51 protein-coding genes and 1 tRNA gene (1 of these 52 running past the window's edge) are annotated in these 56,690 nt (G+C 63.6%); 18 read left to right on the plus strand and 34 right to left on the minus strand.

Translation table 11 applies throughout. The annotated features are described in order from the left end of the window. Positions 1-156: 156 nt before the first annotated feature. Positions 157-243, minus strand: a tRNA-Leu gene (locus ACT9T4_RS11720). A 201-nt stretch (positions 244-444) separates the two neighbouring features. Between ACT9T4_RS11720 and rnr the strand changes: the two genes are divergently transcribed. The 7 genes from rnr to dnaB all read left to right on the plus strand — a co-directional run bounded on the left by rnr (position 445) and on the right by dnaB (position 7,475). Next, complete coding sequence (rnr, locus tag ACT9T4_RS11725; RefSeq protein WP_042553834.1) at positions 445-2,937, plus strand: ribonuclease R; 2,493 nt, start codon at positions 445-447, stop codon at positions 2,935-2,937. Further along, a complete protein-coding gene (rlmB, locus tag ACT9T4_RS11730) occupies positions 2,934-3,683 on the plus strand; it encodes a 23S rRNA (guanosine(2251)-2'-O)-methyltransferase RlmB (protein WP_042553835.1) in 750 nt (249 codons plus the stop codon). The genes rnr and rlmB overlap by 4 nt, the downstream gene beginning before the upstream one ends. A gap of 202 nt (positions 3,684-3,885) precedes the next feature. Beyond that, positions 3,886-4,308 (plus strand): 30S ribosomal protein S6, encoded by a 423-nt coding sequence (gene rpsF / locus ACT9T4_RS11735; RefSeq protein WP_042553836.1) that lies wholly within the window; start codon positions 3,886-3,888, stop codon positions 4,306-4,308. 28 nt (positions 4,309-4,336) lie between these two features. Further along, the gene (rpsR, locus tag ACT9T4_RS11740) at positions 4,337-4,567 is read left to right on the plus strand and encodes a 30S ribosomal protein S18 (protein ID WP_003246847.1); all 231 of its coding nucleotides are present in this window, start codon (positions 4,337-4,339) and stop codon (positions 4,565-4,567) included. A 36-nt stretch (positions 4,568-4,603) separates the two neighbouring features. Then, positions 4,604-5,497, plus strand: a complete 894-nt coding sequence (locus tag ACT9T4_RS11745) for a YybS family protein (protein ID WP_042553837.1) — start codon at positions 4,604-4,606, stop codon at positions 5,495-5,497. Between the two features lie 21 nt (positions 5,498-5,518). Then, entirely contained in the window at positions 5,519-5,965 is a 447-nt protein-coding gene (gene rplI / locus ACT9T4_RS11750; protein ID WP_042553838.1) for a 50S ribosomal protein L9, read from the plus strand. A 115-nt stretch (positions 5,966-6,080) separates the two neighbouring features. Continuing rightward, complete coding sequence (gene dnaB / locus ACT9T4_RS11755) at positions 6,081-7,475, plus strand: replicative DNA helicase (protein ID WP_042553839.1); 1,395 nt, start codon at positions 6,081-6,083, stop codon at positions 7,473-7,475. Positions 7,476-7,481: 6 nt separating this feature from the next. Here dnaB and ACT9T4_RS11760 read toward each other — a convergent pair whose 3' ends face one another. Beyond that, entirely contained in the window at positions 7,482-9,299 is a 1,818-nt protein-coding gene (locus ACT9T4_RS11760; RefSeq protein WP_499117192.1) for a sensor domain-containing diguanylate cyclase, read from the minus strand. Between the two features lie 250 nt (positions 9,300-9,549). Between ACT9T4_RS11760 and ACT9T4_RS11765 the strand changes: the two genes are divergently transcribed. Then, on the plus strand, positions 9,550-11,862 hold the full coding sequence (locus tag ACT9T4_RS11765; protein ID WP_042553855.1) for a YgiQ family radical SAM protein: 2,313 nt from the start codon (positions 9,550-9,552) through the stop codon (positions 11,860-11,862). A 131-nt stretch (positions 11,863-11,993) separates the two neighbouring features. Here ACT9T4_RS11765 and ACT9T4_RS11770 read toward each other — a convergent pair whose 3' ends face one another. The 5 genes from ACT9T4_RS11770 to ACT9T4_RS11790 all read right to left on the minus strand — a co-directional run bounded on the left by ACT9T4_RS11770 (position 11,994) and on the right by ACT9T4_RS11790 (position 16,633). Beyond that, complete coding sequence (locus ACT9T4_RS11770) at positions 11,994-12,719, minus strand: class I SAM-dependent methyltransferase (protein WP_042553840.1); 726 nt, start codon at positions 12,717-12,719, stop codon at positions 11,994-11,996. Positions 12,720-12,790: 71 nt separating this feature from the next. Continuing rightward, positions 12,791-14,056: an Hsp70 family protein gene (locus ACT9T4_RS11775; RefSeq protein ID WP_499117071.1), complete on the minus strand. Its 1,266-nt coding sequence runs from the start codon at positions 14,054-14,056 to the stop codon at positions 12,791-12,793. Positions 14,057-14,287: 231 nt separating this feature from the next. After that, the gene (locus ACT9T4_RS11780; RefSeq protein WP_042553842.1) at positions 14,288-15,241 is read right to left on the minus strand and encodes a lysylphosphatidylglycerol synthase transmembrane domain-containing protein; all 954 of its coding nucleotides are present in this window, start codon (positions 15,239-15,241) and stop codon (positions 14,288-14,290) included. A gap of 210 nt (positions 15,242-15,451) precedes the next feature. Then, entirely contained in the window at positions 15,452-15,892 is a 441-nt protein-coding gene (locus tag ACT9T4_RS11785) for a YqaA family protein (protein WP_179539272.1), read from the minus strand. Positions 15,893-15,904: 12 nt separating this feature from the next. Continuing rightward, positions 15,905-16,633 carry a VC0807 family protein gene (locus ACT9T4_RS11790; protein ID WP_179539271.1) on the minus strand — a complete coding sequence of 243 codons (729 nt, stop codon included), beginning with the start codon at positions 16,631-16,633 and terminating at the stop codon, positions 15,905-15,907. 288 nt (positions 16,634-16,921) lie between these two features. On the opposite strand from ACT9T4_RS11790, the gene ACT9T4_RS11795 reads away from it, so the two are divergent. From ACT9T4_RS11795 to ACT9T4_RS11805, 3 genes are all read left to right on the plus strand, one after another. Then, positions 16,922-17,677 (plus strand): substrate-binding periplasmic protein, encoded by a 756-nt coding sequence (locus ACT9T4_RS11795; RefSeq protein ID WP_042553845.1) that lies wholly within the window; start codon positions 16,922-16,924, stop codon positions 17,675-17,677. A gap of 204 nt (positions 17,678-17,881) precedes the next feature. Then, positions 17,882-18,745 (plus strand): isocitrate lyase/PEP mutase family protein, encoded by an 864-nt coding sequence (locus tag ACT9T4_RS11800; RefSeq protein ID WP_042553856.1) that lies wholly within the window; start codon positions 17,882-17,884, stop codon positions 18,743-18,745. Between the two features lie 132 nt (positions 18,746-18,877). Further along, the gene (locus ACT9T4_RS11805) at positions 18,878-19,144 is read left to right on the plus strand and encodes a DksA/TraR family C4-type zinc finger protein (RefSeq protein WP_042553846.1); all 267 of its coding nucleotides are present in this window, start codon (positions 18,878-18,880) and stop codon (positions 19,142-19,144) included. Here ACT9T4_RS11805 and ACT9T4_RS11810 read toward each other — a convergent pair whose 3' ends face one another. The 6 genes from ACT9T4_RS11810 to urtC all read right to left on the minus strand — a co-directional run bounded on the left by ACT9T4_RS11810 (position 19,145) and on the right by urtC (position 24,059). After that, complete coding sequence (locus ACT9T4_RS11810) at positions 19,145-19,675, minus strand: GNAT family N-acetyltransferase (RefSeq protein ID WP_499117074.1); 531 nt, start codon at positions 19,673-19,675, stop codon at positions 19,145-19,147. Then, a complete protein-coding gene (locus ACT9T4_RS11815) occupies positions 19,672-20,190 on the minus strand; it encodes a GNAT family N-acetyltransferase (protein WP_179539269.1) in 519 nt (172 codons plus the stop codon). Before ACT9T4_RS11815 ends, ACT9T4_RS11810 begins: the two co-directional genes overlap by 4 nt. A gap of 47 nt (positions 20,191-20,237) precedes the next feature. Further along, positions 20,238-20,999: an SDR family NAD(P)-dependent oxidoreductase gene (locus tag ACT9T4_RS11820; RefSeq protein WP_042553849.1), complete on the minus strand. Its 762-nt coding sequence runs from the start codon at positions 20,997-20,999 to the stop codon at positions 20,238-20,240. A 286-nt stretch (positions 21,000-21,285) separates the two neighbouring features. Continuing rightward, positions 21,286-21,984 carry an urea ABC transporter ATP-binding subunit UrtE gene (gene urtE, locus ACT9T4_RS11825; RefSeq protein WP_179539268.1) on the minus strand — a complete coding sequence of 233 codons (699 nt, stop codon included), beginning with the start codon at positions 21,982-21,984 and terminating at the stop codon, positions 21,286-21,288. Between the two features lie 150 nt (positions 21,985-22,134). Continuing rightward, the gene (gene urtD, locus ACT9T4_RS11830; RefSeq protein ID WP_042553851.1) at positions 22,135-22,974 is read right to left on the minus strand and encodes an urea ABC transporter ATP-binding protein UrtD; all 840 of its coding nucleotides are present in this window, start codon (positions 22,972-22,974) and stop codon (positions 22,135-22,137) included. Beyond that, positions 22,971-24,059, minus strand: coding sequence for an urea ABC transporter permease subunit UrtC (gene urtC, locus ACT9T4_RS11835; RefSeq protein ID WP_499117077.1), 1,089 nt, complete (start codon positions 24,057-24,059; stop codon positions 22,971-22,973). Before urtC ends, urtD begins: the two co-directional genes overlap by 4 nt. A gap of 38 nt (positions 24,060-24,097) precedes the next feature. Between urtC and ACT9T4_RS11840 the strand changes: the two genes are divergently transcribed. Then, complete coding sequence (locus tag ACT9T4_RS11840; protein ID WP_499117079.1) at positions 24,098-24,598, plus strand: hypothetical protein; 501 nt, start codon at positions 24,098-24,100, stop codon at positions 24,596-24,598. An 80-nt stretch (positions 24,599-24,678) separates the two neighbouring features. On the opposite strand, the gene urtB is transcribed toward ACT9T4_RS11840, so the two are convergent. The 6 genes from urtB to yrfG form a co-directional block, all read right to left on the minus strand. Then, on the minus strand, positions 24,679-26,250 hold the full coding sequence (gene urtB / locus ACT9T4_RS11845; RefSeq protein WP_499117081.1) for an urea ABC transporter permease subunit UrtB: 1,572 nt from the start codon (positions 26,248-26,250) through the stop codon (positions 24,679-24,681). Positions 26,251-26,383: 133 nt separating this feature from the next. Next, the gene (gene urtA / locus ACT9T4_RS11850) at positions 26,384-27,649 is read right to left on the minus strand and encodes an urea ABC transporter substrate-binding protein (RefSeq protein ID WP_042555069.1); all 1,266 of its coding nucleotides are present in this window, start codon (positions 27,647-27,649) and stop codon (positions 26,384-26,386) included. Between the two features lie 61 nt (positions 27,650-27,710). Beyond that, entirely contained in the window at positions 27,711-28,433 is a 723-nt protein-coding gene (locus tag ACT9T4_RS11855; RefSeq protein WP_499117084.1) for a GntR family transcriptional regulator, read from the minus strand. A 1-nt stretch (position 28,434) separates the two neighbouring features. Next, the gene (gene uca / locus ACT9T4_RS11860; RefSeq protein WP_499117086.1) at positions 28,435-32,061 is read right to left on the minus strand and encodes an urea carboxylase; all 3,627 of its coding nucleotides are present in this window, start codon (positions 32,059-32,061) and stop codon (positions 28,435-28,437) included. 73 nt (positions 32,062-32,134) lie between these two features. Continuing rightward, on the minus strand, positions 32,135-33,931 hold the full coding sequence (gene atzF / locus ACT9T4_RS11865) for an allophanate hydrolase (RefSeq protein WP_499117088.1): 1,797 nt from the start codon (positions 33,929-33,931) through the stop codon (positions 32,135-32,137). A 317-nt stretch (positions 33,932-34,248) separates the two neighbouring features. Next, positions 34,249-34,917, minus strand: a complete 669-nt coding sequence (yrfG, locus tag ACT9T4_RS11870) for a GMP/IMP nucleotidase (RefSeq protein WP_042555073.1) — start codon at positions 34,915-34,917, stop codon at positions 34,249-34,251. Positions 34,918-35,051: 134 nt separating this feature from the next. On the opposite strand from yrfG, the gene nudE reads away from it, so the two are divergent. After that, a complete protein-coding gene (gene nudE, locus ACT9T4_RS11875) occupies positions 35,052-35,618 on the plus strand; it encodes an ADP compounds hydrolase NudE (RefSeq protein WP_042555074.1) in 567 nt (188 codons plus the stop codon). Then, positions 35,615-36,454 (plus strand): 3'(2'),5'-bisphosphate nucleotidase CysQ, encoded by an 840-nt coding sequence (gene cysQ / locus ACT9T4_RS11880; RefSeq protein ID WP_499117091.1) that lies wholly within the window; start codon positions 35,615-35,617, stop codon positions 36,452-36,454. The genes nudE and cysQ overlap by 4 nt, the downstream gene beginning before the upstream one ends. 327 nt (positions 36,455-36,781) lie before the next feature. Here cysQ and ACT9T4_RS11885 read toward each other — a convergent pair whose 3' ends face one another. From ACT9T4_RS11885 to pobA, 13 genes are all read right to left on the minus strand, one after another. Next, a complete protein-coding gene (locus ACT9T4_RS11885; protein ID WP_499117093.1) occupies positions 36,782-38,698 on the minus strand; it encodes a beta-ketoacyl synthase in 1,917 nt (638 codons plus the stop codon). Between the two features lie 262 nt (positions 38,699-38,960). Further along, entirely contained in the window at positions 38,961-40,244 is a 1,284-nt protein-coding gene (gene dctM, locus ACT9T4_RS11890) for a C4-dicarboxylate TRAP transporter large permease protein DctM (RefSeq protein ID WP_042555999.1), read from the minus strand. After that, positions 40,241-40,873, minus strand: a complete 633-nt coding sequence (locus ACT9T4_RS11895) for a TRAP transporter small permease (protein WP_179539260.1) — start codon at positions 40,871-40,873, stop codon at positions 40,241-40,243. Before ACT9T4_RS11895 ends, dctM begins: the two co-directional genes overlap by 4 nt. A 166-nt stretch (positions 40,874-41,039) precedes the next feature. Then, entirely contained in the window at positions 41,040-42,035 is a 996-nt protein-coding gene (gene dctP / locus ACT9T4_RS11900) for a C4-dicarboxylate TRAP substrate-binding protein DctP (RefSeq protein ID WP_499117096.1), read from the minus strand. A gap of 342 nt (positions 42,036-42,377) precedes the next feature. Beyond that, positions 42,378-43,763 (minus strand): sigma-54-dependent transcriptional regulator, encoded by a 1,386-nt coding sequence (locus tag ACT9T4_RS11905; RefSeq protein WP_042556741.1) that lies wholly within the window; start codon positions 43,761-43,763, stop codon positions 42,378-42,380. Then, positions 43,760-45,577: a sensor histidine kinase gene (locus ACT9T4_RS11910; protein WP_179539259.1), complete on the minus strand. Its 1,818-nt coding sequence runs from the start codon at positions 45,575-45,577 to the stop codon at positions 43,760-43,762. Before ACT9T4_RS11910 ends, ACT9T4_RS11905 begins: the two co-directional genes overlap by 4 nt. A 127-nt stretch (positions 45,578-45,704) precedes the next feature. Further along, positions 45,705-46,574: a dTDP-4-dehydrorhamnose reductase gene (rfbD, locus tag ACT9T4_RS11915; protein ID WP_042556742.1), complete on the minus strand. Its 870-nt coding sequence runs from the start codon at positions 46,572-46,574 to the stop codon at positions 45,705-45,707. Continuing rightward, positions 46,571-47,116 carry a dTDP-4-dehydrorhamnose 3,5-epimerase gene (gene rfbC, locus ACT9T4_RS11920; RefSeq protein ID WP_042556743.1) on the minus strand — a complete coding sequence of 182 codons (546 nt, stop codon included), beginning with the start codon at positions 47,114-47,116 and terminating at the stop codon, positions 46,571-46,573. The genes rfbD and rfbC overlap by 4 nt, the downstream gene beginning before the upstream one ends. Next, on the minus strand, positions 47,116-47,985 hold the full coding sequence (gene rfbA / locus ACT9T4_RS11925; RefSeq protein WP_042556744.1) for a glucose-1-phosphate thymidylyltransferase RfbA: 870 nt from the start codon (positions 47,983-47,985) through the stop codon (positions 47,116-47,118). The genes rfbC and rfbA overlap by 1 nt, the downstream gene beginning before the upstream one ends. Continuing rightward, positions 47,982-49,049 (minus strand): dTDP-glucose 4,6-dehydratase, encoded by a 1,068-nt coding sequence (rfbB, locus tag ACT9T4_RS11930; RefSeq protein WP_179539256.1) that lies wholly within the window; start codon positions 49,047-49,049, stop codon positions 47,982-47,984. Before rfbB ends, rfbA begins: the two co-directional genes overlap by 4 nt. A 104-nt stretch (positions 49,050-49,153) precedes the next feature. Next, positions 49,154-50,017, minus strand: a complete 864-nt coding sequence (ypfJ, locus tag ACT9T4_RS11935; RefSeq protein ID WP_042556746.1) for a KPN_02809 family neutral zinc metallopeptidase — start codon at positions 50,015-50,017, stop codon at positions 49,154-49,156. Positions 50,018-50,033: 16 nt separating this feature from the next. Further along, positions 50,034-50,468 (minus strand): DUF411 domain-containing protein, encoded by a 435-nt coding sequence (locus ACT9T4_RS11940; RefSeq protein ID WP_042556747.1) that lies wholly within the window; start codon positions 50,466-50,468, stop codon positions 50,034-50,036. 54 nt (positions 50,469-50,522) lie between these two features. Beyond that, the gene (pobA, locus tag ACT9T4_RS11945; protein ID WP_499117101.1) at positions 50,523-51,707 is read right to left on the minus strand and encodes a 4-hydroxybenzoate 3-monooxygenase; all 1,185 of its coding nucleotides are present in this window, start codon (positions 51,705-51,707) and stop codon (positions 50,523-50,525) included. A 144-nt stretch (positions 51,708-51,851) separates the two neighbouring features. Here pobA and ACT9T4_RS11950 point away from each other — a divergent pair, with 144 nt between their 5' ends. From ACT9T4_RS11950 to ACT9T4_RS11965, 4 genes are read left to right on the plus strand one after another with little or no spacing between them, the layout of a single operon-like run. Then, positions 51,852-52,718, plus strand: coding sequence for a helix-turn-helix domain-containing protein (locus tag ACT9T4_RS11950; RefSeq protein WP_042556749.1), 867 nt, complete (start codon positions 51,852-51,854; stop codon positions 52,716-52,718). A gap of 36 nt (positions 52,719-52,754) precedes the next feature. Beyond that, positions 52,755-53,141, plus strand: coding sequence for a DUF4345 domain-containing protein (locus ACT9T4_RS11955; protein WP_042556813.1), 387 nt, complete (start codon positions 52,755-52,757; stop codon positions 53,139-53,141). A 31-nt stretch (positions 53,142-53,172) separates the two neighbouring features. Continuing rightward, positions 53,173-53,886, plus strand: coding sequence for a GntR family transcriptional regulator (locus tag ACT9T4_RS11960; protein ID WP_179539253.1), 714 nt, complete (start codon positions 53,173-53,175; stop codon positions 53,884-53,886). Further along, complete coding sequence (locus ACT9T4_RS11965; protein WP_499117103.1) at positions 53,879-54,340, plus strand: GNAT family N-acetyltransferase; 462 nt, start codon at positions 53,879-53,881, stop codon at positions 54,338-54,340. The genes ACT9T4_RS11960 and ACT9T4_RS11965 overlap by 8 nt, the downstream gene beginning before the upstream one ends. Before the next feature lie 302 nt (positions 54,341-54,642). Here ACT9T4_RS11965 and ACT9T4_RS11970 read toward each other — a convergent pair whose 3' ends face one another. Then, on the minus strand, positions 54,643-55,590 hold the full coding sequence (locus tag ACT9T4_RS11970; RefSeq protein ID WP_499117105.1) for a PDR/VanB family oxidoreductase: 948 nt from the start codon (positions 55,588-55,590) through the stop codon (positions 54,643-54,645). Positions 55,591-55,658: 68 nt separating this feature from the next. Continuing rightward, positions 55,659-56,690 carry the 3' portion of a Rieske 2Fe-2S domain-containing protein gene (locus ACT9T4_RS11975; RefSeq protein WP_499117107.1) on the minus strand. The gene runs 33 nt beyond the window's last position, so the window shows 1,032 of its 1,065 coding nt (coding positions 34-1,065); the start codon falls outside the window, past its right edge — the gene reads right to left on this strand; its stop codon occupies positions 55,659-55,661.

Here is a 56,690-nt window from a genome sequence, read left to right on the forward strand (position 1 = left end):
AGACTCGAACTTCCACGACCTTGCGGTCACTGATACCTGAAACCAGCGCGTCTACCAATTCCGCCACCTGGGCACTGCAGTAATGTTCACCGTTGCCGGTACGGATCATTACATCCGTTATTTGCAAAGTAGGTTATCAAGCTACTTTACGAAATATGGTGCCCAGGAGAAGACTCGAACTTCCACGACCTTGCGGTCACTGATACCTGAAACCAGCGCGTCTACCAATTCCGCCACCTGGGCACTGAAACTGATGATTGGTCATCCGTTCCGTGTTACAACGTCTGCTCGACGCTGTGGGCGCGAACTATACGGTCGTGCTTTTACCTTGTAAACCCCTGACGTCGAAAAATTATTCGCGTTGAAGGCTGACCCGAAGGGCGCTTTCGCGCTTCAATAGACACATGGCAAAACCGACTCTATAGATAAGGTGAACAGGTTCTAATGGCCGATTGGCAATCCCTCGATCCCGAGGCCGCTCGTGAAGCGGAAAAGTATGACAACCCCATTCCTAGCCGCGAGCTGATTCTTCAGCATCTGGCTGAGCGCGGCTCGCCCGCCAACCGTGAGGAGCTGCTCGACGAGCTCGGGTTGAGCACCGAAGATCAGGCCGAGGCGCTGCGCCGCCGGCTGCGCGCCATGGAGCGCGACGGCCAGCTGATCTATACCCGCCGCGGCACCTATGCCCCGGTGGACAAGCTTGATCTGATTCTTGGTCGCGTCAGTGGCCACCGTGACGGCTTTGGTTTCCTGGTGCCGGACGATGGTAGCGACGATCTGTTCCTCAGTCCGGCGCAGATGCGCATGGTGTTCGATGGTGACCGTGCGCTGGCGCGAGTTTCCGGCCTCGATCGTCGTGGTCGCCGTGAAGGCGCCATCGTCGAAGTGATTTCCCGTGGTCACGAGACCATCGTCGGTCGTTATTACGAAGAGAGCGGTATCGGCTTCGTGATTCCCGACAACCCGAAAATCCAGCAGGAAGTGTTGGTGACGGCAGGACGCAACGGTGGTGCCAAGCAGGGGCAGTTCGTCGAAGTGACGATCACCCACTGGCCGACGCCACGTTTCCAGCCGCAGGGTGACGTGACCGAAGTGGTCGGCAACTACATGGCGCCGGGCATGGAAATCGACGTGGCGTTGCGCAGCTATGACATTCCCCATGTCTGGCCCGACGCGGTGATCAAGGAAGCGCGCAAGCTCAAGCCCGAAGTCGAAGAGAAGGACAAGGAAAACCGCGTCGACATGCGCCATATCCCTTTCGTCACCATCGACGGTGAGGATGCGCGGGACTTCGACGATGCGGTGTTCTGCGAGAAGAACGGCAGCAACTGGCGGCTGTTCTCCGGTGGCTGGAAGCTGTACGTGGCCATCGCCGACGTTTCTCATTACGTGAAAGTGGGTTCGGCTCTGGATGCCGAGGCCCAGGTGCGTGGCAACTCGGTGTATTTCCCGGAACGGGTCATCCCGATGCTGCCGGAAGAGCTGTCCAACGGCCTGTGCTCGCTGAATCCGCAAGTCGATCGTCTGGCCATGGTCTGCGAGATCACCATCTCCAAGACCGGCAAGATGACCGACTATCAGTTCTACGAGGCGGTGATCCACTCCCATGCGCGCCTGACCTACAACAAGGTCAGCGCCATGCTCGAGCAGCCGAAGAGCAGCGAAGGCAAGGCGCTGCGCAGCGAATACAAGGACGTATTGCCCCACCTCAATCAGCTGTACTCGTTGTATCAGGTGCTGCTCGCGGCGCGCCATGAGCGTGGGGCGATCGATTTCGAAACCCAGGAAACCCGCATCATCTTCGGCTCCGGCCGCAAGATCGCGGAGATCCGTCCGACCCAGCGCAATGATGCCCACAAGCTGATCGAGGAATGCATGCTGGCGGCCAACGTGGCCACCGCGGCGTTCATGCAGAAGCACGGCATTCCTGCGCTGTATCGCGTGCACGACGGCCCGCCGCCGGAGCGCCTGGAAAAGCTCAAGGCATTCCTCGGTGAGCTGGGCCTCTCCCTGCACCGTGGCAAGCCAAAGGATGGTCCGTCGCCGAAGGACTACCAGGCGTTGCTGGAAAGCATTCGCGGTCGTGATGACTACCACCTGATCCAGACCGTGATGCTGCGCTCGTTGAGTCAGGCGGTTTATAGCGCCGACAACCAGGGCCACTTCGGTCTGAACTACGACGCTTACGCACACTTCACGTCGCCGATCCGCCGTTATCCGGATCTGTTGATCCATCGTGCGATTCGCAGCGTGATCCGCTCCAAGCAGGATACGCCCCATGTTCAGCGTGCCGGCGCGGTCAGCATGCCCAAGGCGCGTATCTACCCGTACGACGAACCAACGCTGGAGCAGCTCGGCGAGCAGTGCTCGATGTCCGAGCGCCGTGCCGATGAAGCCACCCGTGACGTGGTCAACTGGCTCAAGTGCGAGTTCATGAAGGATCGCGTCGGTGAAACCTTCCCGGGCGTGATCACTGCGGTGACCGGCTTCGGTCTGTTCGTCGAGCTCAAGGACATCTACGTCGAAGGCCTGGTGCACGTCACGGCGCTGCCGGGAGACTACTACCACTTCGATCCCGTGCATCATCGCCTCGCCGGCGAGCGCAGTGGCCGCAGCTTCCGCCTTGGCGACAGCGTGTCGGTCAAGGTCATGCGCGTCGATCTCGACGAGCGCAAGATCGACTTCGAGATGGCCCAGGGTGCCGACGAAGCGCCAGCGGCACGCAAGCGTCGCGACTCCGGTAGCGACAGCCGTGGCGGCAAGAGCTCCCGTGGCGCGTCGACCAGCAATACCGACGTGCAGAAAAGCCGCGATGTGAAGAAAGCGTTGCTCGCCGACTCGAAGTCTTCTGGCAGGGGTGCCAGCAAGGCTGCCGACAAGGGTGGCAAGCCAAGTCGGCATCGCAAGGGGCCGTCGAAGAGCAAGGCCAAGTCATGAGCCAGTTGGAAAAGATCTACGGCGTGCATGCCGTGGAGGCGCTGTTGCGTCATCACCCCAAGCGGGTGAAGCAGATCTGGCTGGCCGACGGTCGCAGCGATCCTCGCGTTCAACCGCTGCTCGAACTGGCTGGGCAGGCGCGCGTCGCCGTCGGCCAGTGCGAGCGTCGCGAGATGGATGCCTGGGTCGAGGGCGTGCACCAGGGCGTGGTTGCCGACGTCAGCCCTAGTCAGGTGTGGGGCGAAGCGATGCTCGAGGAGTTGCTCGACCGTTGCGAAGGCCCGCCGCTGCTGCTGGTGCTCGATGGCGTGACCGATCCGCACAACCTCGGTGCCTGCCTGCGTACCGCCGATGCCGCGGGCGCGCTGGCGGTGATCGTGCCGAAGGACAAGTCCGCGACGCTGACACCGGTGGTGCGCAAGGTGGCCTGTGGTGCCGCGGAAGTGATCCCGCTGGTAGCGGTGACCAACCTGGCGCGCAGCCTGGAAAAGCTCCAGCAGCGTGGTCTGTGGATCGTCGGTACGGCGGGTGAGGCCGAACAGGAGCTGTTCCAGCAGGACATGACCGGCCCGACGGTGCTGATCATGGGCGCCGAAGGCAAGGGCATGCGCCGCCTGACGCGCGAGCACTGCGATTACCTGGTCAAGTTGCCCATGGCCGGTAGCGTCAGCAGTCTCAACGTGTCGGTCGCCACCGGCATTTGCCTGTTCGAGGCGTTGCGCCAGCGCCGCTCGGTCAAGCGCTGAAGCGATCGCTGGCTCATCGCCGGCGATCGCTGTTCAAAATATCACCAGTTCACCTTGCGTGCGGTGGGGCGCTTCTCTAGAATGTCGCCCCTTGCCGTCATGGCAGGCGTTTGCGCGCCTCTCCGTTTCAGCAAGTCAACAGTGTCATTCACTCCTTGCCTGACCGCATTTCGCGGCAGGCTACAACCCGTAAGGAGCATTCATGCGTCATTACGAAATCATCTTTCTGGTTCACCCGGACCAGAGCGAGCAAGTCGGCGGCATGGTCGAGCGTTACACCAAGCTGATCGAAGAAGACGGCGGCAAAATCCACCGTCTGGAAGATTGGGGTCGTCGTCAACTGGCCTACGCAATCAACAACGTTCACAAGGCTCACTACGTGATGCTGAACGTTGAGTGCAGCGGCAAGGCCCTGGCCGAGCTGGAAGACAACTTCCGCTACAACGATGCCGTGATCCGTAACCTGGTCATCCGTCGCGAAGAAGCCGTTACCGGCCAATCCGAGATGCTCAAGGCCGAAGAAAACCGCAGTGAGCGCCGTGAGCGTCGTGAACGTCCTGAAAACGCCGAGTCCAACGACGGCGATGACAGCGACAACAACGACAGCGACAACGCTGACGAGTAATCACCGGATCTATTGAGGAGCCAATCCCATGGCACGTTTCTTCCGTCGTCGTAAATTCTGCCGTTTCACCGCTGAAGACGTGAAAGAGATCGATTTCAAAGATCTCAACACCCTGAAAGCCTACATCTCGGAAACCGGCAAAATCGTTCCTAGCCGTATCACCGGTACCAAGGCTCGTTATCAGCGTCAGCTGGCTACTGCTATCAAGCGCGCCCGCTTCCTGGCCCTGCTGCCCTACACCGACAGCCACGGCCGATAAGATCGGACGATCGACAAGTAGTAAGGGATAAAACGCATGCGCGCCTTGGCAGAATTCATAATGCGCGGCCGTATGCAGGCCACCTTGGTGGTGGTCGGTTCTGCGGCATTGCCGCTGCTGTTCTGGTTGAGTGCTGCCGCAGGTTGCCTGGTGCTCCTGCGGCGTGGTCTGAGTGATGCCATTGGCATCCTCGCCTGGGCTTTGCTGCCGGCCATTGGCTGGTGGTACTTCGGCGAACCGCGCACCTTGTTGGTGTTGCTGGGTGCGCTGGGGCTGGCGTGTGTATTGCGCGCCAATCAGTCCTGGAGACGGGTGCTGTTGTTCAGCATCGCGCTGGGCCTGGTGTATGGACTGGTATTGGGGGCGACGTTCCGCGAGCCCATCGAAGCCATGGCGCAGGAGCTGAGTAAGCTTCTGCCGCAGATGTTCGATGGCGTTCACCAACAGATGTCGGTGGATGATCAGGCGCGTCTTCAGAGTCTTATTGCACCGGTCTTGACCGGATTGCTGGCAGCGTTGCTGCAGGTGGTCAGCTTGCTTAGCCTGATGCTTGGGCGGTTCTGGCAAGCGGCGTTGTATAACCCGGGAGGTTTCGGTTCCGAATTCCGCGAACTGAGATTTCCGCCGATGCTGGCGACGTTACTGCTGGTCGGCATGCTGCTCGGACCCAATCTGGGTGTCGAGATGGCCATGCTTACACCGTTGTGCAGTGTTCCGCTGGCATTTGCAGGCATCGCCCTGTTGCACGGGCTGGTGGCCAAGGGCCGACTGTCGAAGTTCTGGCTGGTCGGGATGTACATAACGCTGCTGCTGTTCATGCAACTGATCTTTCCCTTGCTGGTGGTTTTAGCCATCGTCGACAGTCTGTTTGATTTTCGTGGTCGTCTGGCGGACAAGCCCGGTTCGGGTCCCGCCAACGGTGAAGGTTAAAAGTTAAGAGGTAACACCCAAATGGAAGTCATCCTGCTGGAAAAAGTCGCCAACCTGGGCAACCTGGGCGATAAAGTGAACGTTAAAGCCGGTTACGGCCGCAATTTCCTGCTGCCGCAAGGCAAAGCTACTGCTGCCACCGAAGCCAACGTCGCTGCTTTCGAAGCCCGTCGCGCTGACCTGGAAAAAGCCGCTGCCGACAAGAAAGCTTCGGCCGAGTCGCGCGCTGCTCAGCTGGCCGAGCTGGAAGTCACCATCACCGCTACCGCGGGCGATGAAGGCAAGCTGTTCGGTTCCATCGGCACTCACGACATCGCTGACGCACTGACCGCCTCCGGCGTCGAAGTGGCCAAAGCTGAAGTTCGTCTGCCGAACGGTACCATTCGCCAGGTTGGCGAATACGACGTAGCCGTGCACCTGCACAGCGATGTCGAAGCGACCGTAAAGGTAATCGTAGTAGCCGCTTAATTGCGCTGCTAGGCGGGTTTGCACTCCGGTGCGTTCCCGCTAACATCGGGCACGGCATTGCGAAAGCGATGCCGTGCCTTTTGTTTTTCAACGCAAGCATTCTTTCCAGGCTCCCATGAACGACATCAGCATTACTGAACAGTACGACCTGCAAACCTCTGCCTTGAAGGTGCCGCCGCACTCGATCGAGGCCGAGCAGGCGGTGCTCGGTGGTCTGATGCTCGATAACAACGCGTGGGAGCGTGTGCTGGACCAGGTTTCCGATGGCGATTTCTACCGCCACGATCATCGCCTGGTGTTTCGCTCCATCCACAAGCTGGCCGAGCGCAATCAGCCGTTCGACGTGGTGACCCTTTCCGAACAGCTGGACAAGGAAGGGCAGTTGTCTCAGGTCGGTGGCATGGCCTATCTGGGGGAGCTGGCCAAGAACACGCCTTCGGTGGCCAACATCAAGGCCTACGCGCAGATCATTCGCGAGCGTGCCACGCTGCGCAAGCTGATCGGCATCAGCAACGAGATCGCCGACAGTGCCTATGCGCCCGAGGGGCGTACCGGCGAGGAAATCCTCGACGAGGCCGAGCGCCTGATCTTCCAGATCGCCGAGGCGCGCCCGAAGACCGGTGGCCCGGTGGGCATCAACGACATCCTGGTCAAGGCCATCGACCGTATCGACGAGCTGTTCAACAACGGCGATGCGATCACTGGCCTGTCTACCGGCTTCTCTGACCTGGACGATCTCACCAGCGGCCTGCAGCCGGCCGACCTGATCATCGTCGCCGGACGTCCGTCGATGGGTAAGACCACGTTCGCCATGAACCTGGTGGAAAACGCGCTGATGCGCAGCGACAAGTCGATTCTGGTGTATTCCCTGGAGATGCCTTCGGAATCCATCGTGATTCGTATGCTGGCGTCCCTGGGGCGCATCGATCAGACCAAGGTGCGTGCCGGTCGTCTGGACGATGACGACTGGCCGCGGTTGACCTCGGCGGTCAACCTGCTCAACGACCGCAAGCTGTTCATCGACGATACCGCCGGTATCTCGCCTTCGGAGATGCGTGCGCGCTCCCGGCGGCTCGCGCGCGAGCACGGCGAGATCGGTCTGATCATGGTCGACTACCTGCAGTTGATGCAGATCCCCGGCTCCAGCGGTGACAGTCGGGTGAACGAGATTTCCGAGATCTCGCGCTCGCTCAAGGCGCTGGCCAAGGAATTCAACTGCCCGGTGATCGCGCTCTCCCAGCTCAACCGGGGCCTGGAGCAGCGGCCCAACAAGCGCCCGATCAACTCCGACTTGCGCGAATCCGGTGCGATCGAGCAGGACGCCGATATCATCATGTTCGTGTACCGGGACGAGGTCTATCACCCCGAGACCGAGTACAAGGGCGTGGCGGAAATCATCATCGGCAAGCAGCGTAACGGCCCGCTGGGTACGGCGCGACTGGCGTTCCTCGGCAAGTACTCGCGCTTCGAGAACCTGGCGCCGGGCAGCTACCAGTTCGAAGACGAATAAGCGTATCTACGCCTCGCTGCCGCCGTACACGGCGGTACCCGAGCGCCCCGCTGCCTTGGCCTGATAGAGCGCCTGGTCAGCGGCCTTGTAGAGGCTGGCGAACTGCTCGGCGTGCTGCGGATAGAACGCCACGCCGATGCTGATGCTCACCGTCAGTTTCTGATCGCCATAGGCCACCGGCTTGGCCAGTTCCGCGAGCAGGCGGTCGGCGACATCGTGGGCATGGTCTTGCGCATCCGCCCCGCCGATCAGTACGGCGAATTCGTCTCCTCCGAGCCGGGCGACCGTGTCGCTCGCCCGCACATGTTCCCTGATGCGCCTGCCGATGTGCTGCAGCATCAGGTCACCTGCATCGTGGCCATACCTGTCATTGATCGGTTTGAAGTGATCGAGATCTATCAATAGCAGCGCCAGCGCTTCACCCGACTTGTGCGCGTTGAGCAGCGCGCTCTCGCATTGCGCGACCAGGTGGCGGCGGTTCGGCAGCTCGGTCAGCGGGTCGTGAAACGCCGCGTGGCGCAGCTCCTGCTCGCGCTGTGACAACTGCTGGTTGGTCGCCTTCAGTTCCGCGGTGCGCTGTTCCACGGCCAGTTGCAGTTCGTCAGCGCTGGCTTGTACCTGGGCCAGCCGGGCACTTTTTTCACGGCCTGCCTGCAGCAGTGCTTCGGAGCGCTGGTTCTTCAGCAGTTGAATGCGGTAAGCCAGGGCGAACGAGAACAGAATCGACTCGACGGCTACCGCAACCGGGAAGACGTAGGTGCTCCATGCGGCCGGCTGAATCACACCGGTGGCGCGTAGCAGCAGCAGGTTGACGCTGGCCAGAATCATGCCGTAACCGCAGAAGTACAGGCAGGCCGGAAAGTAGCCCTGGCGCCAGCGCACGAGGGAGGCCCAGAGCGCTGCGGGAATGGCCGTGAACGACAGCAGCACGAAGACCCAGGCGCCCACGGCGCGGTGGCCGATGCCATCCGCCGTGACGGCAACGACGTACAGCACGCAGCTTATGGTCAGCAGGTGATGGGCCCATGGGACATGGCGGCGAGTCTGCAGCAGCGTCTGGGTGAAGCGGCAGGCACCAAAGCCCCATAGCGCCGGCAGACTGATGCGGTCGAGCCAGAAGGGCACAGGTGCATTCGGCCACAGGTACTGGAAGCCGTGGCCGGTCATGCCGAGGATCATCAGCAGCGCCCCCAGGGTGGTGATCACGTACCAGAAGTAAGCCGAGTCGCGCAGCGCGAAGAAAATGAACAGGTTGTACAGCAGCAGGGCGGTGATGACCCCGTAGATCACGCCGAGCCAGAGGTTTTCGTTGGCGCTCAGGGTGCTCAGGTCATCGAGTTGCCAGACCTTCAACGGAAAGGAGTTGCCCGCAGGGTCGAAGCTGCGCAGGTAGAGGGTCAGTGGTTGCTCGCTCAGCGCCGGTAGCTGGAACAGCAGGCGACGGTGGGCATGATCACGACCTTCGTCGAAGGTCACCACTTCGCCGGACTGGCGCAGCTGCCAGCCTCGTTCGCCGTCGGGCAGGAACAGTTGAAGATCGAGCAGGCTGACGGCGGCGACTTCCAGCCACCAGGCGCCCGGCGCTGTCTGGTTGGTTTGCAGGGTGACCTTGATCCACCAGGGGTTGGGGCTCTGGCCGACGCTTGCCTTGCCCTGGGCAGGCACGAAGCGTTGTTGCACGGCCGGGTCGGCCATGTCCGCTATGCTCAGCCGGGACCCGGGATCTTCGAGCAGTTCGATATGAGGGTTGAGCGCCAGGCCACTGCTGCCGGCATCGAGCGTGATGCTGTCGCCCCGAGCACCCAGACTCAGGCACGAGAGCATCAGCAGCGAGATCAGGAATATGGCTAGCCGCTGCAAGCGGAGGCTCCTTGGTGGCCTGTGCACGACCGTTGTTGTTCTGCTTTGAAGAGTATACCGAGGCGGCAGGTTTTTGATGACTGCTCGCAATCATATTGCACGCCGTCGGATAGGCCGCCAAGCGACGTTTTAACCCAGCGGTACAGTCGGGTTTGGTTAAAAAATGTGCTATATTCCGCGCCCCGTGAAATTCCTGAATAAATCGGTCATCGCCATGCAAGCCGCCAAGCCGCTGTTCGACTATCCAAAATACTGGGCCGAGTGCTTCGGCCCCGCCCCTTTCCTGCCAATGAGCAGGGAGGAGATGGATCAGCTTGGCTGGGATTCCTGCGACATCATCATCGTTACCGGTGATGCCTATGTCGACCACCCGTCGTTCGGGATGGCGATCATTGGCCGTCTGCTGGAGTCCCAGGGCTTCCGTGTGGGCATCATCGCCCAGCCCGACTGGCAGTCCAAAGACGACTTCATGAAGCTCGGCGAGCCCAACCTGTTCTTTGGTGTCGCGGCCGGCAACATGGACTCGATGATCAACCGTTACACCGCGGACAAGAAAATCCGTTCCGACGATGCCTACACGCCTGGCGGTCTGGCGGGCAAGCGCCCGGATCGCGCCAGCCTGGTCTACAGCCAGCGCTGCAAGGAAGCGTACAAGCACGTGCCTATCGTGCTCGGTGGCATCGAGGCCTCGTTGCGCCGCATCGCCCACTACGATTACTGGCAGGACCGGGTGCGCAACTCGATCCTGATCGATGCCAGTGCCGATATCCTGCTGTACGGCAACGCCGAGCGCGCCATCGTCGAGGTCGCCCAGCGCCTGTCCTATGGGCAGAAAGTCGAAGACATCACCGACGTGCGCGGCACCGCGTTCATTCGCCGCGATACGCCGAAAGACTGGTACGAGGTCGATTCCACGCGTATTGACCGTCCGGGCAAGGTCGACAAGATCATCAACCCGTACGTCAACACTCAGGACACCCAGGCCTGCGCCATTGAGCAGGAAAGGGGCAATGTCGAAGATCCCAACGAAGCCAAGGTCGTGCAGATCCTCGCCAGCCCGAAGATGACCCGCGACAAGACGGTGATTCGTCTGCCATCCATGGAGAAGGTACGTAACGACCCGGTGCTTTATGCGCACGCCAACCGTGTGCTGCATCTGGAAACCAACCCGGGCAACGCTCGGGCGCTGGTGCAGAAGCACGGTGAAATCGACGTATGGTTCAACCCGCCACCCATTCCGATGACCACCGAGGAAATGGACTACGTGTTCGGCATGCCCTATGCGCGCGTTCCGCACCCGGCGTACGGCAAGGAGAAGATTCCGGCCTACGACATGATCCGCTTCTCGGTGAACATCATGCGCGGCTGCTTCGGTGGCTGCACCTTCTGCTCGATCACCGAGCACGAGGGGCGCATCATCCAGAACCGCTCGGAAGAATCGATCATTCGTGAGATCGAGGAAATCCGCGACAAGGTGCCTGGATTCACCGGCGTCATTTCCGATCTCGGCGGCCCGACCGCGAACATGTACCGCATCGCCTGCAAGAGCCCGGAAATCGAATCCGCGTGCCGCAAGCCGTCCTGCGTGTTCCCCGGCATCTGCCCGAACCTGAATACCGATCACTCGTCGCTGATCCAGCTGTATCGCAGCGCCCGCGCGTTGCCGGGGGTGAAGAAGATCCTCATCGCTTCGGGCCTGCGTTACGACCTGGCCGTCGAGTCGCCGGAGTACGTCAAGGAACTGGTCACCCACCACGTGGGTGGTTACTTGAAGATCGCCCCGGAGCATACCGAGGAAGGCCCGCTCAACCAGATGATGAAACCGGGCATCGGCAGCTATGATAAGTTCAAGCGCATGTTCGAGAAGTACTCCAAGGAGGCGGGCAAGGAGCAGTACCTGATTCCTTACTTCATCGCTGCCCACCCCGGCACCACCGATGAAGACATGATGAACCTGGCCCTGTGGCTCAAGGAGCACGGTTTCCGTGCCGACCAGGTGCAGGCGTTCTACCCGTCGCCGATGGCCACCGCCACGGCCATGTACCACTCGGGCAAGAACCCGCTGCGCAAGGTCACCTACAAGAGTGACGGCGTGACCATCGTCAAGAGCGAGGAGCAGCGCCGCCTGCACAAGGCGTTCTTGCGTTATCACGATCCGAAGGGGTGGCCGATGCTGCGTGAGGCGCTGCAGCGCATGGGGCGCGCCGACCTGATCGGTGATGGCAAGCACCACCTGATCCCGACCTATCAGCCAAAGGCCGATGAGTACCAGAGTGCCCGGCGCAAGAATTCCACGCCGGCCGGTAGCAAGAAGGTCGCCGGCAATGGCGGCGGCAAGCCTGCTGGTGGGCGCATCCTCACCCAGCACACCGGCCTGCCACCGCGTGGCAGCGACGGCAGCAAGCCCTGGGACAAGCGCGAGCAGGCCAAGGCGGCTGCCGAGGCACGCAATCAGCAGGCCGCGCGCGAGCGTGCTGGCGCAGGCAAGGGTAAGAAGCCGGTCAAGAAGCCTGCGGTACCGCGTTAAACGGGTGGGCTTCAAGGCCGTAGCCGCCGTTCAGCGATCCATCGTGCAAGCGCGCCATGCCCGCGAAGTCACGGGCATGGCGCGTTCCCGCAAGTGGCAGGCGAGCGTCCGCTTTCGTCACTTGCCGCTGACTAGTCGACGCTGAAACGGCAGGTCAGGTAGCGGTTGCTGGCGCCATAGCGCAGGATCGAGAACAGCCGCTTGAAGAGGTACAGCGGGTGGCTGCGGTAGTAAGCCAATACGGCGTTGCCGACGCCTTCCGAGCGGTGCTGGCGGGCCGCTTTCTTGGGCTTCTTGAACAATCCGGAAAACTCCCAGCGCTGGATCTGCTCGAAGCGTTCCCGCGGTTTCAGACCATGGCGGCGGAACAGCGCGAAGAAGCTGCGCGGGCTGAAGTCGTGGAGGTGGTGGGGGTTGCCATCCAGGGTCGGCGTGGTCGGCACCGAGGCGATGATGCGGCCGCCCTTGGCCAGCAGGGTGGCGTAGTTGTCTACCAGGCGAACCGGATCGGGCAGGTGTTCGATGGTTTCCAGGCTGACGATGCTGTCGAAGCCCTGGCTGTCGGCGAAGGTCTCCGCGTTCGCGCAGACGTAGCGCAGGTTGGGTTTCTGGTAGTTGGCCTGGGCGTAGGCGATCGCTTCGGGATCGATATCGATGCCGGTAATCTGCTTGTCCGGGTGCTGTTCGGCCAGCAGTGCACTGCCGTAGCCGCAGCCACAGGCCATATCGAGTACGCGCTGACCCTGCAGCGAGCGGCTGGCGAACTCGTAACGCTGCATATGCAGATCAAGGGTCGCCTGGTCGGCCGCCAGCCTTTCGTCCATTTTCAGCGGGTAGATACGTTCTAGGGTGTGCATGGTGGCCGTCCATGGAGTGAGATCGCGAGAATATAGAGTAGTCGCGATCCCTTGTCCCTATCCGTTCGGTATCAGCCGTAGCGCTTCTTCGCCTCGATGGCCAGTCCGCTGCCGATACTGCCGAAGGTATTGCCTTCAACGTGGCGGGCGTTGGGCAGCAGTGCAGCCACGCTCTGACGCAGTGCCGGTACACCGCTGGAGCCGCCGGTGAAGAACACCGTATCGACCTGTTCCAGGCCGACGCCAGCATCGGCGAGCAGCCCGCTAACACTGCCGCGGATGCGTTCGAGCAGCGCGGCGATGCTGTCCTCGAACAGCTCACGGGTCAGCTCGGCGATCAGCCCTGCCTCGATACGCTGCAGGTCGATGGGATGCTGACGCTGTTCGGTCAGGGCGATCTTGCTGTCCTCCACCTGCATGGCCAGCCAGTGGCCGGCGCGCTGCTCGATCAGGCGGAACAGGCGATCGATGCCGGTCGGATCGACGATGTCGTAGCGCATGTTCTGCAGTGCCCGTTGCGACGCGGCCGAGTAGACCATGTTGATGGTGTGCCAGGTCGCCAGGTTGAGGTGCATGCTGGTGGGCATCGGCGCGTCGCTCTTCATCCGGCTGCCGTAACCGAACAGCGGCATCACCCCTTGCAGGCTGAGTTGCTTGTCGAAGTCGGTCCCGCCGATATGCACACCTCCGGTGGCCAGGATGTCCTCCTGACGCTCGGCCAGCTGACGGCGCTCGGGTGCCAGTCGCACCAGGGAGAAGTCCGAGGTACCGCCGCCGATATCGACGATCAGCACCAGCTCTTCACGCTCGATGGTCGACTCGTAATCGAAGGCTGCGGCGATCGGCTCGTACTGGAAGGAGACGTCCTTGAAGCCCAGCTTCTGTGCCACGGCGATCAGGGTGTTCTCGGCTTCCTGGTCGGCCAGCGGGTCGTCATCCACGAAGAATACCGGGCGGCCCAGCACCACGGCGTCGAACGGGCGTTCGGCAACCGCTTCGGCGCGTTTCTTCAACTCGCCGATGAAGAAGCCGAGCAGGTCCTTGAACGGCAGCGCGCTGCCCATGACCGCAGTTTCGCTTTTCAGCAGCTTGGAGCCGAGCAGGCTCTTCAGCGAGCGCATCAGACGGCCTTCGTAGCCTTCCAGGTATTCGTGCAGGGCCAGGCGCCCATAGACCGGGCGGCGCTCTTCGAGGTTGAAGAACACCACGGAGGGCAGGGTGATCTTGCCGTCTTCCAGCGGGATCAGCGTTTCGCCGCCCGGGCGCAGCCAGCCAACGGTGGAGTTGGAGGTGCCGAAGTCGATCCCGCAGGCGCGGGCAGGGGTTGAAAAGGACATTGACGCGCGGCTCCTGAAAAAACGGCCGCGTATTCTAGGGGCTGTTGATGCTTCAACGCGAGCCGCGTTGCTGCGAAAAATCTCGCCAAGCTAGGCGGAGGGCGCTGGCAGTGGCTGTTCCCTTGGCAAGTCCTTCAACGATGCATGGCGAGATTTCTCGCGTAACCCGCAGAGCCATGGGTGAAGCGTCAATGGACCCCAGCCGAATGAAGCCGCTGCGCTGCCGCTTCGTCAGGGCAACGGGGGATTTTGTACGCCGTCGCGGCGGATGCGCCATTGGCCCCATTCGAAGCCCAGGACGACGATCAGCGACAGCGCGAACGGCAGCAGCAGATAGAAGCCGCGGAACACGATCAGCGCCGCCAGCACGTCCGGCGCCGGAATTTCCGGCATGGCAGCCAGAAAGCTGACTTCCAGTACGCCCAGGCCGCCCGGGGCGTGGGAGAGCAGTGCCAGGGAGAAGGAGGCCAGGAACACGCCCAGCACCACCATATAGCCGGGGTTGTAGGCCTCGGGCAGTGCGAAGTAGATGATCGCCGCCGCGCAGGCCAGCTCCAGAGGGCCTGCCAGCAACTGACGACCGACGATTCGCAGGCGTGGATACTCGACATGCAGCTTGCCGAACGTCCAGGGTTTGAACTGCAGCCAGGACCCCAGCACGTAGAGACCCACCAGCAGCAGCAGGAAACCGCCAACAGCCACCGATACCAGCGGCGTGACGTCCAGTACACGGTGAATCAGATCCGGCTGCAGCACCAGCACGCAGCCGCTGGCCAGCAATGTGCCGAGCGCAAAGGTGAAGGAGCAGAAGACGATCAGAATGCCGATTTCATGGGGTGTGAGACCCTTGGTGCGATAGGCGCGATAGCGCACTACCGCACCGGAAAACACCGAGGCGCCGATATTATGAGCCAGGGCATAGGTGGTGAACGAGCACAGGGTGATGAACCGCCAGGAGATCTTCTTGCCCAGATGGGCGACGGCGATGCGGTCGTACCAGGCCAGCGCCGAATAGGCGCCGAGGGTGGCGATGGCGGCGAGAATCCAGTTCAGGTGTGGAATCGCCTTGAGGCTACCGGCAATTTCGTCAAGGGAGATATTGCGTACTTCGCGATAGAGCAGGAAGCAGGACGCGACCACGGCGCACAACCCGATCAGCGTCCAGATCAGGTCACTGCGTTTCATCGTGGGCTTGGTACCTTGCAACGGCGATCCCCTGTTTCACGTCTCTATGGACAGTCGGCTCTGCATTCGATGAGCTGTCGCACCCATTGTTCAGAACCTTTCCCAGAGGATGTCCCGGCAGTATGTGGGTGTACAGGGTGCGCAGTATCCCGGAGGTGGGCCGGTTGCTCAACTGGCACCGTTTTTCAGGCCGTTACCGAGTGTGTCCTTTCACCTGCTCAAACCCAGTGTCAGCGCGGCCAGCACGGCATAACGGGTGGTTTTCGCCAGGGTCACGATAAGCACGAAACGCCACAGCGGTTCACGCATGATGCCCGCCACCAGGGTCAGCGGGTCTCCGACCACCGGAAGCCAGCTGAGCAGCAGTGACCAGCGCCCATAGCGCCCGTACCAGCTTTGCGCTTGCTGCAGGCGTTGGTCGCTGACCGGGAACCAGCGGCGACCGCGGAAACGTTCTATATAACGGCCGAGCCACCAGTTGACCAGCGAACCGAGCACATTGCCCCCACTGGCCACCAGCAGCAGTAGCCACACTGGCTGGGCGCCGCCGAGCAGCAGTGCCACCAGCACCGCCTCGGACTGCAAGGGGAGCAGCGTCGCTGCACCGAATGCGCTGGTGAACAGTCCCAGGTAGGCGTAGATGTCCAGCAAGGCGAGGCGTCGTCAGGGCTTCTTGTCCTGCTCGGCATTGGCCATGATCTCTTCCAGCTTGAGGCCGGTCAGACCATGAATGGTGCGCCACAGGTAGTAGAAGATGGCCATCAGCATGATCATCGACGGGATGGCGATCATCGGGTAGCTGAGCAGCGTCATGCGGCCCAGCTCGTCGTTGAAGGCTTCGCTGCCCGCCGGGCTGGTGACGATCCACTTGGCCAGGATGTAGTTCATCGCCGAGGAGAAGAAAAAGGTGCCGCTGAGCCAGTAGGTGGCAAGCATCAGACGCGATTCGAAGCGCTCGGTATGACCGCCCTGTTCCAGGCGATCGTGAATCTTGTCGACGTTGAGCACCGTCTTGTTGAACAGCAGTGTGCGGATCAACGGATAGCGGGTGCGCGTCGACACCAGCACGGCGATGCCGATCAGGCCGGGAATGGCCGCTTCCTTGATCGCCAGCCACTGGTTGTCCAGGTGCAGCAGACCGATGCCGCCGGTGAGGATCACGCTGACCAGGCCGAGCAGGGCGACGAAGTTGAATTTGCGGTACTTGATCAGTTCGAACGCACCCCAGCACAGCGGGAAGGCGAGGGCCAGCACCAGTGCGCCATCCGGGCCCAGGCGAGCTTCGCCGCTGAGCTTCATGAGGATCAGCGAGGGGATCAGAATACTGATCAGCAGATCGATGAACGGGCGAGGTTTGTGTGTCGCGGGGGGCATCTGAGTGATATCGGTCATGTCATTGCGCGCAGGTGGACGAGCCCCGATGATCGCCTGCCTGAGGCTCAGGCGCCAGCCCGAATGTCGGCGCAATCACCACAAAGTCCTTCGGCGTCGTCAGGGGGTTCAAGACAAAGTGAGACAATTTGTCCGCTTGTAGAGGCCAGGGTGCAGTGGTAGCTGAAATTAACCGGGCGCTGCGGTAAAATTGACGGTCATCGCCGTCAGGTTTGCGTCGACAAACCAGTGGTACCGGCTCCGGTACTCGGCCAACTGATTTTATTGAAGCATTTAGGGGATGGCCAAATGGGCCCGTTGCGTCGCTACGGTGTGCTGTTGCTCGTGTCGCTGCTTTGCGCACACGCGAACGCCGGGCTGCGCATCCTTACCGAGCCTGGCCCGCCTACCGCGTTCATGCAGGACGGCGAGCTGCAGGGTTTTGGTGTGGATGTGGTGCGCGAGCTGATTACCCGCACCGGCTCCCAGGCGCAGATCGAGATGATGCCCTGGACGCGTGCCTACACCATCGCCCAGCGTGACCCGGATGTCGCACTGTTCGCCATGATGCGTACGCCGGACCGGGAGAAGCGTTTTCAGTGGGTCGGCCCGATTTTGCACGGCAAGGTGCGGTTCTACTCGCTGAAGTCGCGCAACCTGCAGGTCGACAGCATCGAGGACGTCGCCGCCAGCGGCCCGCTGGCCGTGCCCAAGCAGTGGTACAGCTACGAGGTCTTGAAAGAGCAGGGTTTGCAGAACCTTTATGGCGTACCGACGCCGGAAACCATGGTCACCATCTTTGCCCATGGGCGGGTCAATCTGATCCTGCTGGAGGACATCCTGCTGCGCGACATGCTTGCCCCGGCAGAGCTGGCGCCTGCCGACGTGCAGCCGCAGATGGTGTTCATGGAGTCGTCGTATTACATCGCCTTCTCCCTGGATACCGACCCGGCGATCGTCACTGCCTGGCAGCGCGAGCTGGCGGAAATGCGCCGTGACGGCAGCTTTTCGGCGATTTTCCGCCAGTGGCTGCCCGATGTAGAGCTGCCCGAGGCCCTGCGCTGAGTTGGCGGGATAATTGCTGCTCCCTGGCGGGATCCGCCATGGCCGGTGGCCCGAGACCCCGATTGGCGCGCAGGCAGCCCATGCAGCTGTCGTTCCGCGTCCGTGCCGGTAGCTGCAAGACACGAGAATTCGCTCAACGTGGCCGGAACAAGGCCGCTGGGCACCCGATTCATCTGACGTTTTGGACAATGCCTTATGTCGAACATGCAACGTGCTTCTCACCATGAACTGCGGCGCGCTTTCCGTGCCCTGCTGGCTTCGGACGCCTGCTACCACACCGCGTCGGTCTTCGACCCGATGTCCGCCCGGATCGCTGGTGACCTCGGCTTCGAGGTCGGTATCCTCGGTGGTTCTGTGGCTTCGCTGCAGGTGCTCGCCGCACCTGATTTCGCCCTCATCACCCTCAGCGAATTCGTCGAGCAGGCCACCCGCATCGGTCGCGTATCGAACCTGCCGGTGATCGCCGATGCCGACCACGGCTACGGCAATGCCCTGAACGTGATGCGCACCGTTGTCGAGCTGGAGCGTGCCGGTATCTCCGCGCTGACCATCGAAGACACCCTGTTGCCCGCGCAATTCAACCGCAAGTCGACGGATCTGATCAGCGTCGCCGAAGGTGTCGGCAAGGTGCGTGCAGCCCTCGAGGCGCGGGTCGATCGGGAGCTGGCGATCATCGCCCGTACCAACGCCGGCGTGCTCAGCGTCGATGAAGTGATCAAGCGCACCGTTGCCTATCAGAAGGCGGGCGCCGATGGCATCTGCATGGTGGGTGTCGAGGACTTCGAGCACCTGGAAAAGATCGCCGAACACCTCAGCGTGCCGTTGATGCTGGTGACCTACGGCAACCCCAAACTGCGTGACAACGCGCGCCTGGCCAAGCTGGGTGTACGTATCGTGGTCAACGGTCATGCCGCCTATTTCGCGGCCATCAAGGCGACCTACGATTGCCTGCGTGAGCAGCGCGAAGCCACTGCCAGTGACCTCAGCGCTTCCGAGCTGTCGCACAAGTACACCCAGCCCGAAGATTACGTGGCCTGGGCCGACGAGTTCATGAACGTCAAGGAATAACCCCGCTTCACCCGCCACGCCGGACAGCGGCCGCGCAACGCGAGCCGATTAGTCCGCCGTCGGCTGCCCCTTGCCAATCGCGTCTGCACGCTCCTATCTTCCGGTCAGCAGTATTCTTTTCGGGAGAGCGATATGGCCACCGGTTGGGCGCAAGACGGCGCCGTGCAGGAACAGATCGACAGCACCATCGAAGACGCCGTGCAGCGCGCGCGCAGTCAGTTACCCACAGGTGAAAGCCTTCGCCACTGCGAAGAATGCGATGCGCCGATTCCCGAAGCGCGACGCAAGGCCGTTCCCGGTGTGCGGCTGTGCGTCAACTGTCAGGCTCAGGCAGACAGCGAGCAGGCCAAGGCCGGTGGCTTCAATCGCCGCGGCAGCAAGGACAGCCAACTGCGCTAGTCAGATGGGGCGAGAGAGGGTCTTGTAGTAGATCGTATTGGCGCGGTACTGGCCGTCCGGGCCGCAGGCATAATCCGGCAGGCCGCCGATACAGGTATAGCCAAGTGCGCGATAGAGATTCTCGGCGTCACTGCCGGCCTCGGTATCAAGGTAGAGCAGACCACGCCGCAAGGCCTTCGCGTATGCCTCGAGGTGCTGCATCAGTAAACGCGCTATGCCTCGGCGCCGAGCGGCGCTCAGCACCAGCAACTTCTGCACTTCGCCACGATTCAGCCCGTTGGGCTTCAGGCACAGGCTGAATTGCACCGAACCCAGCAGTTGCCCCTCATCCTCGGCGACCCAGATCGCCAAGGTGCCGCTGCCCAGACTGTGGCGAACTTCACCGAAGTAGCGATCGGCCTCCTCCCTATCGATACCGGCAAGAAAACCCACCGACGCACCGTTGGCTACGGCATCGAGCAGCAGGGCGATCAGGCCTTGCCGGCAGTCGTCGAAAGCGCTCTGATCGAGCTGGCGGATCTGCACGGTCATGGCGTGCTCCGCTGTGGCGTCAGGATCAACTGCATGAAGGTCAGATCCAGCCAGCGGCCGAATTTGCAGCCGACCTGCGGCATCTGCCCGGTGATGGTGAAGCCCAGGCGCTCGTGCAGACGGACCGAAGCACCGTTGCCGCTTTCGATGGCGGCGACCATCACATGTTTGCCTACCTCGCGCGCTCGCTCGACCAGCGCCTGCATCAGCAGTGGGCCGAGGCCCTGGCCGCGCGTGTCATTGCGCACGTAGACGGAATGCTCGACCGTGTTGCAGAAACCTTCGAACGGCCGCCAGTCGCCGAACGACGCGTAACCCAGCACCTCCTCTGCCTCGTTGACCGCCACCAGAATCGGATAGCCCTGAACCGCCCGGGCGTCGAACCAGGCCTGGCGGTTGGCCAGGTCCACGGGACGTTCGTTCCAGATGGCGGTGGTGTTGAGCACGGCATCGTTGTAGATGGCGAGGATTGCGGGCAGGTCGCCGGCAATGGCATCACGGATAACGGCAGGCATGGTGTGTCTCTTGTCGAGTGGGGCCAGTGGATTGGCCCCGGATCAGGTTACTTGTCGCGATCGACGGCGAACGGCCCCCAGGCCTGACGGCTGGGCATGATTTCCAGGCGGTTGATGTTGATATGGGCGGGCAGGGTGGCAACGTAGAAAATCTGCTCGGCGATATCTTCCGCGCTCAACGGCGTGGTGGTGCTGTACAGCGCATCGGAGGCGGCCTGGTTGCCCTTGGTGCGTACCAGGGTGAACTCGGTTTCAGCCATGCCGGGGGCGATGTCGGTGACGCGTACGCCGGTGGACACCAGGTCACAGCGCAGGTTGAAGCTGAACTGTTTGACGAACGCCTTGCTGGCGCCATACACGTGGCCACCCGGGTAGGGCCATTCGCCGGCCACCGAGCCGATGTTGATGATGCTGGCACCCTTGCCGGTTTCCAGCAGCTTGGGCAGCACGGCGTGGGTAACGTTGACCAGACCGGTGATGTTGGTGTCGATCATGGTGTGCCAGTCTTGCAGGGCAACCTTCTGCGCTGCCTCAGGCGCCAGGGCCAGGCCGGCGTTGTTGATCAGCGCATGGATCTTGTCGAACGGTGCAGGCAGGCTGTCGACCAGGGCTTGCACGGCAGTGGCGTCACGCACGTCGAGGGTGGCGATATGCACCGGCACCTTGGCTTCCAGTTCGGCCTTGAGTTCTTCCAGGCGCTCCTGGCGACGGCCGCTGAGTACCAGGCCCCAGCCTGCTTCGGCGAAGCGGCGAGCGGTGGCGCGGCCGAAGCCGGAAGTGGCACCGGTGATGAAAACTACCTTGGTCATGTTCTGCCTCTTGTCTGTCGTCAGTGAGAATCGCTGAGCCGGTGCAGGGTTCTGCCGCGTGGCGACTGTCCAGCTCCTGATCGAGTGCCGAGGTAGGCTCGTCGACGCGCATCATCGCCTCCGGGAACGCCTGCGGGTTGGCCCGCAGGTGACGACCGCGTGGTGGCGGACGGCAAGGATAACCGCCCTGATCGGAGGCGCGTAGATACAGTGACGGGCATTTTCCGCACTGCCTGGTCCTGACGACGGCTCGATGGGGGCACCGGGGCGGGTGTCCAGTCGCCTGCTAGATCGCCACCAGGCCGCGTACGCCATCCGCTTCCATGGTTTCGCCACGCCCCTGCTGGACGATTTCGCCACGGCTCATCACCAGGTACTGGTCGGCCAGTTCGGCAGCGAAATCGTAGAACTGCTCGACCAGCAGAATGGCCATGTCGCCACGGGCGGCGAGCTTCTTGATCACCACGCCGATTTCCTTGATCACCGAGGGCTGGATGCCTTCCGTGGGTTCGTCGAGGATCAGCAAGCGTGGCTGGCTGGCCAGGGCACGGCCGATGGCCAACTGTTGCTGCTGGCCGCCGGACAGGTCGCCGCCGCGGCGGTGTTTCATTTCCAGCAGCACGGGGAACAGCTCGTAGATGAAGGCCGGAACCTCCTTGGCCTGGCTGCCGGGAAAGCGCGACAGGCCCATCAGCAGGTTTTCCTCGACGGTCAGGCGGCCGAAGATTTCGCGGCCCTGGGGCACGTAGGCGATGCCGGCGTGCACCCGCTGGTGCGGCTTGAAGCCGGTGATCGGCTTGCCTTCCCAACTGACCTGGCCCTGCTTGGCCGGCAGCAGGCCCATCAGGCATTTGAGCAGGGTGGTCTTGCCCACGCCGTTGCGCCCAAGCAGGCAGGTAACCTCGCCGACCTTCACGTCGAAAGACAGGCCGCGCAGGATGTGGCTGCCGCCGTAGTACTGGTGTAGCTGTTGGACTTGCAGCATGGCTTACCCCTTGATCGTTCCCACGCTCTGCGTGAGCAACTCATTTCCCTGTAGGAGCTGGCTTGCCAGTGAAGAGGCCGGCACATCTAGCATCGCCGGCAAGCCGGCTCCTACCCATCATGGTCGTTCCCGCTGTCTGCGGGCGACGACTCAGCGGCCCAGATAAACCTCGATCACTCGTTCGTTGGCCTGCACGGCGTCGAGCGAGCCTTCGGCCAGCACGCGGCCCTGGTGCAGCACGGTGACGTGGTCGGCGATGGTGCCGACGAAACCCATGTCGTGCTCGACCACCATCAGCGAGTGCTTGCGTGCCAGGGACTTGAACAGCTCGGCGGTGAATTCGGTTTCCGCGTCGGTCATGCCGGCCACGGGTTCGTCGAGCAGCAGCAACTGCGGATCCTGCACCAGCAGCATGCCAATCTCGAGAAACTGCTTCTGGCCATGGGACAGCAAGCCTGCCGGGCGCTGGCGCGAGGCGTCGAGCCGGATGGTGGCGAGCACCTCGTCGATACGGTCGCGCTGCTCGCCGCTGAGTCTGGCGCGCAGGCTGGCCCATACGGACTTGTCGGTCTTCTGTGCCAGTTCGAGGTTTTCGAACACGCTCAGCGCCTCGAAAACCGTTGGCTTCTGGAACTTGCGACCGATCCCGGCCTGGGCGATCTGCACTTCGCTCATCTGCGTCAGGTCGAAGGTTTCGCCGAAGTAGGCGACGCCACTGTTGGGCCGGGTCTTGCCGGTGATCACGTCCATCAGGGTGGTCTTGCCGGCGCCGTTGGGGCCGATGATGCAGCGCAGTTCGCCGACGCCGATGTACAGCGTCAGGTCGGTCAGCGCCTTGAAGCCGTCGAAGGACACGTTGATGTCCTCCAGCGTCAGAATGGTGCCGTGGCGCGTGTTCAGGCCACTGCCCGCACTCTGGCCCAGGCCGATGGCGTCGCGGCTGCTGCCTGCCGGGTCGATCAGCATTTCCGGAATCGGTGCACTTCTCATGACTTGTCCCCTCGTTTGAGCAGGCCGATTACACCCTTGGGCAGAAAAAGGGTGACCACGATGAACAGCGCGCCGAGAGCGAACAGCCAGTACTCGGGGAAGGCCACGGTGAACCAGCTCTTCATGCCGTTGACCAGGCCCGCGCCGAGCAGGGGGCCGATCAGCGTGCCACGCCCGCCGAGCGCTACCCACACGGCGGCCTCGATGGATTGCGTCGGAGCCATTTCGCTAGGGTTGATGATGCCCACCTGAGGCACGTACAGCGCACCGGCCAGGCCGCAGAGCACGGCGCTCAGCACCCAGATGAACAGCTTGTAGCCGCGCGGATCGTAGCCGCAGAACATCAGGCGGTTCTCGGCATCGCGCAGGGCGGTCAGCACCCGGCCGAATTTGCTGCGCGCAAGGCGCCAGCCCAGATACAGGCTGCTGACCAGCAACACGACGGTCAGAAAGAACAGCGTGGCGCGGGTGCTCGCTGCGGTGATCTCGAAACCGAGGATGCTGCGGAAGTTGGTGAAGCCGTTGTTGCCGCCAAAGCCGGTCTCGTTGCGAAAGAACAGCAGCATGCCGGCGAAGGTCAGTGCCTGGGTCATGATCGAGAAATACACGCCCTTGATCCGCGAACGAAAGGCGAAGAAGCCGAACACCAGGGCCAGCAGCCCAGGCGCCAGCACCACCAGGCACATGGCCCAGAGGAAGTTGTCGGTGCCGTACCAGTACCAGGGCAACTCGGTCCAGGCGAGGAAGCTCATGAACGCCGGCAGGCCGTCGCCAGCCGCTTCGCGCATCAGGTACATGCCCATGGCATAGCCGCCGAGGGCGAAGAACAGGCCATGGCCGAGGGACAGCAGGCCGGCGTAGCCCCAGACCAGATCGAGCGCCAGGGCGACGACGCAGTAGCAGAGGATCTTGCCGACCAGGGTCAGCGTGTAAGCCGAGACGTGCAGGGCATGCTCACCGGGCAGCAGGTGCAGCAGCGGCATGGCGAGCAGCACGACGAGCACCAGCAGGCCGAGGGCCAGCGACACCTGCGGGCCAAGCTTATGGCTGGCGCGGGCCAGTAGCGTTTGGTTGGCGGCGTTCATTGGTGAATCCCCTGTAAGCCGACCTGTGGGAGCGCGCCATGAGCGCGAACGATGGTGGGGATGCAGTCGCTGGCATGGCCAGCTCCCACAGGGCGCGCCAGGTTGTCCAAGTGCGTGCTGCCGACCTGTGGGAGCGCGCCATGCGCGCGAACGATGGTGGGGATGCAGCCGCTGACATGGCCAGCTCCCTCAGGGCGCGCTGGGTTGTTCAAGTACGTGCTGCCAGCCTGTGGGAGCGCGCCATGCGCGCGAACGATTGCGGCGATGCCGTCGCTGGCATGGCCAGCGCCCTCAGGGCGCGCCAGGTTGTTCAAGTGCGTGCTGCCGACCTGTGGGAGCGCGCCATGCGCGCGAACGATGGCGGTGACGCAGTCGCTGGCATGGCCAGCTCCCTCAGGGCGCGCCGGGTTGTTCAAGTAAGTGCTGCCAGCCTGTGGGAGCGCGCCATGCGCGCGAACGATGGCGGTGACGCAGTCGCTGGCTTGGCCAGCTGCCACTGGGCGCGCCGGGTTGTTCAAGTGCGTGCTGCCGGCCTGTAGGAGCGCGCCATGCGCGCGAACGATGGTGGTGACGCAGTCGCTGGCATGGCCAGCTCCCACGGTGCAGAAGGTCATGGTGCTCAATCGATCACCCTCCCTTTCAGGGCGAACAAGCCTTGCGGACGTTTCTGAATGAACAGAATGATCAGCGCGAGGATGAGGATCTTGCCGAGCACGGCGCCGATCTGTGGTTCCAGGATCTTGTTGGCGATGCCCAGGCCGAAGGCCGCCATGACGCTGCCGGCCAGTTGGCCGACGCCACCGAGTACCACCACCAGGAAGGAATCGATGATGTAGCTCTGGCCGAGATCCGGGCCGACGTTGCCGATCTGGCTGAGGGCCACGCCGCCCAGGCCGGCGATACCCGAGCCGAGACCGAAGGCCATCATGTCCACTCGGCCGGTGGGTACGCCGCAGCAGGCGGCCATGTTGCGGTTCTGGGTGACGGCGCGCACGTTGAGCCCCAGGCGGGTCTTGTTCAGCAGCAACCAGGTCAGCACCACCACGGCCAGGGCGAAACCGATGATCACGATGCGGTTGTAAGGCAGCACCAGGTTGGGCAGCACCTGGATGCCACCGGACAGCCAGTAGGGGTTGGCCACCTCGACGTTCTGCGCACCGAACAGCACGCGTACCAGCTGGATCAGGATCAGGCTGATGCCCCAGGTGGCGAGCAGGGTTTCCAGTGGCCGGCCGTAGAGGTGACGAATCACCGTGCGCTCCAGCGCCATGCCGATGATGGCGGTCACGCAGAAAGCCACCGGCAGTGCCACCAGCGGGTAAAGCGCCAGGGCTTCGGGAACGAAGCGCTGGAAGAGGATCTGCACCATGTAGGTGGAATAGGCACCGAGCATCAGCATCTCGCCGTGGGCCATGTTGATCACCCCGAGCAGGCCGAAGGTGATGGCCAGGCCAAGCGCGGCGAGCAACAGAATCGATCCCAGGCTCATGCCACTGAATGCCTGGCCGAGCAGCTCGCCGATCAGCAGCTTGCGCTTGACCTGCGCCAGGCTGGTTTCGGCGGCGGTGCGCACGGCTGCGTCGCTTTCCACGCCGGGCTCCAGCAGATTTTCCAGGCGCGTACGGGCCAGCGGCTCGCCGGTTTCACCGAGCAGGCGCACGGCAGCGAGGCGCACCGCAGGGTTGGCGTCGACCAGTTGCAGGTTGGCCAGGGCCAGGGTCAGGGCGTCGCGAATCACGTCGTCGTCCTCGCGGTCCAGCGTCTGGGCGAGCAGGGGCAATTGTGCCGGCTGGGCGCTCTTCTGCAACTGCACAGCAGCACTCAGCCGCTGTGCCGGCTCTTCGGCAAGCAACTGATGGCTGGCCTGGGCGTTGGCGATCAGGCCACGCAGGCGATTGTTCAGGCGCAATTTGCGCGGGTTGTCCACAGGGGATGCTTCACCCTCGGCAGCCTGGTAGCCGTCGCTGGTTTCGATGAACGCGGTCTTTTCGCTATCCGCAGCCACGCGGCCCTGCTGCAGTGCATCGAGCAGCGGCTGGCGCTTCGGGTCGGGCATGGCGGCCCAACTTTCCAGCAGCTTTGCCTGCTGTGCCGGGCTGGCGGCGACGAAATCGTCGGCCTCGCCCGCCTGAGCGACGAACGGCAGCAGGAGCAGCAGGCCTAGAAATAGTCGGACAAAGGTGTTGTGCATGGGGATGTCCTAGGTTGCCCGATAAAACCGGGGAACGTAGGAGCTGGCTTGCCAGCGATCGCTCTTGAGTAGTGAGTCGCTCTGAAGATCGATCGCCAGCAAGCTGGCTCCTACTGATAGCTGACGCGTCGGATCAGTTCGACTTCACCGGGGTGTCGCTTTTCTTGTCGTTGCCTTCGATGTACGGGCTCCACGGCTGGGCGCGAACCGGGCCGTCGGTTTCCCAGACCACGGAGAACTGACCGTCGTCCTGGACTTCGCCGATCATCACCGGCTTGTGCAGGTGGTGATTCTTCTCGTCCATCTTCAGGGTGAAACCGCTCGGTGCGGCGAACTCCTGGCCGGCCATGGCGGCACGCACCTTGTCGACGTCGGTGGTGCCGGCCTTTTCGACGGCCTGGGCCCACATGTGGATGCCCACGTAGGTGGCTTCCATCGGGTCGTTGGTGACCACGGTGTCGGCGTTCGGCAGCTTCTTGGCCTTGGCGTAGGCTTTCCAGTCGGCGACGAATTTCTCGTTGACCGGGTTCTCCACCGACTGGAAGTAGTTCCATGCGGCCAGGTGACCGACCAGCGGCTTGGTGTCGATACCGCGCAGTTCTTCTTCACCTACCGAGAAGGCCACCACCGGTACGTCGGTGGCTTCGATGCCCTGGTTGGCCAGTTCCTTGTAGAACGGCACGTTGGAGTCACCGTTGACGGTGGAAACCACCGCGGTCTTGCCGCCGGCGGAGAACTTCTTGATGTTGGCGACGATGGTCTGGTAATCGCTGTGGCCGAACGGCGTGTAGACCTCTTCGATGTCCTTGTCCTGAACGCCCTTGCTGTGCAGGAAGGCGCGCAGGATCTTGTTGGTGGTGCGCGGGTAGACGTAATCGGTGCCGAGCAGGAAGAAACGCTTGGCGGCGCCGCCGTCTTCGCTGAGCAGGTACTCCACCGCCGGGATCGCCTGCTGGTTCGGCGCCGCGCCGGTGTAGAACACGTTCGGCGACATTTCTTCGCCTTCGTACTGCACGGGGTAGAACAGCAGGCCATTGAGTTCTTCATAGACCGGCAGCACCGATTTACGCGATACCGACGTCCAGCAGCCGAAAGTCACCGCGACCTTGTCCTGGGTCAGCAACTGACGGCCACGCTCGGCGAACAGAGGCCAGTTGGAGGCCGGGTCGACCACCACCGCTTCGAGCTGCTTGCCGAGCACACCGCCCTTGGCGTTGATCTCGTCGATGGTCATCAGCGCCATGTCTTTGAGCGAGGTTTCCGAAATGGCCATGGTGCCGGACAGCGAGTGCAGGACGCCGACCTTGATGGTCTCGGCGGCCTGGATGCTCCAGCTCAGGCCCATGGCGACGATGGACGCGGAAAGGGTGAAGGCCTTGATCAGGCTGCGACGTTGCATAGGACGATCTCCATTGACTGACGAGTTTTATGTTGTTGGCAGTGGATCAAGGGACACCACATCAGCCCTGCGCCTGTACGGCCCGCTCGCGGGCGTTGTGCAGCATGTGCAGGGTGATCTTGCGCACTTCCGCCTTGCTGACCTCTATGTGGGTCTTCAGCAACAGCTGTGCTTCTTCGCAACGACGCGACAGGATCGCGCCGAGGATGCGTGCGTGCTCCTCGTAGGTGGCTTCCACCCGAGGCGTTTTGGTGAAGTCCAGGCGACGGACGATGCGAATTTTTTCGCTGATTTCGCGGTGCAGGCGAGCCATCTCGCGGTTGCCGGTGGCCTCCACCAGCTGGCAGTGGAAGCGTTCGTCGAGCAGCGACACTTCGCGGCCATCTGGCGGGCGTTGCTCGGGCGGTGCCGTCCAGATGTGGCGCAGTTCTTCCAATTGTTCTGGCGTTTCACCCGCCGGGCGGTCGCACAGGCGCCGAACCGCCGCCAGCTCGAGCACGATGCGCACGTCGTAGAGCTCTTCGAAATGATGGAAGTCGAACGGCTTGACCTGCCAGCCGCTGCGGAAATACACCTCCAGGTAACCCTCGCGCTCCAGGCGATAGAGCGCCTGGCGCACCGGTGTGCGGCTGGCGGCCATGCGCTCGGCCACCTCACCTTCGCTGAAACGATCGCCCGGCAGCAGGCGGAACTCGGAAATGTCGTCCTTGAGCTGCCCGTAGATACGCTCTGCGAGGTTCTCCGGACGCTCCTTGCCGCGCTTGATCGGGTCGACCAGTTGCATGTCAGGCCGCCTCGCTCGGGTCGAGGATCAGCAGCACGTCGCCCGGGGTGACCGCCTTGCCCGGCTGGCAGCGCACGGCCTTGACCGTTCCCGCTGCCGGTGCGAGCACGGCCAGCTCCATCTTCATCGCCTCGACCACCAGCAACGGCGTACCGGCTTCGACATACTGGCCAGGCTCGACCAGTACCTTCCAGACGCTGCCGCACATGTCGGCGCTGACCACCTGACCATCGACGGCTTCGTCCTCCTCGCTGCTGGCAACGGGCGCGGCGTGGCTGTCGGCGTCGTCGTCGCGCCACAGCTGCACTTCGGCATCGAAGGCCTGCTTCTGCAATTGCTGGAAGCTGGCGATGCTGCTGGCGTTGTCGGCCAGGAAGCGCTGGTATTCGGCGAAATCGAAGGTGCTCTGCTCGATCTTGATTTGCGCGCGGCCTTCACGGAAGGCGTCGCGGAATTCGTCCAGCTCGGCTTCGCTGACCGGGTAGAAACGCACCTGATCGAAGAAGTGCAGCAGCCACGGCTGGCCGTTGGCGAACTGGGGGTTCTTCACGAACTTGTTCCAGATCGGCAGGGTACGGCCGACCAGCTGGTAGCCGCCGGGCGAGTCCATGCCGTAGATGCACATGTACATGCCGCCGATACCCACGGTGCCTTCGGCGGTGTAGGTACGTGCCGGGTTGTACTTGGAGCTGAGCAGCCGGTGGCGCGGGTCGAGCGGCACGGCGCAGGGCGCGTCGAGGTAGACGTCGCCGAGGCCGAGGATCAGGTAGCTGGCCTCGAAGAGGATATCGCGCACGTCCTCGCGGCTGGCCAGGCCATTGGCGCGCTGGATGAAGTCGACGTTGTTCGGCAGCCACGGGGCCTGGCTGCGCACGGTCTCGCTGTAACGGGTGACGGCAGCGAGGGTGGCGCTGTCTTCGAAGGCCATCGGCAGGTGAACGATGCGGGTCGGCACCTTGAGATTCGCCACATCGCCCAGCTCGCGCTCGAGGCGCAGCAGGTGATCGAGCAGCGCCTGCTGATGCAGTACGCGGCTGTCGTAACGCAGCTGCAGCGAACGCACACCCGGCGCCAGCTCTTCCAGGCCAGCGAGTGGCTCGGCCTTGAGGGCCTCCATCAGCAGGTGCACGCGCAGGCGCAGCGCCAGGTCGAGCACGTTGTCGCCGTATTCGAGCAGGATGTACGCATCGCCCGCCTGGCGGTAGACCGCGCGCGGGCGGCTGCCATCGGCCGGCAGCTCAGCCAGCACGGTGGCCGACACGGTGTCGCCCGGCTGCAGGCTAGGCGCCGGCAGCTGTACGGCATTGACCGCGCTTAGGCTTTGCAGGCTACCCAATTGCGCCTGCTCCAGCGCCTGAGCCTGCTCGAAGCTGATCGGATGAAAACGCAGGGTGTCGCCTGGCTTGACCTGGCCGACTTTCCACAGCTCGGCCTTGGCGATGGTCACCGGGCAGACGAAGCCGCCCAGGCTCGGGCCGTCCTTGGTGAGAATCACCGGGAAGTCGCCGGTGAAGTTGATCGCGCCGATGGCGTATTCGCAGTCATGCACGTTGGACGGATGCAGGCCGGCTTCGCCGCCGTCGGCGCGGGTCCAGCTCGGCTTCGGCCCGGAGAGGCGCACGCCCAGGCGGTTGGAGTTGTAGTGCACCTGCCAGTCGGCGGCGAAGAACTGCTCGATCGCTTCGGGCGTGAAGAAGTCCGGCGCACCGTGGGGGCCATAGAGCACACCGATGTTCCAGGTCGTGCCGTACTCGGGAACCAGACTGGTATCCAGCGCCTGGGGCTCGCTGACCGGCGCCGGCGTGGTGCAGGCGGGCAAGTCCTGGGAGATGGCCAGCATGTCGGCGGTGCGCAGGGTGCGCCCGGCATGGCCGCCGAATTCGCCGAGGGCGAAGGTCGAGCGGCTGCCCAGGTACACGGGCACATCGAAGCCGCCGCGCACGGCGAGGTAAGTACGGCAGCCACTTTGCGCGCGGCCGAGCTTGAGCACTTGACCTGCCTTGATGGCGATTGGCGCCCAATAGGGCACGCTCTCACCATCCAGCTCGGCCGGGCAGTCAGCACCGGCCAGGGCGATCAGCGCATCGCTGTGGAAGCGCAGGCTCGGGCCCTGCAGGGTGAACTCCAGCCCGGCAGCGCTCTGGTGGTTGCCGACGATGCGGTTGGCCAGGCGGAACGCGTAGTCGTCCATCGGCCCGGATGGCGGCACGCCGATGTCCCAGTAGCCGAGGCGACCGGGGAAATCCTGCACGCTGCTGTAAGTGCCGGGCTCCAGCACTTCGACCACCTGCGCCGCGTAGCTGAAGGTGTCGAGCAGGCGGGTCCAGATCTGTGCGGCGTGGAAGCGCGGCTCGGCAACTACCTGGCGCAGGTAGTCGAGGTTGCTGGCGATACCGTGCAGACGGGTTTCGCCCAGCGCTTTCTGTAGCTTGGCAATGGCCTCGTCGCGCGTGGCGGCGTGGACGATCAGTTTGGCGATCATCGGGTCGTAGAAGGCCGACACTTCGCTACCGGTACTGACCCAGCCATCGACACGGACGTCGTCCGGGAAGTGCACGTCGGTCAGCACGCCCGGGCTGGGCTGGAAGTTCTTCAGCGGGTCTTCGGCATAGATGCGCACTTCGATGGCCGCACCTTGCGGGGCGCGGCTCAGAGCGACCCAGTCCAGCTCGTCGCCTGCGGCCACGCGCAGCATGCACTCGATGAGATCCAGGCCGGTGACCATCTCGGTCACCGGGTGCTCGACCTGCAGGCGGGTGTTCACTTCGAGAAAGTAGAAATCGTCGCGAGCGGCGTCGTAGATGAACTCCACGGTGCCGGCACTGCGGTAGCTCACCGACTCGCCCAGCTCGACAGCAGCGGCATGCAGGCGCTCGCGGGTGGCTTGCGGCAGGTTCGGTGCCGGGGTTTCCTCGACCACCTTCTGGTTGCGCCGCTGCAGCGAGCAGTCGCGCTCTCCCAGGGCTGCCACGCGGCCTTTGCCATCACCGAATATCTGCACTTCGACATGACGCGCCTGGTCGACGAAGCGCTCGAGGAATACCCCCGAATCACTGAAGAACTGCTCGCCCATGCGCTTGACACCGTCATAGGCGCTGGCCAGGGCCACGGCGTCGGCGCAGCGGGTCAGGCCGATACCGCCGCCGCCCGCGGTGGTCTTGAGCATCACCGGGTAGCCGATGCCTTCGGCGGCCGCCAGGGCTTCGTCGAGGCTCTGCAGCAGGCCGGTGCCGGGCGCCATCGGCACCTGCGCGTCGGCGGCCAGCTCGCGAGCCCGGTGCTTGAGGCCGAACTCGCGGATCTGCGTCGGCGTCGGGCCGACGAAGGCGATGCCCGCGTTTTCACAGGCCTCGGCGAATTCGGCGCTTTCCGAGAGGAAGCCATAACCGGGATAGATCGCCTGGGCGCCAGTTTCCTTGGCGGCAGCGAGAATCTTGTCGATACGCAGGTAGCTGTCGGCGGCCTTGTCACCGCCCAGCGCCACGGCCACGTCGGCATCACGTACATGCTGGGCATTGCGGTCGGCGTCCGAATACACCGCCACGCTCTTCACGCCGAGACGCTTGAGGGTGCGGATGGCGCGGACGGCGATCTCGCCACGGTTGGCGATCAGTACGGTATGGAACATCGGTTTGTTTCTCCAGGCAGATTCGGCGGCAGGTCGTTAGTCGCTCCCTCTCCTTTGCTGGAGAGGGCACTGCTCACTTCTTGGTGCTGGCGATAAAGGCGCGCCAGCCACCGAAACTGGTGATGTCTCGGGCATCGGCCAGCGCCCAGGGCTCGCAGATGAAACCCTTCACGCTGCGCCCGCCCGCCAGGGTCAGGTTGCCGATACCCAGCGGCGCGGGGATTTCGGCGACGAATTCGCCGAAGCGCGCCAGGGGGATGTCCCACAGCTCGACGATGATCGAGGTGCCGTCGCTGCTGCGCGCCAGGCCGGGTTTGGGCGGCACGGTGCCGGCCAGGGCGTAGAGGCGATAGTCCGGCGAGGTCAGGGTCTGCTCGACCAGCACCGCGTTGCGGGTGGTCAGCTGGAAGTTCAGCGGCATACCGGTCAGGTGTGCGCCTACCACGGCGACTCGCACGCTGCCGACAGGCACAGCCGTGGCCGGGGTTTGCGGTGGCAGCGCGCGACCGGTGGCGCCGAGCGGCAGCTCCAGGCTGGCCTGCCAGCGTTTGCCGAAAGCCGCCAGGGCCAGGTCATGCCAGGCGGGGGCGAGCAGGGTGATGCCGGCGGGCAGGCCGTCGTCGCGCAGGCCGGCGGGCAGTGCCAGAGCAGAAAGGTCGGCGAGGTTGGTGAAGTTGGTGTAGGTGCCGAACTGGCTGTTGAACAGCACCGGCTCCTGACGCATTTCATCGAGGCTGCGAATGGTCGGAGAAGTCGGCACCACCAGCGCGTCGACACCTGCCAGCGCGTCGTTGATCCTGCGGCTCAATTCGGCGCGCAGGTACTCGGCCTTGTAGGCGTCGCAGGCGCTGTACTGGTGGCCGCTATCGACGATGCCGCGTACCACCGGATCGAGGTGCTCCACCGGCACGCCTTCCACGGCGACGGTACGTTCGGCGACCCAGGGGCCGTAGTACAACTGCTCGGCAAGCTCACGGAAGGGGCTGAAATCGATGGTCTTGAGGGTCACACCAAGGCTTTTCAGCTGCCCCAGCGCCTGCTCGAACACGGCCTGGGTCTGGGTATCGCCGAAGAACTCCAGGCTGTCCGGCACCGCGAAGGTCGGTGCGGACTTCATGCCGACAGGTGCGCTGTTGGGATTGCGGCGCGAGTAGCCGTCCTCGGCGTCGTAACCGCCCGCGAGGCAGGCGACGGTTTCGGCGTCACCGACCGTGAGGGCGAACACCGAGATGCAATCCACGGTACGGCACGCCGGTACCAGGCCGGTGTTCGGTAGCCAGCCCTTGGTCGGCTTGAGCCCGACGATATTGTTGAAGCCCGCTGGCACTCGGCCCGAGCCGGCCGTATCGGTACCCAGGGAGAACGGCACCAGGCCGCGTGCGACGACGCTGGCCGAGCCGGAGCTGGAACCGCCGCTGACGTACTGCGGATTGAAGCTGTTGGCGACCGCGCCGTGGGGCGAGCGGGTGCCGACCAGACCGGTAGCGAACTGATCGAGATTGGTCTTGCCGATAAGGATGGCCCCGGCGGCGCGCAGGCGCGCTACCACGGTGGCATCTGCCTCGGCGTCATAGGCGAATTCGGGGCAGGCGGCGGTGGTGGACCAGCCTGCGGCGTCGATGTTGTCCTTGATGGCGAACGGCACGCCGTACAGCGGCAGCTTGTCCTGCTGGCCTTCAGCCTTGTCGAGTAGGGCCTGCAGATGGCTCAACTGGGCGTCGAGCTGGGCAGCGCTGGCCAGACAGATCCAGGCGTTGTCGTCACGGCTCAGTTGCGCGAGCAGGTCACGCAGCAGTTCCGCTGGTTGCGCGGCATCACGGTAAGCCTGTTGCCAGTCGGCGAGGGTAAAAGCGAAGGAGGCGTTGGACATGCTCTGAGATTCCATCTTGTATCCAAGTTGGAATTACTAGAGCAAGAGCGGTGCCAGTTTTTAACTAACTGATTTTTATGAATTTTATTTTATAAGGGGGGTTTTTAGGACTATTCCTGCACCGTAGCGGAGCCGCGCTGAAGCCTTTTGGTGCGCAGGCGACCGGTATGGTGTGAGATGGGATAAGGGGCAGGAATAAGGCGATAGCGGACCTTCGGTTTGGTGGGCTGAAGCCCACCCTACAGCCGCGCATCTAGCCGTAGGGTGGGCTTTAGCCCACCAATTGTCCCCCGACTACGAAAGGCTGCTATCGCCACTCACCAGCCGCTCAGCCCGTTCAGTAGCGCCCGGTAATCCCGCACGGCCTCGAACTCTTCGGTGTCCTTCACGCCCTTGCGGCTATCCGGCTCGAGCACCGCCAGCAGGTGCTTCACGCCGAAGCGTTGGGCGCTGCGCAGGATCGGCACGTTATCGTCGATGAACAGGCTGCGCGCCGGATCGAAGGGCAGGTCCTGCTGCAGGGCGAACCAGAACTGCGCGTCCTCCTTGGGGAAACCGTAATCATGGGAGCTGATCAGGCGGTCGAAGTAGGGCGCCAGTTCGATGCGTTCCAGCTTCAGGGACAGCGAGTCGCGGTGGGCGTTGGTGATCATCACCACCTGTTTGCCGGCCTGGCGGATGGCGGCGAGAAAGGTGTCGGCGTCCGGGCGCAGGGCGATCAGGTCGGCGACCTCACGCTTGAGGTCACGGATCGACAGGTTCAGCTCGCGGCTCCAGAAGTCCGTGCAGTACCAGTTTAGCTGGCCGGCGTGCTTGACGAACAACGGTTGCAGCTCGGCATCGGCCAGGGCACGGCTGACGCCATGGTGCTCGGCATAACGCTGCGGCAGGTGCTCGAGCCAGAAGTGATTGTCGAAATGCAGATCGAGCAGGGTGCCGTCCATGTCCAGCAGTACGGTGTCGATCTCGGACCAGGGCAGGTTCATGGCGGGGCGGCTCTCTAAGGTAGAAATGGGCGAACGGTGCTCGCTGGTCGTCAGTGCGCGCTTTTAGAGCGCAGACAATCCAGGCAGGCGCGGTATGATAACTGTTCCGGTCAGCCCAGCAGCAGGACTCACCCATGCGTCAGAAGCCCACCGTCATCGCCCGAGAAATCGTCGCCAGCAGCCGCCTGTTCCGTGTCGAGGAAATCCAGTTGCGCTTCAGCAACGGTGCCGAGCGCACATACGAACGGCTGGTCGGGCGAGGCACCGGGCACGGTGCGGTGATGATCGTAGCCATGGTGGATGACGAGCACGTCCTGCTGGTCGAAGAATATTGCGGCGGCACTGGCGACTACGAGATCTCCCTGCCCAAGGGATTGATCGAGCCGGACGAGGATGTACTCGATGCCGCCAATCGAGAATTGCAGGAAGAGGCCGGTTTCGGGGCCCGCAAGCTGGAGCATCTGACCGAGCTGAGCCTGTCTCCCGGCTACATGAGCCAGAAGATCCAGGTGGTACTGGCCCGCGATCTGTATCCACAAACACTGCCCGGCGACGAACCGGAGCCATTGCGCGTGGATAAAGTCAGTCTGCGTGAGCTGTCCGCCCTGATTCAGCATCCGCAGTTCAGCGAAGGCCGCGCTCTGGCGGCCCTGTATCTGGTGCGCGATCTGCTGGAGCAGCGTGGGGAACTGAGCCGATGAGCCATCCGTTACTGCCTGCCGTGCTGGCGTTGGTGCAGCAGGCGGGTGCCGCGATTCTGCCGTACTGGCGCCAGGGTGTTCAGGTGGTCGAGAAGGCCGATGCCTCGCCAGTGACCGCCGCCGATCTGGCCGCCCATCGCATCCTCGCCGATGGCCTGCAGGCGCTGGATGCGAGCATTCCCGTGCTGTCCGAAGAGGATGCCGATATTGCCCTGAGTGAACGTGCTCTCTGGGCGCGCTGGTGGCTGGTCGATCCACTGGATGGCACCAAGGAATTCATCGCCGACAGCGAGGAGTTCACCGTCAACGTGGCGTTGATCGAGGGTGGGCAGGTGGTGTTCGGGGTGGTCGGCATTCCTGCCTCGGGCGTTGTCTATTACGGCGGCAGCGGCCTGGGCGCCTGGCGCGCTGAGCCGGGTGAGGAGCCGCAGGCGATCGTCGTACGAGAAACCCCCGCCAGTGGTCTGACCGTGGTCGCCAGCCGCCGGCATGGCAGCGCCTTGCAGGAGCAATTGCTGGCTGCGCTGGTTGCGCTGGTTGCGCGTTTTGGCGATATCGAGCGAGTCAGCGTCGGCAGTTCGCTGAAATTTTGCCAACTGGCCGAAGGCAGCGCCGACTTCTATCCGCGCCTGGCACCCACTTCGCAGTGGGACACCGCTGCGGCGCAGGGCGTGCTGGAGGGGGCGGGTGGTGTGGTGCTGACGCTGCAGGGCGAGCCGCTGCGCTATGAGGCGAGGGAGTCGCTGCTCAACCCCTTCTTCCTGGCGTTGCCAGCTGACGTCGAGTGGCGCGCGGTGCTGGTCGAGCAAGCCAAGCGGCTCACCCCAGCTAATTAGCGCAACCCCGGCAACCGCCATTTGGCCAGCGCGAAGAACGCGGCATGGCCACAACCGTTCGCGCCGGGGGCGACGCTCCTACGGGGTTGTGGCGATGTGCTTCGTGTAGGAGCCGCGACCTCGCGGCGAATCGTCTGGCCGGCGCGAAAATCGCGGCATGGCCACAATCGTTCGCGCCGGGGGCGACGTTCCTACGGGGTTGTGGCGATGCGCTTTGTGTAGGAGCCGCGACCTCGCGGCGAATCGTCTGGCCGGCGCGAAAAACGCGGCATGGCCACAACCGTTGGCGCCGGGGGCGACGCTCCTGCGGGGATGGTGGCTTATGCCTCAGTCGAGCATGTCGCGGTAGCGATCATCCTGCTTGAACACCAGCGGCTGGGCGAAGCCCGGTACCTTGATCTGCTCGCTGCCGATATCGATCTGCGTGTCGTCGATCAGGTCGTTGCCGAAGTTGTAGATGATATCCAGCTGGCCCTTCATTGCCTGCTCGTCGTAGGCACGGGCATTCACGCGGGTCTGCTCGCGACGCTGCTGGTAGGCGCTGAACGCCGCTTCGCCATGGCGCTTGCGCAGCATGCGCTCGACCACGTGGGGGGCGAGTACCACGGCGCTGGCGTTGTTGCCGCCAAAACCCTTGGAGTTGATGAAGCACACGTCCATGCGCTGGTCGTGACGGTCCACGTTGCTGATGCTCAGGTGCTGCTGGTGCACGTCCGCAGCCACTTCATCGATGGTCTTGATGCCAGGAATGATGCCGTACTTGAAGGTGCCCAGCGCGGAGATCACCTGGTCGCCACTGGCGGTTGCCAGGGAATGGCCGACGAACGCCTTGACCGCGGCCACCGGCCAGCTGTCGATGGCGAAAGCCGCTGCTACGCGATCCAGCAGTTCGGACTCGGTGACCCGGTTGGCCGGGGTGCTTGAACCGTGGGCATGTACGAAGCTGCGCTGACGCACGGCATCGACACCCAGTAGCTGCACGGCGCTGGCCACGGCCTTGGCGACGGTCAGGTAGTTGCCTGGGCCGGGCGCGGAAATGGATTTCTTGAAGCCGTCGGCGTTGATGAACACATCGGTGGCGGCGCCGTGGATGTCGGCACCCAGTTGCAGGGCCAGCTCATCGTCCATCAACACCACGAACTGGCAGGCTTCCGACAGGGTGAAGCCGCAGTTGTCGCCGAACGGGCGGCTGGCGCGACGGAAGTCGACGTCACCCTGGGCCGTGTCGGTCTTGCCTTCGATCAGGCGCAGGCCGTCTTCGGTGGCCAGTGCGCCCATGGCGCCATAGCCCTCGATGCACTCGGCGTTGATCGGCGCCTCGCTGTTGCCGACGATCACTACCCGCGCGGTGCCGGCATTGATCTGCTCGATGCCTTTCTGCAGGTTGTAGAGGAACGTGGCACAGGCGCCGGTGATGCTGCCGGTGGTGCCGACGCTGCCCAGCACATAGGCGTTGATGAAGTCAGCGGGCATGGTGTTCAGGCCCAGGGCCAGTTGCTTGGAGCTGACGCGATGGCCCTTGAGGCGCGACTGCATCAGGCCGCCGAAGCCGTTCTCGTCGAGCTGGCTCATGATGCTGCCGGCGAATACCGCGATTTCGTCCGGCGCGACCTGGTCGACGATGGTCTGCCAGGGCAGGCCGGTGGCGCGCAGGGCGTCGGTGACGCCGACCACGGCCATCTGCAGGCCGCGGGGGTGGAAGCGCGAGTTGTACAGTTCGCCCGGCTCGAAGCCGGTTGGCAGCTGGCCCGCGGATTTCACCGGCAGGGCGCGGTAGCTGTCGACCTTGAATTCACAGGTGTCGTGCAGGGTGACGCGCACCTCGTTGCCATCGAGCTCGTCGACCGACCAGTTGGCTGGCAGTGGCTCGGGCAGCTGTTTGCGGGTACTGATGAAGGTCAGGCTGCCGCCTTCGCCGTTCAGGGCGATGTTCTTGTGCCAGTGGGCTGCGTCGGGGTCGAGGTGCTGTTTCTCGATGCGGCGCACCAGGGTGGAGGCCAGTACCTGCTCGGCATAGCGGCGCTCGATCTCCACGCCGGACAATGGCTCGCCGTCGTGGCTCTGATAGGCGCCGTCGACCACGCGTACCAGCTTGGTCATCACGGCCAGACCGATGAGGGTTTCGCGGCGTGCCTGTTCGTCCAGCGATTCGATCACCGTGCGGCGGAAACCGTGGTGGAAGGAGCTGCGGCCGGCGGCATTGTAGCCACCGAAACCGACGATCACAGGCAAACGAGACTTCACGCGGACACTCCTTCAACTAATTAGATCGGCATGCGGAACAGGCGCATACCGGGTCAGCGGATCGAGGCGAGGCGCGCATTTCTCGACGGAAAGGCGCCATGACGGCTATTCGGGTGCCTATGGTGACGCGATCCATGACCCACAAGTCACGACTTGATACAAGGTTACCCGTTATCGCGGGCGGCGGCACGAACCGGATGCGCATCGCCATAACGAAGAAGCCCGGCACTATGGCCGGGCTCTCGTTTTTACGCGCTAAGCGTCAGTTCATGCCCAGCCAGTTCGGCAGCCCCAGCGAGATGAACGGCACGTAGGTCACCAGGATCAGGAACGCCAGCATCACCAGCAGCCACGGCGATACCGCGCGCACCACGCGAGTCAGCGGCATGCCGGTGACCGCCGAGGTGACGAACAGGTTCAGACCCGTGGGCGGCGTGATCAGGCCGATCTCCATGTTCACCACCATGATGATGCCCAGGTGGATCGGATCGATGCCCAGCTGCATGGCGATCGGGAACAGGATCGGCGCCAGGATCAGGATGATCGCCGACGGCTCCATGAAGGTGCCGGCGATCAGCAGCACGATGTTCACCACGATCAGGAACTCGATCGGGCTGAAGCCCTGGTCGACGACCCAGGCCGTGATCGACTGCGGGATCTGCTCGGTGGTCAGCACGTGGGCGAACAGCATGGCGTTGGCGATGATGAACATCAGCACCACGCTCAGCTTGCCGGCCTCGACGAACACCTTCGGGCACTCGCGAACGGTCATGTCCTTGTAGATGAAGATCGCCACGAAGGCCGCGTACACCGCCGCCACCGCAGCGGCCTCGGTCGGCGTGAACATGCCCGAGTAGATGCCGCCGAGGATGATCACGATCAGCGCCAGCCCCCAGCCGGCCTTGCGCCCGGCAGTGAGGATCTCGCTCATCGACGCCCGCGGCAGCGACGGCATGTTCTTCACCCGGGCGATGATGTAAATGGTGATCATCAGGAACACGCCCAGCAGCAGCCCCGGCACCACGCCGGCCATGAACAGCTTGCCCACCGAGGTCTCGGTCGCCGTGGCGTAGACCACCATGACGATCGACGGCGGAATCAGGATGCCCAGGGTACCGGCGTTACAGACGATACCGGCGGCGAACTCCTTCTTGTAGCCCGAGCGCACCATGCCGGCGATGACGATCGAACCGACCGCCGCCACCGTGGCCGGCGACGAGCCGCTCAGCGCGGCGAACAGCATGCACGCCAGGATCGCGGCGATGGCCAGGCCACCCTTGATATGGCCGACGCAGGCGTTGGCGAAATCGATCAGCCGACGGGCCACGCCGCCGCTGGTCATGAACGCACCCGACAGCAGGAAGAACGGAATCGCCAGCAGCGTGTAGTGCTCGCTGGTCTCGAACAGCTTGATCGCCAGCGAACGCACCGAGTCGTTGCTGAAGAACAGGATGGTCATGGCCCCGGACAAACCCAGGGAAATCGCCACCGGAATGCCGATGAACATCAGCGCGAACAGGGCGACGAACAGAAATGCGATGGTCATCGTTTAGCCTCCGTCTCTTCGGCGAGTTTGATGGCGTCTTCGACTTCGCCGTGACCACCAAAACCAATCTGCTTGTCCTGGATCACCCGCACCAATACCTGGGCGAAACGCAGGAACATGAGAGAGAAGCCAATCGGCACGATCATCACGATGTGCCACTGCTGGACGCCGAAGCGGTCCAGGTCCTCGGCACCGGTGCCGATGTTGAACAGCACCGCTACCCACTGCTCGCTGGAGTAGGCCATCAGCGCGCAATACGCCAGGCAGATGATCAAGGCGATGATCGCCACGGTTTTCTGCAGGGCTGGCTTGAACATGCGCACCAGCAGGTCGACGCCGATGTGCGCACCGATGCGCACGCCCCAGGCCAGACCGACGAAGATCAGCCAGCCGAACATGGCCTTGGTCAGGGCCACGCTCCAGGTCATTTCCTGGGCGACATAAAGGATGCCGTCGCCAATGCTGAACATCGCATCGTTGGCGAACGGCAGGGAATCACCCAGGGCGTAGAAAACGCCGTAGAGGTTGTTGAATACCACGTACGAGAAGGTGACCAGGGTCATGCCTGCAAGCAGGAATGCCACCATCACCTCTTCGGCTTGGTTCCAGACACGAGCGACAGCGTGCATGGGTTATCTCCGTGTATAAGAGCGGTCGCGAGGCGACGTAAGAGACAGCGGCACCCGGGGCTCGGCAGCGGCGCTGCAGCCATCGGGTGTCGATATCGGCAAAGCGGGTGACGACCCCGTTCAGGAGTCGCCACCGGATGGCTCCAGGATGCGGAGCCGGGCGGCCTCAGTTGGCCTGGTTGGCGGCTTCGGCAGCCTTGATCAGATCGGCACCGATCTCGCCTTCGAACTTCTTCCACACCGGACGCATGGCTTCACGCCACAGTTCGCGCTGCTCGGGCGTCAGGGTGACGATTTCGGTGGTGCCGGCATCGAGGATGCGCTGCTTGTCTTTCTGGTTCAGCGCTTCGGCCTGCTTGTTCACCTCGACGGTGACCTCGGCCAGGATCGCGGTCAGCTCGGTGCGGATGTCTTCCGGCAGGCCGTCCCAGAACTTGGTGTTGGTGATCACCATGTAGTCCAGCACGCCGTGGTCGGACTCGGTGATGAACTTCTGCACTTCGTGCATCTTCTGGCTGTAGATGTTCGAGTAGGGGTTCTCGGCACCGTTGACCACGCCAGTCTGCAGGCCTTGATAGACCTCGGCGAAGCTCATCTTGCGCGGCGCGGCGCGCAGGGCCTTGAACTGCTCGTCGAGCACGGCGGAAGCCTGTACGCGGAATTTCAGACCACGGGCATCTTTCGGCTCGACCAGTTTCTTGTTGGCCGACAGCTGCTTCATGCCGTTGTGCCAGTAACCCAGGCCGGTGATGCCTTTGCTCTCCATGCTGGTCAGCAGGGATTTGCCTTCAGGGCTTTGCTGGAAACGATCGACGGCGCTGATGTCGTTGAACAGGAACGGCAGGTCGAAGATCTGGATCTGCTTGGTGTAATGCTCGAACTTGGCCAGGGACGGGGCGATGATCTGTACGTCACCGAGTAGCAGCGCTTCCATTTCCTTGCCGTCGCCGAACAGCGAGGAGTTCGGGTACACCTGCACGGTCACCTTGCCGTCCAGACGCTCGTCGACGAGCTTCTTGAACAGCAGCGCGCCCTGGCCTTTCGGGGTGTGCTCGGCAACCACGTGGGCGAACTTGATGGAGATTGGATCGGCAGCCTGGGCCAGGCCTGCGATGCTCAGCGACAGGGCGCAGACCAGCGCCTTGGCAGTGAAATTGAACATGGGATGCTTCCTCTTGTTATTGCCTGTCTTGTTGTTGGATGGCGCACCCTCGATGGGGGCGCTGAAACGAGCGAACAAGGGCAAGTCGAGGATTGCCGTGGAGACGGCAGCATCGGTTGGCAGCGATTGGCCTGGACTTGTACTTGTTTTTCGCTGGATCGGACTAGAGCAAGCGCTGTGCCAGGGTGTGGCGAAAACACGCAGGACAGCTTTGCGCAGGGCGCAAAGCCTTGCCCGGCATGGGGTGCTTGATTTGACGAGCTGATGACGCCAGCCCTTGCGGCTGGCGGTTTGCGGAGGGAGCGGCGAGGACGCTGAAAGAGTCGGCAATAATCCGCTTGTTTACTCGATGTCCTCTGGCGAGCTTCCGCCAGCATCCGCGAAGTTCAGCCCGTGCTTGCGCAGTTTGTCGTGCAGCGTCTTGCGTGGCACCCCCAGGGCCTCTGCCAGGCTGCGCAGCGAGCCGTGATTGCGGGTCAGCTCAGCGGCGATCAGCGCGCGCTCGAAGGCCTCGACCTGCTCGCTCAGGCTTCCGGACAGGGGGGCGTTGTGCAGCGGGCTGTCATGGGACAGTTCCAGCCCAAGGTCCAGCCCCAGCGCGAAACGCTCGCCAGCGTTCTGCAGTTCCCGCACGTTGCCTGGCCAGGGATGACGCAGCAGCAGGGCACGTTGGCCAGGCTGCAGTTCGCGCTGGGTCAGGCCATGGCGGGTGCTGGCGTTGTTGGCGAAGTGCTGGAACAACACGAGGATGTCTTCGCCACGTTCGCGAAGTGGCGGAATACGCAGCGGCGCGACGTTCAGCCGGTAATACAGGTCAGCGCGGAAGCGGCCCTGATCGGCGGCGGTGCGCAGGTCTTCCTTGGTGGCCGCGATCACACGGATATCCAGGGGGATCAACTGGTTGCCACCGAGGCGCTCGACCACACGCTCCTGCAGCAGGCGCAGCAGCTTGACCTGCACCTCCAGGCTCATGCTCTCGATCTCGTCGAGGAACAGGGTGCCGCCGTTGGCGAACTCGAATTTGCCGATGCGGCGTTTCTGCGCGCCGGTGAAGGCACCAGGCTCGTGGCCGAACAACTCGCTTTCCACCACCGACTCGGCTAACGCGCCAGCGTTGATGGCCACGAATGGCCCGTCACGTCGGCTCGACAGATCGTGCAGCGCACGCGCCACCACTTCCTTGCCGGCACCGGTTTCACCGAGGATCAGCACATCGGTGCTGATCCCCGCGAGGGAGCCGATCTGCTCGCGCAGGCGCTGGATCGCGGGCGAGTGACCGACCAGGCGAGCGGACAGTTGCTGGCGGTCGGCGAGGGCCAGACGCAGGCTGCGGTTGTCCAGCACCAGGCGCCGCAGGGCCAGGGCGCGGCGCACGCTTTCCAGCAGGTCTTCGCTGGCGAAGGGCTTCTCCAGGAAGTCGTAGGCACCGGCGCGCATGGCCTGTACGGCCAGGGGCACGTCGCCATGGCCGGTGATCAGTAGAACCGGTAGCTCAGGGTCCTGTTCGTGCAGTTGCTTGAGCAGTTGCAGGCCGTCGACGCCGGGCATGCGGATATCGCTGACCACCACGCCGGGCCAGTCGCGGTCGATACGCTCGGCGAGGCCCTTGGCATCGGCCAGGGTGGTGACCTTGAGGCCGGCCAGGTCGAGGGTCTGGCTGAGGGCCTGGCGCAGGTGCGGGTCGTCGTCGATCAGTAGAACCTGGGTACGGGCGTCGATGATGGTCATACGGCGAAGTCCTCTGGCGGCTGGATGTTCACGCCGTTTTCGGCGCTGTGCAGGCGCAGGATCAGGTGAGCCCCCCCTTTGGGGTGGTTGCTGAATAGCAGCTCGCCACCCAGGGCGCGCATCAGGGTGTCGCAGATCGCCAGGCCGAGACCGAGGCCCTGGGCGCTGGTCTTGGTGGTGAAGAAGGGTTCCCGGGCGTGGGCCAGGGCCGTCTCGGAAAAGCCCGGACCGTTGTCGCGCAGGTGCAGCTCGACCAGGTTGTCGTGCAGCTCGGTGCTGATCCAGATACGTCGCGGTTGTGCCCGTTCGCCGAGGGCATCGAGGGCATTGGCCAGCAGGTTGCTGAGCACCTGACGCAGGCGGGTTTCGCCGGCCTGGACCCAGAGCGTGGCATCGGGCAGGTCGCGGATAAGCTCCACGTCCATGGCACGACGGCGCTTGGCCAGTAGCGCCAGGGCATCGTCGATGGCCGGTTGCAGGGCCACGCTTTCCGGGGCATGGCGATCGCGCCGGGCGAAGGCCCGCAGGTGAGCGATGATCGAGGCCATGCGCTCGGTGAGCTGGCTGATCAGCTTGAGGTTGCCGCGAGCGTCTTCGGTGCGTTCGTGGTCGAGCAGTACCCCGGCGTTCTCCGCGTAGCTGCGGATGGCTGCCAGTGGTTGATTGAGTTCGTGGCTGATGCTGGCACTCATGGTGCCAAGGGCCGTCAGCTTGCTGGCTTGCACCAGTTCGTCCTGGGCCTGTACCAGTTCCTGCTGAGCCTGCTCGCGCTCCAGTACTTCCTGCTTCAGACGGCTGTTGAGGCGCTCAAGATCCTGGGTTCGCTCCTGCACGCGCTGCTCCAGTTCCTGACGGGCCCGGGTGCTCAGGGCGATGCGGTCGAGGTAGTGACGGCGTCGCTGCATCATCAGGCCGAGGAGCAGAATCAGCACCAGCAGGGCGCCACCACCGATGGCCACCACGGTGCGTACCGAGCGATCGAGCACCACGCGGGGGGCTAGAATGCTGACGCTCCAGCCGGTCTCGTCGAGCACCCTGCTCTGGGTCAGCCAGACATCGGCATCGAGGTGCAGGGGCGGTGGCGATTGGGTCGGATACGGCTGGATGGCGGCGATGGAGGCGCGCTCGGCCTTGTCCAGCGGACGGCTGGCGTGAAACCGCCAGTCCGGTCGCGACGTGAGTATCACCACGCCATTGCCGTCGGTCACCAGTAGCTGTTCCGGGGTATTGCCCCACAGGCTCTCGGTGTGGTCGAGGTCGACCTTGATCACCATCACGCCAATCTTCTGGTTGCCATCGTAAACGGCGGAGGCGAAGTAGTAGCCACGCTTGCCGGAAGTCGTGCCAAGACCGAAGAAGCGTCCCAGGCGGCCAGCCAGGGCTTCCTGGAAGTAGGGCCGGAAGGCGAAGTTGCCACGCACGAAGGTGTCCTGCTGATCCCAGTTGGAGGCAGCCAGGGTTTCCCCGGCGGGGTTCATCAGGTAGATCACGTCGGCACCAGTCTGCTGGCGAACCCGTTTGAGCAGCTGATTGGCCGCGGCCTGGGCCGCTTCGTCTGCCGGCGTCGCGAGGACGGTACGCAGGCCTGGCAAGTCGCCAAGAATCGGTGGCAGTACCTCATAACGGCGCAAGGTGCCCAGCAGGTTGGCCACATACAGGTCGAGGGTCTGACGATTCTGCTCGGTCAGTTCGGCGCGGTAGTAACGCTCGGCGAGGTGCTGCAGCGGCCACAGCAACGGCGCCAGCAGCAGCGCCAGCAGGGCCAGGCTGCGCCAGCGTGGGCGTTTGGGCATGGTGGTGGGAATCGTGTTCATGAAGTAGGCGCCGGGAAGACCCGGGCATTATGAGCGCATAAGCTTTCAGCCGGGTAGCCCGGGTCGAGCCTGCGATGCTTGGCAAGAGCCGTGTATCGCTGCGCTCAACCCAGGCGGCGCAGTGGCGTCAGCGCGGGCTGTTCAGGCATTCCAGCAGGCCGTCCTGCCAGTCCGGCAGGCGTACGCCCCAGTCCTGCTCCAGACGAGTACCGTCCAGGCGCGAATTGAGGGGGCGCTGCGCGGGTGTCGGGTAGTCCGTGGTGGCAATCGGCGCCAGCTGCGCGACGGATCTGCCTTGGGCCTGCAACTGTGCGGCGATGGCTTCGGCGAAACCGAACCAGGAGGTCTCGCCGCGCGCGGTGAAGTGATAGAGACCCCAGGCATTGGTCTGCTGCGTTTGCCAGCGCTCGATCAACTGAGCGGTGGCCGCTGCGATGCTGCCTGCCCAGGTCGGTGCACCAACCTGATCGGCCACTACGCTGAGCTGCGCTCGATCCTGCAGCAGGCGCTGCATGGTCAACAGGAAGTTGCGTCCGTGCAGGGAATACACCCAGCTGGTTCGCAGGATCAGGTGCTTGCCACCGACCGCGGCGATGGCCTGCTCGCCGGCCAGCTTGCTGCGCCCGTAGACGCCCAGCGGATTGGGCGTGTCCTGCTCGTGGTAGGCAGCGGGGTTGCTGCCATCGAACACGTAATCGGTGGAGTAGTGGATCAGCGGCACGTCGAGGTCGGCCGCTTCCTCGGCGAGTACACCGGGAGCGCTGGCATTGATCGCGAAGGCCGCGTCCGGCTCGCTTTCTGCCGCATCGACCGCGGTGTGTGCGGCGGCATTGACGATCAGTTCGGGGCGCAGGTGGCGTACGGCGTCACGAACGCGCCCGGTATCGGCAAGGTCGAGTTGCTCTCTGCCCAGCACGATGAGTTCGTGATGCTGACCAAGCAGCAATTGCAGCTCGCGGCTGACCTGGCCGTGCTGGCCGAGCAGAAGGATCTTCATGGAAACAGCTCGGCGTCGTCGAAGCTCAGGCCCTGCTGATCCTTCGCCGAGAGTTTGGGATCGCCTTGCAGTTGCCAGTCGATGGCCAGCTTGGGATCGTCCCAGCGGATGCAGCGCTCGTGGGCCGGGGCGTAGTAATCGGTGGTCTTGTAGAGGAATTCGGCGAATTCGCTGAGCACCAGAAAACCATGGGCGAAGCCTTCCGGCACCCACATCTGGCGCTTGTTGTCCGCGGAAAGGTAGGCACCGACCCACTGGCCGAAGGTTGGCGACTGGCGACGCAGGTCAACGGCGACGTCATAGACCTCGCCTGCGCTGACGCGCACCAGCTTGCCCTGGGCCTGTTGCACCTGATAGTGCAGGCCGCGCAACACCCCGCGCTGCGAGCGGGAATGGTTGTCCTGCACGAAGGTGGGGTTCAGGCCGGTCGCTTCGGTGAAGGCCTGGGCATTGAAACTCTCGAAGAAGAAGCCCCGCTCATCACCGAACACCTTGGGTTGCAGAATGAGTACATCGGGGATTTCGGTTTGGATGACTTGCATCAATTGTCCTCGGCCAGCCCGAACAGGTACTGGCCATAGCCGGTTTTGCCGAACGCCTTGGCCTGTTGCAGCAGGCGGTCACGATCGATCCAGTCCTGCCCATAGGCGATTTCTTCCAGGCAGGCGACCTTCAGACCCTGGCGGTGCTCGATGGTTTGCACGTATTGCGAGGCTTCCAGCAGGCTGTCGTGGGTGCCGGTGTCGAGCCAGGCGAAGCCACGGCCGAGGCGTTCCACGCGCAGATCGCCGCGCTGCAGGTAAGCGTTGTTGACGTCGGTGATTTCCAGTTCGCCACGTGCCGAGGGTTTCACCGCCTTGGCGATCTCGATCACGTCGTTGTCGTAGAAGTACAGCCCGGTCACCGCATACTGAGAGCGCGGTTGCGCCGGTTTTTCCTCGATGGAAATGGCCTGGCCCTGGGCATCGAACTCGACCACGCCGAAGCGCTCGGGATCGCGGACCCAGTAGCCGAACACGGTGGCGCCCTTGTCCGCTGCGGCGGCACGCAGCAGTTTCTCGGTGAAGTGCTGACCATGGAAGATATTGTCGCCAAGGATCAGGCACACCGAGTCGTCACCGATGAACGACTCGCCAATGATGAAAGCGCGTGCCAGGCCATCCGGCTCGGGCTGTTCGGCGTAGCTCAGTTGCAGGCCGAACTGGCTGCCGTCGCCAAGCATCTTCTGGAACTGCGGCAGGTCATGGGGCGTGGAAATGATCAGGATCTCGCGGATGCCGGCCAGCATCAGCACCGACAGCGGGTAGTAGATCATCGGCTTGTCGTAGATCGGCAGCAACTGCTTGGACACGCCCAGGGTGATCGGGTGCAGACGGGTGCCGGAGCCTCCGGCGAGAATGATGCCTTTCACTGTTGTTGCTCCTTGGGGGCGCCGAGCCGCTCACGCTGATAGCTGCCGTCCTGTACGCGGCGGCACCAGTCGAGGTTGTCCAGGTACCAGCGCACGGTCTTGCGCAGGCCGCTGGGGAAGGTCTCTTGCGGTGTCCAGCCCAGCTCGCGTTCGATCTTGCTGGCGTCGATGGCGTAGCGCAGGTCATGACCGGGGCGGTCGGTGACGAAGGTGATCTGCTCGCGGTAGGAGCCCGCCGCGCGCGGCTGAAGCTCGTCGAGCAGGTCGCAGATGGCATGCACCACGTCGAGGTTCTTCTGCTCGTTGTGGCCGCCGATGTTGTAGGTCTCGCCAACCGCGCCGCGGCTGACCACTTGCAGCAGGGCCCGGGCGTGATCCTCGACGAACAGCCAGTCGCGCACCTGCTGGCCGTTGCCATATACCGGCAGCGGTTTGCCATCCAGGGCATTGAGGATGACCAACGGGATCAGCTTCTCCGGGAAGTGATACGGGCCGTAGTTGTTCGAGCAGTTGGTCAGCAGCACCGGCAAGCCATAGGTGCGCTGCCAGGCGCGCACCAGATGGTCCGAGGCGGCCTTGCTGGCCGAGTAGGGCGAGCTGGGGGCGTAGGGCGTCTGCTCGGTGAACAGATCGTCGACGCCGTGCAGGTCGCCGTACACCTCGTCGGTGGAAATGTGGTGGAAGCGGAATGCCTGACGGCGCTGTTCGTCCAGCCCCAGCCAGTAGGCGCGGGTAGCCTCGAGCAGGGCGTAGGTACCGACGATGTTGGTCTGGATGAACGCCGCCGGGCCGTCGATGGAACGGTCGACGTGGGACTCGGCAGCCAGGTGCATGATGGCGTCCGGCTGAAAGTGCTGCAGGGCATCGGCCACTGCGGCCTGATCGCCGATGTCCGCCTGCACGAAGCGGTAGCGCGGGTCGTTCTCGACCTGCTGGAGGGATTCCAGATTGCCGGCGTAGGTCAGCTTGTCGAGATTGAGCACCTCATGATCGGTATCGTTGATCAGGTGGCGAATCAGCGCGGAGCCGATGAAGCCCGCGCCGCCGGTGACGAGAATGCGCATTGAAGATAGCCCGACGGTAAAAGTGTGAAGTATGCCTGCCCGGCAGGTTTTGCGTACAGCGGGCAAGCCCCGGCCGCTTCCGTGAGCCGGGTGCGGCTGGCGGTTTACAGCCGCGCGCTGGAAAAGGTGTCGCAGGCACTGACCTGGCCACCCTCGAAACCGGTGGTGAACCAGCGCACGCGCTGCTCCGACGTGCCGTGGGTGAAGGAGTCCGGCACCACCCTGCCACGGGCCTGTTGCTGCAGGCGGTCATCGCCGATGGCGTTGGCGGCGTTCAGGGCTTCCTCCAGGTCGCCGGGTTCGAGCCAGTCCAGGCGCCGCTGCGCATGGTGTGCCCAGATACCTGCCAGGCAGTCTGCCTGCAGCTCCTGGCGAACCAGCAGACCGTTGGCACCCTCCAGATTCTCGCCGCGCTGGCGCGCCGCGTTGACCTTGGCGGAGACGCCCAGCAGGGTCTGCACGTGGTGGCCGACCTCGTGAGCGATCACATAGGCCTGGGCGAAGTCGCCAGCCGCGCCGTAGCGCTGCTCCAGATCGCGGAAGAAGCTCAGGTCCAGATAGACCTGCTTGTCGCCCGGGCAATAGAAGGGGCCCACCGCCGAACTGGCGAAGCCGCAAGCGGAGTTCACACCGCCATCGAACAGCACCAGCGTCGGGTCCTGATACTGGCGATTGGCGGACTGGAAGATAGCGCGCCAGGTGTCTTCGGTATCGCCGAGAACCGCCCGCACGAATTGCGACTGTTCGTCATCCGCCGCTGGCTGCTCCGTCTGGCTGGTGGAATAGCCGCCCGACTGGCCAGCCAGTTGGCCGAGAATCTGTAACGGATCCTGGCCCATCAGCAGGCCGACCACCACGACGATGGCGATACCGCCCAGGCCCAGGCCGCGGCCACCGCCAAAGCGCGACCCACCGCTGCCGCGGGCATCCACCACGTTGTCACTGCGTCGTGCTCGTTTCCAGCGCATGGCATTGTCCTTTCAATCAGTTGCCCGGGTAGCTACTGACCACGCTTTCCTCGCCTCGTGCGTCCAGGCCGATGACCTGGTAGGCATCGCGGATGTCGCCGCGCTCCATGCCCGGCGAGCCGGTGGGCATTCCAGGTGCGGCGATGCCGAGCAGATCCGGGCGCTGGCGCAGGGTGAGGATGTCCGCCGCCGGGACATGGCCCTCGACGAATTTGCCGTCGATCACAGCGGTGTGACAGGAGCCCAGGTGCTCGGGCACGCCGAGGCGCTGTTTGACCCTATGCATGTCGGTCTCGACATGGTCGTTGACCTGGAAGCCGTTGGCCTGCAGATGGCTGATCCAGCCCTTGCAGCAACCGCAGTTGGCATCGCGGTGGACGTCGATGGTCGGTGGCTCGGCGGCCTGGGCTATGCCGGCGAACAGGCCGGCCAGCAGAAGCAGTGGGCGCATGCTGGAATCCTCGATTGGGTTGCACGAGCATAGCGCCGCGACGATGCATTTACCTCATTCGATGGCTTCGTAGGGCAACCCCACGTAATTCTCGGCGATGCTGGTGCGGCCCGCCTCGGAGCCGACGAAGTAATCCAGTTCGGTCTGGCGCATGCGCACGGTGAAGGCGTCGGTATCCGGAAAATTGTGCAGCAGCCCGGTCATCCACCAGGAAAACCGCTCGGCCTTCCAGACTCGCCGCAGGCAGATCGCCGAGTAGCGTTCGAGCAGCTCGGTACGGCCTTCGCGGTAAACCTTGAGCAGGATGCGGTACAGCGTGTTGACATCGCTGGCGGCCAGGTTGAGGCCCTTGGCACCGGTCGGCGGCACGATGTGCGCCGCGTCGCCGAGCAAGAACAGGCGACCATACTGCATGGGCTCGACGACGAAGCTGCGCAGCGGGGCGATGCTTTTCTCGATGGACGGGCCTGTCACCAGATTGGCCGCGGTTTCGCCTGGCAGACGCGCTCTGAGCTCGTCCCAGAAACGCTCGTCCGACCAGTCCTCCACCTGCTCCTCGAGCCCCACCTGCACGTAGTAGCGGGTGCGCGTCGCCGAGCGCATGCTGCACAGGGCGAAGCCGCGCGGGTGGCTGGCGTAGATCAGCTCCTCGGCCACCGGCGGGGTGTCGGCGAGGACGCCAAGCCAGCCGAACGGATAGACCCGCTCGAACACCTGCAGGGTTTCGGCGGGAATCGATTGCCGCGACACGCCATGAAAGCCGTCGCAGCCGGCGATGTAGTCGCAGTCGAGGCGCTGCTCGATGCCATCCTTGCGGTAGGTGACGTGGGGCGAACCGTCCTTCAGGTCGTGCAGGCGCACGTCGCTGACTTCGTAGTGAGTGGTTGCGCCGCTGGCTGCACGGGCGTCCATCAGGTCGCGGGTGACTTCGGTCTGGCCGTAGATCATCACCGTCTTGCCGCCGCTCAGGCCCTTGAGATCGATGCGTTCGCGACGGCCGTCGAAGGCCAGCTCGAAACCGTCATGCACCAGCCCCTCTCGATCCATGCGTGCGCCCACGCCAGCTTCGCGCAGCAGATCCACCATGCCCTGTTCGAGCACCCCGGCGCGTATGCGGCCGAGCACGTAGTCGGGCGTTTGCCGTTCGAGAATGACGGTGTCGATGCCCGCCTCGTGCAGTAACTGGCCGAGCAGCAGGCCGGATGGACCGGCTCCGATAATGGCGACGGAGGTTTTCATGGGTTGTCCTCGATATTGTTGTTTGGACCCTTTGTGCTTGTATTTTTGATTGGACTTGGCCGGCGGATAAGGCAAATTCACGTCGTTTACTTGGACTTTCATAAACTCCGTTCGCCTATCGGCCATTTCTTCGAGGAGGGCGCCATGAGCCAGCAGCAGATCGCCGTGCCGGCATTCAAACTGTATGGCGATGCGCTGGAGTGGCCGACCCCCGACCTGCTGCACTGCGAGTCGATTCCCAAACGCAGCCGCCTGCATGACTGGGTGATCGAGCCCCATCGCCATCCGGATCTGCTGCAACTGCTGTATCTGCGCCGTGGCTGGGCGCTGATCGAGGTGGAGGGCGTGCAGTCGCGTATCGAAGAGGCCGCGCTGCAGGTCTTGCCGCCGCTGTGCGTGCATGGTTTCCAGTTTTCCGATGACGTGGACGGCTACGTGCTGACGCTGGCCGCGCCACTGGTAGCGCAACTGGAGGTGCATCTCGGCGCGCAGCATCCGGTTTTCAGCGCACCCGCGCTGTATCCGGCGGGCGGCGATCAGGGCTATCTGGATAGCCTGTTCGACGCCATCGACGGCGAGTACGGGCAGAGCGCACCGGCACGCAACCTGCTGCTGCAGTCGCTGGTCGGCGTGCTGGCGGTCTGGCTAGGGCGCCAGGTGCTGGTGCGCCAGGCCGCTGATCGGCCGGCGCGCGGTGAGCAGCATCTGACCGCCTTCACACGCTTGGTGGAGCTGCATTTCCGTGAGCAACTGTCGATCGAGGAGTACGCCAGGCGCCTCGGCATCACCACGGCGCACCTCAACAGCATGACCCGTCGTTACGCCGGGCAGAGCGCCCAGGCCCTGGTGCATCAACGCCAACTGCTGGAAGCCAAGCGCCTGCTGGTGTATTCGTCGATGACCCTCAGCCAGATCGCCGACGCCCTGCAGTTTTCCGAGCCCGCGTATTTCTCGCGCTTCTTCAAGCGCCTGACCGGCCAGACGCCCAGCGCCTTTCGGCAGCAGCGTTGAGTGGCCTATGCTCAACTGACCTTGGAGGGTCATGCCATGTTGTTCGCCCGTATTTTTCTCGCTGTGCAGATTCTCGTGCTCGCCGGATTCGGCGTGGCGTATTTCCTGCGCCCTCAGGAGATGGGCGCGGTCAGCGGCATGCTGCTGATGGAGGCCGCTGCGGTGACCGATGTGCGGGCCTATTACGGCACCCTGCAAATCGGCGTGGCGGTTTTTCTCGGCCTGGGGCTGTGGCTGCGCGACCTCACCCGACCGGCGCTGATCCTGCTGCTGGTCGTCTACGCCAGCCTGGCGCTGGGGCGCATCGCCGGCCTGTGGCTCGATGGCGGCGCGCAGCAGACGTTCAATCTCTGGGCCGCGCTATTCGAGGTGGTGTCAGCCGCTCTGGCAGGCTGGGCACTGCAGCGCTGGCGAGCGGTATGATGGGGCTTCCTACGAGGGGGGCGAGGGCGTGATGTACAAATCCGGACAGCGAGTACTGGCAGCGTTGCGGCAGATGATCGCGTCTGGCGAGCTGGTGGCCGGCGAGCGTATCGCCGAGATCCCTACCGCCGAACGGTTGCAGGTTTCCCGTACGCCCGTGCGCATCGCCTTTCGCACGCTCGAACAGGAGGGTTTGCTCTGCAAGGCGCCTGGCCGCGGTTACACGGTACGCGCGGTGACCGACGACGATATCGCGGGCGCCGTGGAGGTCCGCGGCGTGCTGGAGGGGCTGGCGGCGCGCCAGGCGGCCGAGCGAGGCCTGTCCGAAGCCATTCGTAGCCGTCTGCATGCCTGCCTGGTGGAAGGCGATCGCCTGTTCGAGAAAGGCCATGTGGTGATGGAGGAGCTGGAGATCTACCACGACCTCAACAAACGCTTTCACCAGGCGATCATCGAAGCCAGCGGCAACAGTGCCATCGCCGTGGCCCTCTCGCGCAACGACCATCTGCCGTTCGCTTCGGTCAGTTCCCTGGCGGTGGATGGCAACGACATGCCGCGCGAATACCGGCGCTTCAGCTTCGCCCATATGCAGCATCACGCCGTCTACGACGCGCTGATCAACGGCCAGGGCGCCCGCGCCGAAGGCATCATGCGCGAGCACGCCAACGCCACGCTGCGTTACGCCCGTACGGTGCAACTGGGGGATTCGAGCGAGACGGCGATGACCGTGTTGCGGCATGGCTGAACCCTGCATTCGCCGCGCACTCGAGGGTGATGCCGAAGCGCTGAGTCGGGTGATCGTGGAGACCCTGCGGCTCAGTAATGCCGAGGATTATCCACCCGAAGTGATCGACCGGGTGGTGGATAATTTCGACGTCGCTGGCGTGCGTGCACTGATGGCCTCGCGGCAGGTATTCGTAGCGCTCGATGAGGCCCGAGTGGTGGCCACTGCGAGCCTGGCGGACGATGTGGTCAGGTCAGTGTTCGTGTTGCCCGAGATGCAGGGCCGTGGTCTGGGCAAGGCGCTGATGAACCATGTCGAAAGCGTGGCGCGTGATGCCGGCGTTCAGCGACTGCTGGTGCCGGCTTCGCTGACGGCCGTGGGCTTCTACTCGGCCCTCGGTTACAGCGTGGTACGTGAAGTCGTCGAAGGTGACGAGCGAACCCTGGTGATGGCCCGCCCGATCGGTGATGGCTGATCGCCCCAGCACGCTGTCGGAGATTCGACTTGGTGGGCTGAAGCCCACCCTACCGTGAGCTCAGGCCGTGGATTCGATTTGGTGGGTTGAAGCCCACCCTGCCGAGGGCTCAGGCCGTGGATTCGATTTGGTGGGTTGAAGCCCACCCTGCCGAGGGCTCAGGCCGTGGATTCGACTTGGTGGGCTGAAGCCCACCCTACCGTGGGCTCAGGCCGTGGATTCGATTTGGTGGGTTGAAGCCCACCCTGCCGAAGGCTCGGGCTGTAGGGTGGGCTTCAGCCCACCATCGCTGGCGGCAGGGATCAGATATCTAGCACCAGCCGCGCGCTCTTCGAGCGTGAGCAGCAGGGCGTGAACTGGTCGTTGGCGGCCTGTTCGTCCTCGGTGAGGAACAGGTCACGATGGTCCGGCTCACCTTCCAGGACGCGGGTCAGACAGGTGCCGCAGATGCCTTGCTCGCAGGACACCGGAATCTCCACGCCGATGCCACGCAGCACCTCCACCACACTGATCCCTTCCGGTACCTGCAGCACATCGCCGCTGCTGGCCAACTGAATCTCGAAGCCCTCCTGAGGCTGGTCATCGGTTTCGGCGCTGAAGTATTCGCGGTGCAGGTTGTCGCCTGCCCAGCCCAGGTTGCGGGCGCTGTCGAGCACATGCTCCATGAAGCCGCCGGGGCCGCACACGTACAGATGGGTTGTCGCCTGCGGCGTGCCGATCAGCGCTGCGCTATCCGGGCGTTTACCGGGGTCGCCTTCATCGAAGTGCAGGTGCACGCGGTCGGCGAACGGCGATTGCCGCAAGCGTTCGACGAAGGCGGCCTGCTGCGCCGAGCGAGCGAAGTAGTGCAGGGTGAAGTCGGCGCCGGTATGGCTCAAGCGTTCGGCCATGCAGAGGATCGGGGTAATGCCGATGCCGCCAGCCATCAGCAGGTGACGGCTGGCATCGTGCTGCAGCGGGAACAGATTGCGCGGCTCGCTGATGCTCAGCCTGACACCTTGCTGCAAGCCATGCATGGCTCTGGATCCACCGCGGGACTCGGCGCTTTGCAATACGGCGATCTGGTAGCGATGACGCTCTTCAGGATGGTTGCACAGCGAGTACTGGCGAATCAGCCCATCGGGAAGGTGTACGTCGATGTGAGCACCCGCGCTGAAGGCCGGCAGGGGGGCATCATCTTCACGGGCCAGGTCGAAGCTGAGAATGTTCTGGGCCTGCTGCTCGATGGATTTGACGACGACGTCGATCATGATGGTTCTCTCACGAAAATTCGCTCCGCTCCCCACATCGGTGGCGAGCGCTACGGGCGGACGAGGTCTCAGCCGACCTGGCGGACGTCGATCTTCTGGGCGGCGCTGGCCTGTTCCTCGTTGATCAGGCGTTCGATGATGCGCCGCGACTGCACGCCGCCGGCGTCGATATTGAGCTTGAGCAACTGGCGCTCGGGCTGCCAGAGCAGGTTGCGCTGCTGCAGTTCGAGCATCTCCAAGTCTTCGCTGAAGATCTTGCCCTGCCCTTCGCGAATGCTGTCGGTGAGGGCCTGGTCCTCGGGCTTGAAGCTGCGTGCCATGCCCCAGAAGTACCAGATCGAGGTATCGCTCTCTGGGGTGATGAAGTCCACCACCACGCTGGCCGCCTTGACCTCCGTGGGTGCCTCGTAGCCGCCATGGCCGGCATGAGCCACACCGACTTCGATCATCACGTGGCTGGGCGGGCTGAAGCGGCAGATCTGCCAGCGGTCCACCGGTACATCCTCGGCCAGGCCATTGCCACGCAGCGCCATGCGCCAGAAAGGCGGGGCCATGATGTTTTCCATATGGCGGCTGGTGATCACTTCATCGCCGCCCACCTTGGTGACGGGTGGGGCCTCGTCGATTTCCTTCTGGCCGATGCTCGACGCGTGCACGTAGGTCTCGTGGGTCAGGTCCATCAGGTTGTCGATCATCAGGCGGTAATCGCAGTTGATGTGAAACAGGCCGCCGCCATATGCCCACTCTGGGTTTTGCGCCCATTCCAGGTGGTGAATGGTGGCCGGATCGGCCAGTTCCTGATCGCCCGTCCACACCCAGATGAAACCGTGGCGCTCCACTGCAGCGAAACGGCGGATGCCCGGGAAGCCACGAACGCGCTGGCCAGGCATTGCCACGGTCTTGCCTTCGCAGCCCATCTCCAGGCCGTGATAGCCGCAGATCAGGTTGCCGTTCTCCACATAGCCGAGCGACAGCGGCGCTCCGCGGTGCGGGCAGAAATCTTCGAGTGCCACGACCTGCGCATCGGCGCCTCGATAAAAGACGATCTTTTCTCCGCAGATCTGCCGGCCGAGGGGCTTTTCGGCGATCTCGTCAGGGGT

The sequence above is a fragment of the Pseudomonas sp. SZ40 genome (assembly GCF_052958135.1).

Coding starts and splice junctions, on each gene's coding strand:
- rnr (WP_042553834.1), top strand. CDS start 445: ATGGCCGATTGGCAATCCCTCGATCCCGAGGCCGCTCGTGAAGCGGAA.
- rlmB (WP_042553835.1), top strand. CDS start 2,934: ATGAGCCAGTTGGAAAAGATCTACGGCGTGCATGCCGTGGAGGCGCTG.
- rpsF (WP_042553836.1), top strand. CDS start 3,886: ATGCGTCATTACGAAATCATCTTTCTGGTTCACCCGGACCAGAGCGAG.
- rpsR (WP_003246847.1), top strand. CDS start 4,337: ATGGCACGTTTCTTCCGTCGTCGTAAATTCTGCCGTTTCACCGCTGAA.
- ACT9T4_RS11745 (WP_042553837.1), top strand. CDS start 4,604: ATGCGCGCCTTGGCAGAATTCATAATGCGCGGCCGTATGCAGGCCACC.
- rplI (WP_042553838.1), top strand. CDS start 5,519: ATGGAAGTCATCCTGCTGGAAAAAGTCGCCAACCTGGGCAACCTGGGC.
- dnaB (WP_042553839.1), top strand. CDS start 6,081: ATGAACGACATCAGCATTACTGAACAGTACGACCTGCAAACCTCTGCC.
- ACT9T4_RS11760 (WP_499117192.1), bottom strand. CDS start 9,299: ATGCTCTCGTGCCTGAGTCTGGGTGCTCGGGGCGACAGCATCACGCTC.
- ACT9T4_RS11765 (WP_042553855.1), top strand. CDS start 9,550: ATGCAAGCCGCCAAGCCGCTGTTCGACTATCCAAAATACTGGGCCGAG.
- ACT9T4_RS11770 (WP_042553840.1), bottom strand. CDS start 12,719: ATGCACACCCTAGAACGTATCTACCCGCTGAAAATGGACGAAAGGCTG.
- ACT9T4_RS11775 (WP_499117071.1), bottom strand. CDS start 14,056: ATGTCCTTTTCAACCCCTGCCCGCGCCTGCGGGATCGACTTCGGCACC.
- ACT9T4_RS11780 (WP_042553842.1), bottom strand. CDS start 15,241: ATGAAACGCAGTGACCTGATCTGGACGCTGATCGGGTTGTGCGCCGTG.
- ACT9T4_RS11790 (WP_179539271.1), bottom strand. CDS start 16,633: ATGACCGATATCACTCAGATGCCCCCCGCGACACACAAACCTCGCCCG.
- ACT9T4_RS11795 (WP_042553845.1), top strand. CDS start 16,922: ATGGGCCCGTTGCGTCGCTACGGTGTGCTGTTGCTCGTGTCGCTGCTT.
- ACT9T4_RS11800 (WP_042553856.1), top strand. CDS start 17,882: ATGCAACGTGCTTCTCACCATGAACTGCGGCGCGCTTTCCGTGCCCTG.
- ACT9T4_RS11805 (WP_042553846.1), top strand. CDS start 18,878: ATGGCCACCGGTTGGGCGCAAGACGGCGCCGTGCAGGAACAGATCGAC.
- ACT9T4_RS11810 (WP_499117074.1), bottom strand. CDS start 19,675: ATGACCGTGCAGATCCGCCAGCTCGATCAGAGCGCTTTCGACGACTGC.
- ACT9T4_RS11815 (WP_179539269.1), bottom strand. CDS start 20,190: ATGCCTGCCGTTATCCGTGATGCCATTGCCGGCGACCTGCCCGCAATC.
- ACT9T4_RS11820 (WP_042553849.1), bottom strand. CDS start 20,999: ATGACCAAGGTAGTTTTCATCACCGGTGCCACTTCCGGCTTCGGCCGC.
- urtE (WP_179539268.1), bottom strand. CDS start 21,984: ATGCTGCAAGTCCAACAGCTACACCAGTACTACGGCGGCAGCCACATC.
- urtD (WP_042553851.1), bottom strand. CDS start 22,974: ATGAGAAGTGCACCGATTCCGGAAATGCTGATCGACCCGGCAGGCAGC.
- urtC (WP_499117077.1), bottom strand. CDS start 24,059: ATGAACGCCGCCAACCAAACGCTACTGGCCCGCGCCAGCCATAAGCTT.
- ACT9T4_RS11840 (WP_499117079.1), top strand. CDS start 24,098: ATGAGCGCGAACGATGGTGGGGATGCAGTCGCTGGCATGGCCAGCTCC.
- urtB (WP_499117081.1), bottom strand. CDS start 26,250: ATGCACAACACCTTTGTCCGACTATTTCTAGGCCTGCTGCTCCTGCTG.
- urtA (WP_042555069.1), bottom strand. CDS start 27,649: ATGCAACGTCGCAGCCTGATCAAGGCCTTCACCCTTTCCGCGTCCATC.
- ACT9T4_RS11855 (WP_499117084.1), bottom strand. CDS start 28,433: ATGCAACTGGTCGACCCGATCAAGCGCGGCAAGGAGCGTCCGGAGAAC.
- uca (WP_499117086.1), bottom strand. CDS start 32,061: ATGTTCCATACCGTACTGATCGCCAACCGTGGCGAGATCGCCGTCCGC.
- atzF (WP_499117088.1), bottom strand. CDS start 33,931: ATGTCCAACGCCTCCTTCGCTTTTACCCTCGCCGACTGGCAACAGGCT.
- yrfG (WP_042555073.1), bottom strand. CDS start 34,917: ATGAACCTGCCCTGGTCCGAGATCGACACCGTACTGCTGGACATGGAC.
- nudE (WP_042555074.1), top strand. CDS start 35,052: ATGCGTCAGAAGCCCACCGTCATCGCCCGAGAAATCGTCGCCAGCAGC.
- cysQ (WP_499117091.1), top strand. CDS start 35,615: ATGAGCCATCCGTTACTGCCTGCCGTGCTGGCGTTGGTGCAGCAGGCG.
- dctM (WP_042555999.1), bottom strand. CDS start 40,244: ATGACCATCGCATTTCTGTTCGTCGCCCTGTTCGCGCTGATGTTCATC.
- ACT9T4_RS11895 (WP_179539260.1), bottom strand. CDS start 40,873: ATGCACGCTGTCGCTCGTGTCTGGAACCAAGCCGAAGAGGTGATGGTG.
- dctP (WP_499117096.1), bottom strand. CDS start 42,035: ATGTTCAATTTCACTGCCAAGGCGCTGGTCTGCGCCCTGTCGCTGAGC.
- ACT9T4_RS11905 (WP_042556741.1), bottom strand. CDS start 43,763: ATGACCATCATCGACGCCCGTACCCAGGTTCTACTGATCGACGACGAC.
- ACT9T4_RS11910 (WP_179539259.1), bottom strand. CDS start 45,577: ATGAACACGATTCCCACCACCATGCCCAAACGCCCACGCTGGCGCAGC.
- rfbD (WP_042556742.1), bottom strand. CDS start 46,574: ATGAAGATCCTTCTGCTCGGCCAGCACGGCCAGGTCAGCCGCGAGCTG.
- rfbC (WP_042556743.1), bottom strand. CDS start 47,116: ATGCAAGTCATCCAAACCGAAATCCCCGATGTACTCATTCTGCAACCC.
- rfbB (WP_179539256.1), bottom strand. CDS start 49,049: ATGCGCATTCTCGTCACCGGCGGCGCGGGCTTCATCGGCTCCGCGCTG.
- ypfJ (WP_042556746.1), bottom strand. CDS start 50,017: ATGCGCTGGAAACGAGCACGACGCAGTGACAACGTGGTGGATGCCCGC.
- ACT9T4_RS11940 (WP_042556747.1), bottom strand. CDS start 50,468: ATGCGCCCACTGCTTCTGCTGGCCGGCCTGTTCGCCGGCATAGCCCAG.
- pobA (WP_499117101.1), bottom strand. CDS start 51,707: ATGAAAACCTCCGTCGCCATTATCGGAGCCGGTCCATCCGGCCTGCTG.
- ACT9T4_RS11950 (WP_042556749.1), top strand. CDS start 51,852: ATGAGCCAGCAGCAGATCGCCGTGCCGGCATTCAAACTGTATGGCGAT.
- ACT9T4_RS11955 (WP_042556813.1), top strand. CDS start 52,755: ATGTTGTTCGCCCGTATTTTTCTCGCTGTGCAGATTCTCGTGCTCGCC.
- ACT9T4_RS11960 (WP_179539253.1), top strand. CDS start 53,173: ATGTACAAATCCGGACAGCGAGTACTGGCAGCGTTGCGGCAGATGATC.
- ACT9T4_RS11965 (WP_499117103.1), top strand. CDS start 53,879: ATGGCTGAACCCTGCATTCGCCGCGCACTCGAGGGTGATGCCGAAGCG.
- ACT9T4_RS11970 (WP_499117105.1), bottom strand. CDS start 55,590: ATGATCGACGTCGTCGTCAAATCCATCGAGCAGCAGGCCCAGAACATT.